This window comes from Paenibacillus sp. Soil787 (assembly GCF_001429545.1).
GTDB lineage: Bacteria > Bacillota > Bacilli > Paenibacillales > NBRC-103111 > Paenibacillus_E.
The window spans coordinates 173015-230685 of record NZ_LMSP01000012.1; the positions used below are offsets into that span (position 1 = coordinate 173015).

54 protein-coding genes (2 of these 54 running past the window's edge) are annotated in these 57671 nt (G+C 45.3%); 8 read left to right on the plus strand and 46 right to left on the minus strand.

What is annotated here, in order from left to right; translation table 11 throughout:
* The 3 genes from ASG93_RS13315 to ASG93_RS13325 all read right to left on the minus strand — a co-directional run.
* A protein-coding gene (locus tag ASG93_RS13315) for a rod shape-determining protein (protein WP_056832650.1) crosses the window boundary here: on the minus strand, positions 1-196 show its start. It extends 848 nt beyond the left edge of the window; the window shows 196 of its 1044 coding nt (coding positions 1-196); it begins with the start codon at positions 194-196; its stop codon lies off the left edge, out of view.
* A gap of 170 nt (positions 197-366) precedes the next feature.
* Complete coding sequence (locus tag ASG93_RS13320; RefSeq protein WP_056832653.1) at positions 367-1272, minus strand: S-layer homology domain-containing protein; 906 nt, start codon at positions 1270-1272, stop codon at positions 367-369.
* Positions 1273-1404: 132 nt separating this feature from the next.
* Positions 1405-2148 (minus strand): class I SAM-dependent methyltransferase, encoded by a 744-nt coding sequence (locus tag ASG93_RS13325; protein WP_056832655.1) that lies wholly within the window; start codon positions 2146-2148, stop codon positions 1405-1407.
* A 138-nt stretch (positions 2149-2286) separates the two neighbouring features.
* On the opposite strand from ASG93_RS13325, the gene ASG93_RS13330 reads away from it, so the two are divergent.
* Positions 2287-3234 carry an FkbM family methyltransferase gene (locus ASG93_RS13330; protein WP_056832657.1) on the plus strand — a complete coding sequence of 316 codons (948 nt, stop codon included), beginning with the start codon at positions 2287-2289 and terminating at the stop codon, positions 3232-3234.
* A 27-nt stretch (positions 3235-3261) separates the two neighbouring features.
* On the opposite strand, the gene ASG93_RS13335 is transcribed toward ASG93_RS13330, so the two are convergent.
* The 16 genes from ASG93_RS13335 to ASG93_RS13410 form a co-directional block, all read right to left on the minus strand.
* On the minus strand, positions 3262-3462 hold the full coding sequence (locus ASG93_RS13335) for a hypothetical protein (protein ID WP_056832658.1): 201 nt from the start codon (positions 3460-3462) through the stop codon (positions 3262-3264).
* 29 nt (positions 3463-3491) lie between these two features.
* Positions 3492-3839, minus strand: a complete 348-nt coding sequence (locus tag ASG93_RS13340) for a DUF962 domain-containing protein (protein ID WP_056832660.1) — start codon at positions 3837-3839, stop codon at positions 3492-3494.
* A gap of 12 nt (positions 3840-3851) precedes the next feature.
* Positions 3852-4136, minus strand: a complete 285-nt coding sequence (locus ASG93_RS13345; RefSeq protein WP_056832663.1) for a hypothetical protein — start codon at positions 4134-4136, stop codon at positions 3852-3854.
* Between the two features lie 169 nt (positions 4137-4305).
* On the minus strand, positions 4306-5160 hold the full coding sequence (locus tag ASG93_RS13350) for a 3-hydroxybutyryl-CoA dehydrogenase (protein ID WP_056832665.1): 855 nt from the start codon (positions 5158-5160) through the stop codon (positions 4306-4308).
* Between the two features lie 22 nt (positions 5161-5182).
* Positions 5183-6364 (minus strand): acetyl-CoA C-acetyltransferase, encoded by a 1182-nt coding sequence (locus tag ASG93_RS13355; protein WP_056832667.1) that lies wholly within the window; start codon positions 6362-6364, stop codon positions 5183-5185.
* 21 nt (positions 6365-6385) lie between these two features.
* On the minus strand, positions 6386-7030 hold the full coding sequence (locus ASG93_RS13360) for a 2-oxo acid dehydrogenase subunit E2 (protein ID WP_056832669.1): 645 nt from the start codon (positions 7028-7030) through the stop codon (positions 6386-6388).
* 12 nt (positions 7031-7042) lie between these two features.
* A complete protein-coding gene (locus tag ASG93_RS13365; RefSeq protein WP_056832671.1) occupies positions 7043-8023 on the minus strand; it encodes an alpha-ketoacid dehydrogenase subunit beta in 981 nt (326 codons plus the stop codon).
* Positions 8024-9034, minus strand: coding sequence for a thiamine pyrophosphate-dependent dehydrogenase E1 component subunit alpha (locus ASG93_RS13370; RefSeq protein ID WP_056832673.1), 1011 nt, complete (start codon positions 9032-9034; stop codon positions 8024-8026).
* 24 nt (positions 9035-9058) lie between these two features.
* Entirely contained in the window at positions 9059-12322 is a 3264-nt protein-coding gene (icmF, locus tag ASG93_RS13375; RefSeq protein WP_056833456.1) for a fused isobutyryl-CoA mutase/GTPase IcmF, read from the minus strand.
* A 26-nt stretch (positions 12323-12348) separates the two neighbouring features.
* Positions 12349-13491 carry an acyl-CoA dehydrogenase gene (locus ASG93_RS13380; RefSeq protein WP_056833457.1) on the minus strand — a complete coding sequence of 381 codons (1143 nt, stop codon included), beginning with the start codon at positions 13489-13491 and terminating at the stop codon, positions 12349-12351.
* Positions 13492-13577: 86 nt separating this feature from the next.
* Complete coding sequence (gene prpB / locus ASG93_RS13385; RefSeq protein WP_056832676.1) at positions 13578-14486, minus strand: methylisocitrate lyase; 909 nt, start codon at positions 14484-14486, stop codon at positions 13578-13580.
* A 39-nt stretch (positions 14487-14525) separates the two neighbouring features.
* Positions 14526-15974 carry a bifunctional 2-methylcitrate dehydratase/aconitate hydratase gene (locus tag ASG93_RS13390; protein WP_235550844.1) on the minus strand — a complete coding sequence of 483 codons (1449 nt, stop codon included), beginning with the start codon at positions 15972-15974 and terminating at the stop codon, positions 14526-14528.
* Between the two features lie 23 nt (positions 15975-15997).
* A complete protein-coding gene (gene mmgD, locus ASG93_RS13395; protein WP_056832677.1) occupies positions 15998-17122 on the minus strand; it encodes a citrate synthase in 1125 nt (374 codons plus the stop codon).
* Between the two features lie 37 nt (positions 17123-17159).
* Positions 17160-18302 carry an acyl-CoA dehydrogenase gene (locus ASG93_RS13400; protein ID WP_056832680.1) on the minus strand — a complete coding sequence of 381 codons (1143 nt, stop codon included), beginning with the start codon at positions 18300-18302 and terminating at the stop codon, positions 17160-17162.
* Between the two features lie 283 nt (positions 18303-18585).
* A complete protein-coding gene (locus ASG93_RS13405) occupies positions 18586-19989 on the minus strand; it encodes an MFS transporter (RefSeq protein ID WP_056832681.1) in 1404 nt (467 codons plus the stop codon).
* A gap of 1440 nt (positions 19990-21429) precedes the next feature.
* On the minus strand, positions 21430-22932 hold the full coding sequence (locus tag ASG93_RS13410) for a DUF4153 domain-containing protein (protein ID WP_056832683.1): 1503 nt from the start codon (positions 22930-22932) through the stop codon (positions 21430-21432).
* A 143-nt stretch (positions 22933-23075) separates the two neighbouring features.
* Here ASG93_RS13410 and ASG93_RS13415 point away from each other — a divergent pair, with 143 nt between their 5' ends.
* Positions 23076-24872 carry an ABC transporter substrate-binding protein gene (locus ASG93_RS13415; RefSeq protein WP_056832685.1) on the plus strand — a complete coding sequence of 599 codons (1797 nt, stop codon included), beginning with the start codon at positions 23076-23078 and terminating at the stop codon, positions 24870-24872.
* Positions 24873-24891: 19 nt separating this feature from the next.
* Here the strand turns inward: ASG93_RS13415 and ASG93_RS13420 are convergent, their stop codons facing one another.
* The 11 genes from ASG93_RS13420 to ASG93_RS13470 all read right to left on the minus strand — a co-directional run bounded on the left by ASG93_RS13420 (position 24892) and on the right by ASG93_RS13470 (position 37111).
* Positions 24892-26838, minus strand: a complete 1947-nt coding sequence (locus ASG93_RS13420) for an ATP-dependent DNA helicase (RefSeq protein WP_056832687.1) — start codon at positions 26836-26838, stop codon at positions 24892-24894.
* Positions 26839-26953: 115 nt separating this feature from the next.
* Positions 26954-27832 carry a radical SAM/SPASM domain-containing protein gene (locus ASG93_RS13425; RefSeq protein ID WP_056832689.1) on the minus strand — a complete coding sequence of 293 codons (879 nt, stop codon included), beginning with the start codon at positions 27830-27832 and terminating at the stop codon, positions 26954-26956.
* 83 nt (positions 27833-27915) lie between these two features.
* Positions 27916-28713, minus strand: a complete 798-nt coding sequence (locus tag ASG93_RS13430) for a lipid II flippase Amj family protein (protein WP_056832691.1) — start codon at positions 28711-28713, stop codon at positions 27916-27918.
* Complete coding sequence (locus tag ASG93_RS13435) at positions 28710-29144, minus strand: SRPBCC domain-containing protein (protein WP_056832693.1); 435 nt, start codon at positions 29142-29144, stop codon at positions 28710-28712. Before ASG93_RS13435 ends, ASG93_RS13430 begins: the two co-directional genes overlap by 4 nt.
* Positions 29145-29177: 33 nt before the next feature.
* Positions 29178-29705, minus strand: coding sequence for a DinB family protein (locus ASG93_RS13440; protein ID WP_056833461.1), 528 nt, complete (start codon positions 29703-29705; stop codon positions 29178-29180).
* A gap of 462 nt (positions 29706-30167) precedes the next feature.
* Complete coding sequence (rpiA, locus tag ASG93_RS13445) at positions 30168-30839, minus strand: ribose-5-phosphate isomerase RpiA (protein WP_056833463.1); 672 nt, start codon at positions 30837-30839, stop codon at positions 30168-30170.
* A gap of 782 nt (positions 30840-31621) precedes the next feature.
* Positions 31622-31864: a hypothetical protein gene (locus ASG93_RS13450; protein WP_056832695.1), complete on the minus strand. Its 243-nt coding sequence runs from the start codon at positions 31862-31864 to the stop codon at positions 31622-31624.
* 425 nt (positions 31865-32289) lie between these two features.
* On the minus strand, positions 32290-34125 hold the full coding sequence (locus ASG93_RS13455; protein WP_056832696.1) for an ABC transporter ATP-binding protein: 1836 nt from the start codon (positions 34123-34125) through the stop codon (positions 32290-32292).
* Positions 34122-35885, minus strand: coding sequence for an ABC transporter ATP-binding protein (locus tag ASG93_RS13460; RefSeq protein ID WP_082614896.1), 1764 nt, complete (start codon positions 35883-35885; stop codon positions 34122-34124). Before ASG93_RS13460 ends, ASG93_RS13455 begins: the two co-directional genes overlap by 4 nt.
* Before the next feature lie 49 nt (positions 35886-35934).
* A complete protein-coding gene (gene corA, locus ASG93_RS13465; RefSeq protein WP_056832698.1) occupies positions 35935-36885 on the minus strand; it encodes a magnesium/cobalt transporter CorA in 951 nt (316 codons plus the stop codon).
* 13 nt (positions 36886-36898) lie between these two features.
* A complete protein-coding gene (locus tag ASG93_RS13470; protein ID WP_056832700.1) occupies positions 36899-37111 on the minus strand; it encodes a hypothetical protein in 213 nt (70 codons plus the stop codon).
* 34 nt (positions 37112-37145) lie between these two features.
* Here ASG93_RS13470 and ASG93_RS13475 point away from each other — a divergent pair, with 34 nt between their 5' ends.
* Complete coding sequence (locus ASG93_RS13475; RefSeq protein WP_056832702.1) at positions 37146-38759, plus strand: PucR family transcriptional regulator; 1614 nt, start codon at positions 37146-37148, stop codon at positions 38757-38759.
* Here ASG93_RS13475 and ASG93_RS13480 read toward each other — a convergent pair.
* From ASG93_RS13480 to ASG93_RS13530, 11 genes are all read right to left on the minus strand, one after another.
* A complete protein-coding gene (locus ASG93_RS13480; protein ID WP_056832705.1) occupies positions 38756-38971 on the minus strand; it encodes a hypothetical protein in 216 nt (71 codons plus the stop codon). The two genes, ASG93_RS13475 and ASG93_RS13480, sit on opposite strands and share 4 nt — an antisense overlap.
* On the minus strand, positions 38964-40406 hold the full coding sequence (gene hydA, locus ASG93_RS13485; protein WP_056832708.1) for a dihydropyrimidinase: 1443 nt from the start codon (positions 40404-40406) through the stop codon (positions 38964-38966). Before hydA ends, ASG93_RS13480 begins: the two co-directional genes overlap by 8 nt.
* 2 nt (positions 40407-40408) lie before the next feature.
* A complete protein-coding gene (preA, locus tag ASG93_RS13490; RefSeq protein WP_056832709.1) occupies positions 40409-41704 on the minus strand; it encodes an NAD-dependent dihydropyrimidine dehydrogenase subunit PreA in 1296 nt (431 codons plus the stop codon).
* Between the two features lie 32 nt (positions 41705-41736).
* Complete coding sequence (locus tag ASG93_RS13495; protein WP_056832711.1) at positions 41737-43101, minus strand: NAD(P)-dependent oxidoreductase; 1365 nt, start codon at positions 43099-43101, stop codon at positions 41737-41739.
* 20 nt (positions 43102-43121) lie between these two features.
* On the minus strand, positions 43122-44003 hold the full coding sequence (locus ASG93_RS13500) for a nitrilase-related carbon-nitrogen hydrolase (protein WP_056832714.1): 882 nt from the start codon (positions 44001-44003) through the stop codon (positions 43122-43124).
* A complete protein-coding gene (locus tag ASG93_RS13505; protein ID WP_056832716.1) occupies positions 44000-45271 on the minus strand; it encodes a M20 family metallo-hydrolase in 1272 nt (423 codons plus the stop codon). Before ASG93_RS13505 ends, ASG93_RS13500 begins: the two co-directional genes overlap by 4 nt.
* Before the next feature lie 6 nt (positions 45272-45277).
* Positions 45278-46651, minus strand: a complete 1374-nt coding sequence (locus tag ASG93_RS13510) for an aspartate aminotransferase family protein (RefSeq protein WP_056832718.1) — start codon at positions 46649-46651, stop codon at positions 45278-45280.
* Between the two features lie 85 nt (positions 46652-46736).
* Positions 46737-47810: an ABC transporter substrate-binding protein gene (locus ASG93_RS13515; protein ID WP_235550845.1), complete on the minus strand. Its 1074-nt coding sequence runs from the start codon at positions 47808-47810 to the stop codon at positions 46737-46739.
* An 83-nt stretch (positions 47811-47893) separates the two neighbouring features.
* On the minus strand, positions 47894-48766 hold the full coding sequence (locus ASG93_RS13520; RefSeq protein WP_056832720.1) for an ABC transporter permease: 873 nt from the start codon (positions 48764-48766) through the stop codon (positions 47894-47896).
* Positions 48763-49575, minus strand: a complete 813-nt coding sequence (locus ASG93_RS13525) for an ABC transporter permease (protein ID WP_056832722.1) — start codon at positions 49573-49575, stop codon at positions 48763-48765. The genes ASG93_RS13520 and ASG93_RS13525 overlap by 4 nt, the downstream gene beginning before the upstream one ends.
* The gene (locus tag ASG93_RS13530) at positions 49559-50371 is read right to left on the minus strand and encodes an ABC transporter ATP-binding protein (protein WP_056832724.1); all 813 of its coding nucleotides are present in this window, start codon (positions 50369-50371) and stop codon (positions 49559-49561) included. The genes ASG93_RS13525 and ASG93_RS13530 overlap by 17 nt, the downstream gene beginning before the upstream one ends.
* Before the next feature lie 389 nt (positions 50372-50760).
* Here ASG93_RS13530 and ASG93_RS13535 point away from each other — a divergent pair, with 389 nt between their 5' ends.
* Positions 50761-51387: a C40 family peptidase gene (locus ASG93_RS13535; protein WP_056832726.1), complete on the plus strand. Its 627-nt coding sequence runs from the start codon at positions 50761-50763 to the stop codon at positions 51385-51387.
* 145 nt (positions 51388-51532) lie between these two features.
* Here ASG93_RS13535 and ASG93_RS13540 read toward each other — a convergent pair whose 3' ends face one another.
* From ASG93_RS13540 to ASG93_RS13555, 4 genes are all read right to left on the minus strand, one after another.
* Positions 51533-52456 (minus strand): S66 peptidase family protein, encoded by a 924-nt coding sequence (locus ASG93_RS13540; protein WP_056832729.1) that lies wholly within the window; start codon positions 52454-52456, stop codon positions 51533-51535.
* 105 nt (positions 52457-52561) lie between these two features.
* Positions 52562-53473, minus strand: a complete 912-nt coding sequence (locus ASG93_RS13545; RefSeq protein WP_235550854.1) for a tyrosine-type recombinase/integrase — start codon at positions 53471-53473, stop codon at positions 52562-52564.
* A 149-nt stretch (positions 53474-53622) separates the two neighbouring features.
* Entirely contained in the window at positions 53623-53874 is a 252-nt protein-coding gene (locus tag ASG93_RS13550; protein ID WP_056832731.1) for a YolD-like family protein, read from the minus strand.
* Positions 53875-53898: 24 nt separating this feature from the next.
* Positions 53899-54102 carry a YwbE family protein gene (locus tag ASG93_RS13555; RefSeq protein WP_056832733.1) on the minus strand — a complete coding sequence of 68 codons (204 nt, stop codon included), beginning with the start codon at positions 54100-54102 and terminating at the stop codon, positions 53899-53901.
* 173 nt (positions 54103-54275) lie between these two features.
* On the opposite strand from ASG93_RS13555, the gene ASG93_RS13560 reads away from it, so the two are divergent.
* The 4 genes from ASG93_RS13560 to ASG93_RS13570 all read left to right on the plus strand — a co-directional run bounded on the left by ASG93_RS13560 (position 54276) and on the right by ASG93_RS13570 (position 56988).
* Positions 54276-55007, plus strand: a complete 732-nt coding sequence (locus tag ASG93_RS13560) for a YqjF family protein (protein ID WP_056832735.1) — start codon at positions 54276-54278, stop codon at positions 55005-55007.
* A gap of 195 nt (positions 55008-55202) precedes the next feature.
* Complete coding sequence (locus ASG93_RS34165) at positions 55203-55625, plus strand: DUF3995 domain-containing protein (RefSeq protein ID WP_082614897.1); 423 nt, start codon at positions 55203-55205, stop codon at positions 55623-55625.
* An 86-nt stretch (positions 55626-55711) separates the two neighbouring features.
* Complete coding sequence (locus ASG93_RS13565) at positions 55712-56575, plus strand: helix-turn-helix domain-containing protein (protein WP_056832737.1); 864 nt, start codon at positions 55712-55714, stop codon at positions 56573-56575.
* A 131-nt stretch (positions 56576-56706) separates the two neighbouring features.
* On the plus strand, positions 56707-56988 hold the full coding sequence (locus tag ASG93_RS13570; RefSeq protein WP_056832739.1) for a hypothetical protein: 282 nt from the start codon (positions 56707-56709) through the stop codon (positions 56986-56988).
* Positions 56989-57355: 367 nt separating this feature from the next.
* Here ASG93_RS13570 and ASG93_RS36340 read toward each other — a convergent pair whose 3' ends face one another.
* Positions 57356-57671, minus strand: the 3' portion of a protein-coding gene (locus tag ASG93_RS36340; protein ID WP_235550846.1) for a DUF3892 domain-containing protein. 371 nt of this gene lie beyond the right edge of the window; 316 of the gene's 687 nt are visible here — the last part of the coding sequence; its start codon lies off the right edge, out of view; the stop codon is at positions 57356-57358.

Genomic DNA, 57671 nt, shown 5'->3' on the forward strand with positions numbered 1-57671 from the left:
AGATGACCTCCACATTTGCTGGAGTTCTTCCTATCATGTCATAGGCTTCCTTGCCAAAAGCTTTAATCTCCCCGGTATCCGTTTGAATGGCGACAACAGAAGGCTCTGACAATACAATCCCTTTTTTTTGTTGATAAATAAGTGTGTTACAGGTGCCCAGGTCTACTCCAAACAGTTCTTCCAATCTCTTTAACATGACTCGCTCCTTCTCGCTGTTCAATAGACAATGCCCATAGTAGCGTGTATATTAGTTGATTTTGACTTAACTGCATCTTCATACTTGTTCGCATTGAGCAGCTATTTTTGGAGGGTAATGCAAAAAATGCTGCCCACCCTTAACGGTGAACAGCACTCTTAAGTGTTTATTTAGTTCGCAGCTGCTGGTTCTGCTACTGCTTTATAAGCTGAGGAAACATACGTTACGGCTTTCGCCTCCGTTATCACATCAGCATACATGGTGTCCGGTTTTGGATCTTGCAGGGTATACGATATCACCGCTTGACCGTTTTGGTCAAATCGAACATTTTGAATGGCAATACTGTAACCTGCATTCGGCTTTTGACCTCTTGATAAGGTAACCTTGTTCACATCGTCTGTCACTTTCTCCACAGTTACGGATACATCTTCTACAGGTGCCGGTTTTTGGATATGTGTTTCCAAGACGCGAATCGCATTGTAGATCCAGCCTGCAGCTTCGCCACGTGTAAGTTCGGCTTTGGGATTAAACTTGCCATCGTTGTCTAATTGTGTAATTTTATAAAGCAGCAAGCGCTGTAAAGCCCCTTGATATTCAGCTGTGATCTGATCCTCATCCTTGATCGGGATAAACATTTTCACCAGCGGGAAATTACCCTTTTTTTCCAAAGCTCGTACAAGCATTTCCCCAAATTGTTCACGAGTAATCGTAGCGTTCGGGTTTACATCCTTAGGAATGTTCATGCCGTTGTAGTGCGCTATGATAAAGGCATCCGCATACCAAGCATCATTCGGAATACTGGTATAAATGTCAGAAGCTAATGGTTGTTTAATAAAACGCAACGTATCCATGTTTAAATTCATGCCTTTTACAATCAATTGAACGGTTTGGGCATAACTAATCTTTCCTTTTGGGACGAAATGATCCTTATCAATACCGCTCACGATTCCGCGTTCTTGCAGGGCAGAAATTGCTGCAGCTTGTCCTTCCTCTACATCCGTAAAAGCGAAGGCACTGCTAAAAGTCAAACTGCTAACCAAAGCTGTTGTCAAAGTTAAAGCTGCTATCTTTTTCATAGTTAATTCTCTCCTTTTAGTTGATTATCTAATGACACACTCTTAACGTATCGTGTTTGATAAATGTTTCAGTGATTTCAAAAAAATAAAAACCGAAGGATTACCCCCGGCTATATGACTTTAAATGAAGTTCTAACTTCTACTGTCGATCATGATAGTATTCTCCTTAATTCTTTGAACAACATACGTCAAACAATCACTCTTAAGCAGAATTTCACGCCCATTTCTCTCTATATTAAATTGCAATGCTTTTAAAGTAGTAAAGGTTACTTCCCAGTCTGGATACGCCGATGATAATAATTGTTTCGCATCATTTGTTGTTAAGTTAAGCTCCATAAATGGATCTAATTCCATTCCTGTTTCTACATCTATTTCTTGAATGTTAGTGCTCATAATAATGCAATTTATTCCGTTCTCTTTCGTTCCTCGTGCCATTCTCTCTAAAACTTGTTTAAATTTCGGGACTGATTCCACATGTTCTAATGCAGAAACTGCAATGATGTAATCAAAATAATTCTCTTCGATGAGATAGTCTCCAATGTCTGATAGCTTCGGTTCTATGTACGGCCGAACGCCATTTTGTTCACTATAATCTACTAATTTCTTTAGTGCAGATTCAATAATATCCACACAAACAATTTGTCCTGTCTGGTGTTCCTTCAGTGATTCAGCAATTGGAATACTGTTTCTTCCTACACCACAACCTAGATCTAATACAGTTAAATTATCATTGGACTTAAAATGAGTTAATGTATCCATCACTGTTTTTACAGGTTTTGAAAGCCATGATCCCTCTTCAAATAATTTGTAGTTATCATAACAAGCTTCATGATATTTCCGCTCTTCATCTCTAATGATTTTGATTCTATTATCCATTGTTGTTTTCCTCATTTTCTTTTCACATAAATAAACATTCACTTTACATTCGCATAACTCATAAATAATAACTATTTGTTAAAATAAAAAGACGATACGTTCCTATCCAAAAAACTTTCGTTAGAAAGGAACTACACGATGACCCATAAACACTCTTACGAAGCTGCTATTAAACATGCGTATTCTTTACGTTATTGGGAAATTTTGAAATCAACAGCCCGCTATGTGCTTTCTCGCACGATTATAAGACGATGGCGCACAGACCGAATTGTGCTGCCCGGTTCATCTCGTATTCTGTATGTCGATCCAACCGAAAACCGCGGAAGAATTCTGTATATGACAGGTGGAATGACACAACCGAGGCTGAATCTGTTTTGGAAAACGGCGGTTGCCACTTTCCGACCTACTTTGATCGTAGACATAGGTGTAAATTATGGCGAATGTTTGTTTTCCGTGACCTATCCCAAAAACAGTAAAGTGATTGGAATTGAAGCCAATCTTAATTTGCAACCGTATATTGAGCGTTCCAAGAAAGTACATCCTAACCGCAAAAGTATTAAAACCGTATATGCTATGGCTTCTAACAAAGATAACGAGAAGCAATCTTTCTTCATTAATAAATACTGGTCTGGCCTTTCGACCGCAGCTCTTGGCAAGAGGGGCTTATCGAAGCATTACCTGCAGCATAATATTCCCAGTATTACACTCGACTCTTTGCTTAGCCAGTATCCGCTGGATAAAGAAAAGCTCTTATTTAAAATCGATGTGGAAGGTCATGAAGAGAAGGTCATCCAAGGGATGCTGCATTCCATTAAACATTGTCCTCATATACTTGGATTTATTGAATTTGACAGCAAATATTTAGCCAAAAGTGATACGGATGCCCATGCATTTTTATCTTTTTTACAAGTGCATTTCAACCTTTATATTTACTTAAATAATCAGGAACTGTACCACTTCGAACAAATATCTCTGGAAAAACTGCAGCTGTTATTCAAAAAGAAACATATTCACACGGATATCATCCTGGCCTCACAGTGTGTATCGATTCCGGAGATTTATTCACAGATTATACAATTGGATTAGCACAGTTTCTTACTCATTACATACCAGCTATCTGTCTGCACTAATTCCATTCCATGCTAATACGGCTCCCCCACCTTCTTTAAAGGCATTTATCACATTTTGCGTCGTTTCAGAAAGTGCTCCTGAAGGTGGGTTCAGTTTCCCACTATATTCCATAAACGACTCTTGCATGGTTCGAAATACAATGTCTGCTTCTTCGATTTTTGCTTCTCTAATTTCAAATGACATGTAACACACTCCACTATTTGTTTGTGATTTCAATCCTCACGTTTCTCACGTAACCATTTGTTTAAAAATTCTTTTCCAGTTACAATTTCAAACGTTTTTATAAAAAACCAAGTAAATCCAGAATAGAAACCTATGAGTGGGTAGCGAAACGATGCTGGTTTATTCCCCTCGAAATAGAAATGTCCTATCCACGATAATAGGTAATGTAATAAGGCTAGAATCAGCGTTACTTTTAGATTATAAAACAAAAATAGCCAAGCTATAAAAGCCGACATAAAAGCAAAATAGTGCAGCACTCGATTGGACTTATTCTGATGCTCTTTCAGATAATAATCTAAATCGCGTTGAACTCTGACTATGAACTTCTTTAGTCTCATCTCAATTTTTCCTCATTTATCAGAATCCTTATCTTTATTTTTATCAGTTCCTTTGTTCAAATAATCTTCAAGTTCCTCTTCAATTTCCTCATTCGTCATTTGAAAATCATTACGATCCACGATGCCTAATCGTTCTTTAATTCTCTGTATATCTTCATACATTTTTTTGTTTCTTTGATGTGTACTTAAAATAAGCCCAAATATAACGGCTAGTATAAAGATTCCACCATATGGACCAAGATAAATAGAAATTATTATTGCAAAAATAATGGCTGTAATAATTCCAGTAATCGTCATTCGTTTATTCCTTTCGGTTATTGATCAATTTTTTTCGAAAATTCCCCTATGGTTTAATTCAATAAATCCCAAAATATCCCTGCACAAACTCCCCCCTTTCTTAAATATTCTTATGGTCGAATCAAAATGGACAGCCCCCGGTGAAGTGACTGTCCACAGAAATCCTTTTTCAATCATGATACGAATAAAAACCCTGACCAGATTTACGCCCCAAACGCCCTGCTTTCACATACTTCCGCAGAAGTGGACATGGACGATATTTCGAATCCTTAAAGCCTTCATAAAGAATTTCCATGATGGATAGGCAGGTATCCAACCCGATGAAATCAGCCAACTCAAGCGGTCCCATGGGGTGCTTCATGCCAAGCTTCATCACGGTATCGACCGATTCAACAGATGCAACGCCTTCATAAACGGTAAAAATAGCTTCGTTAATCATCGGCATCAAGATTCGATTCGACACAAACCCGGGAAAGTCTTTCACTTCTACAGGGGTTTTCCCCATCCTTTCGCTCAGTTTATAAACAGCTTCGAACACTTCCTGCGAGGTTTCCAAACCGCGAATAACTTCAACTAAAGGCATAACCGGAACCGGGTTCATGAAATGCATGCCAATTACTTGGGCGGGACGCCGCGTGACCGCGGCAATTTCGGTAATAGGAAGCGATGACGTATTCGATGCCAAGATTGTTTTTGGCGGACATATGGCATCCAATCTTTGGAATAGTGAGGTTTTCAACACCATATTCTCGGAAATGGCTTCTATCACAAGATCTACCTGTTCCGCTAGTTCTAATTGCTCCGCAGGCCCAATCCGACTTCGGATCTCAGCTTTCCTAACTTCTGTAAGACTTCCTTTCTCAACACCTCTTGATAGTTGTTTGTCTATCGTAGCTAATCCTCGGTCAATAACCGTCATGGAAATATCATGCAAGAGCACCTTCAAGCCCGAAGCAGCAGCAACTTGAACGATGCCACTTCCCATTTGTCCCGCCCCTACAACCATGATAGTCTGTATATTCATCTATTCACCTCCGTGTACAAACTTATGGATCTACATGCAAAAGAATCGCATCTCCTTGAGCTGCACCGCTGCATATCGCGGCTATGCCATAGCCTCCGCCAATTCTCCGCAGTTCGTGGATCAAAGTGAGTATGATTCGCGCCCCGCTGGCGCCAATGGGATGACCAAGAGCAATTGCTCCGCCATTTACATTGACGACCTCCGGATTCCAGCCAAGTAATCTTCCGCTGGTCAGCATGACGGCCGCAAAGGCCTCATTTACTTCAAACCGGTCGATTTGCTCCAGTGACATAGCCGTTTGACGTAATAGCTTCTGAATCGCCATGGCTGGTGTGGTCGCGATATATGGCGCTCTTTCACCTACAGCAGCATGACCAACAATCCTAGCCAGAGGCTTTATCCCTTGAGAAACAGCCTTCGCTTTGGACATAACCACCATGGCAGCAGCGCCGTCATTAACCCCAGGGGCGTTACCCGCTGTAATGGTGCCATCCTTTGTGAACAAAGAAGGTAATATAGCAAGCTTCTCAAGACTTGTATCTGCTCTAGGGACTTCGTCTTGACTAATTGCAATCTTTCCATCCTTACTCTCGATAGTTACAGGGACGATTTCCTCCGCAAAATATCCCTTATTCATCGCTTCTATGGCTCGCATATGACTGCGTAGTGCCCATTCATCCTGATCTTTGCGGCTAATTCCGAATTCTCCGGCAACATTGCTGCCATGAACGATCATATGCACGTTGTGAAATGAACACCATAAACCATCATGAATCATGAGGTCCACGAGGCTTTGATCTCCCATTCTTGCTCCCCACCTAGCGCTTGGCAGTGCAAACGGTGCGTTGCTCATGCTTTCCATCCCGCCGGCTACAATAATATCCGCATCCCCTGAACGTATGATTTGATCGGCCATTGTCACACTTCTCAGCCCGGAAGCACACACTTTGTTAATGGTCTCCGTCGTCACGCTCCAGTCCAGACCGGCCCATCGGGCTGCCTGGCGAGAGGGAATTTGTCCCGTTCCTCCCTGCAGCACCATCCCCATAAGCACTTCGTCAATGGTTGCTGGATCAATCGAAGAACGGAGGATTGCCTCTTTGATTGCTGTTCCGCCAAGAGTGACAGCTGAGACGTCTTTCAAGGCACCGCCCAATTTTCCAAACGGGGTTCGGGCACCGCCAACAATGACACTTTCCCTCATGGATTCACCCCCCCATCGTTCTCAATAAATGATCGTTTCTCGATTATATTGATCCAAATAATGCTTAACCCGCTGCATGAAACGGCTGCAAATCAATCCATCTGCAATACGGTGATCATAAGAAAGACACAGATTAGCCATGGAACGGATCGCAATCATTTCCTGAATAACGACGGGCTTACGTACGATAGACTCAAAAGTCAGAATGGCCGCCTGCGGATTATTGATAATTGGACAGGAAAGCAAGGATCCTACCGATCCGGTGTTACTGAATGTAAATGAACCCTCAACTAAATCGGAAGGCAGCAAGGAACCACTTCTCGCCCTCTTAACTAATTCATAAAGCTCAATCGCGATTCCTGCTATGGATTTACGATCCGCATGATAAATCACTGGGGTTGCGACGGTATCGTCGGAAATAGCAACAACGATCGATAGGTTGATATCTTTTTTGAGAAGAATGCTGCCCGTGTGCCAGGTTGAATTCAGCATGGGAAACTCCTTCAAGGCATTCACGATCGGTTTCATTACGAATGGGCTAAGCGAAAGCGGGACACCCTCCCTACGCATAAAGTCGTCTTTCAACGCTTGCCGCAAGGCGACTAGGTTACTGACATCCACTTCGATCATCATCCAAGCATGGGGATTTTCAGAGGTACTCTGCATACCCAGCCTCCTTCAGATTTCCGCTAATTGGCGCATGGCTTCTTTGACGATGTCCACATTCGGCAGGTAAAACTTCTCTAAGGTTGGTGCCATGCCAACAGGGGGAATATCAGGAGGGCAGCATCTCATGATAGGTGCATCCAATTCGTACAACAAGTGTTCCGCTATTAGAGCCGAAATTTCAGCACCAATGCCACCTGTTTTATTATCTTCGTGGACAATCAATATTTTGCCGGTTTTGGCAGCCGCCTCATAAATAGCAGGCTTATCGAGCGGATGAAGCGTCCGCAAATCCAATATCTCTGTACTTACCCCTTCTTGCTCCAGCTCAAACGCGGCTTTAAGTGCATAATGTACCGACAAACCATAGGCAATCACTGTGATATCCGTACCCTCACGCCTTATGGCTGCTTTGCCAATTGGCACTGAGTAATCTTCTTCAGGTACTTCATCGGATATCGAAAGATAGCACTTCTTATGTTCGAAAAAAAGAACCGGATCCTCATCACGCACAGCCGCTTTCAGCAACCCTTTGGCATCATATGCTGTAGAAGGCGCAACAATCTTGAGCCCCGGAGTGCCAAAAAAGACTGATTCCGGACACTGTGAGTGATACAATCCGCCTCCGCCTGTCGCACCATAAGGTGCACGAATGACGATTGGACAATGCCAGTCATTGTTCGAGCGATAACGGATTTTCGCTGCTTCGCTTATGATTTGATTAGCCGCCGGGAAAATAAAATCGGCAAACTGGATTTCCGCTATCGGCCTCATCCCGACCATAGCCGCTCCAATCGCAACACCCACGATGGCAGATTCTGAGAGTGGCGTGTCGAGGACCCTCAGTTCACCGAACCGATCGCGCATGCCTTTCGTCGCATTAAGGACGCCGCCTTTCCCAATATCCTCCCCAAGCACAAAAACATGCTCATCACGTTCCATTTCCTCGATCATCGCTCGGCGAATGGCCTCCAGATACGTTAAGATTGGCATTTATGCCTCACCCCCATCTTCCGCATAAACGTGCCGTAATACATCCTCAGGAGCCGGATATGGGGCTTTTTCAGCATATTTCGTTGCTTCATTCACTTCTTTAGTAACACTCTCATTCAGCATTTGTTCGATCTCTTCCGACATAACGCTGCATTCGATCAAATAACGACGAAACCGCTGCAAACCGTCCTGCTCCTTATGGTATTCCACCTCTTCCTTCGTCCGGTACAACATATCGTCATCCGCAGTAGAATGCGGCGGGATCCGATAAAGCATCGCCTCGATCAACGTCGGCCCATATCCGCGAACGGCACGGTCCCTAGCTTCTTTGACCGCGCGATACACCTCAAGAGTGTCATTGCCGTCAACACGCTGACCTGGGAAGCCATAGCCTGCTGCACGATCGACAACGCGTCCGGCAACCTGTCTATGCGCAGGGATGGAAATGGCATACTGGTTATTTTCGCATAAGAAGATAACGGGCAGCTTGAATACACCGGCAAAATTGAACGCTTCGTGCACATCCCCTTGATTGCTCGCCCCTTCGCCAAAGCTGACGAAAGCGACATGATCTTCCTTTTTCATCATGGCCGTCAGTGCGATGCCGACTGCATGCAAGGCTTGCGTGGCAACTGGACTTGATCCCGAAACAATATGGTGCTTCTTATAGCCAAAATGCCCTGGCATCTGCCTGCCTCCGTTAATGTCTTCCGCTTTAAATAAGGCTGCCAGCATGAGTTCACGCACAGTCATGCCCACCGTTAAGACAAAGGCATAATCCCTGTAATAAGGCAGAAAATAGTCATGCTGCTTATTTAATGCGAACGCCGCTGCCACCTGAGTCGCTTCTTGACCGACACTTGAGATATGAAAGGCCGTTTTGCCTGATCGTTGAAGAAGGGTTGCTCGCTCGTCAAACTTCCTCGCTTTGAGCATGAAGGTATACATCTGCAGCACCTGTTCATCGGTTAAACCGAGCTGTTGATGCTTGATAACTTGCTGAGAAGACATAGGAACTCCTCCTCTCTCCTGCTGCTACATATTTCTGCGATATTGGCCGCCTACCTGATACAGCGCGTGGGTAATTTGCCCCAAGCTTGCTACCTTAACCGTTTCCATCAATTCGGCGAAAATGTTGCCACCTTCCAGCGCAATTTGCTGCAGCTTTGCCAAAGCTGTGGGTGATTCTGCTTGGTTCCTCGAAAGGAACTCCCTGAGATTCGTAATTTGCTGCTCTTTTTCTTTCGTCGTAGCCCGAGCTAGCGGGATATTCATGTCCTCATCTTTGGAAGGATTGGGATGAAGGAACGTATTCACGCCAATAATGGGCAGCTCGCCATGATGTTTTTTCATTTCATACAGCATCGATTCATTCTGGATTTTACCTCTTTGATACTGAGACTCCATGGCTCCGAGTACGCCGCCTCTTTCGCTAATTCGTTCTAACTCCTGCAGCACAGCCTCTTCAACCAAATCGGTCAATTCCTCGATGATAAATGAGCCCTGCAGCATGTTTTCGTTTTTAACAAAACCAAGCTCTTTTGTAATGATTAATTGAATAGCCATCGCTCGACGTACGGATTCCTCCGTTGGTGTTGTAATAGCCTCGTCATAAGAATTCGTATGAAGCGAGTTACAGTTATCAAGAAGGGCCATCAGCGCTTGCAGCGTGGTTCGGATATCATTAAAATCAATTTCCTGCGCATGCAGAGATCGCCCTGACGTTTGGATATGATATTTCAGCTTTTGACTGCGTTCGTTAGCATTGTACTTATTCTTCATCACCGTAGCCCATATTCGCCGGGCAACCCGCCCAATCACGGTATATTCCGGATCAAGTCCATTGCTGAAAAAGAAGGACAGATTCGGTGCAAAGTCATCAATCGGCATGCCTCTAGCCAAATAATACTCAACATAGGTAAATCCGTTAGCTAGTGTAAAAGCGAGCTGTGAGATCGGATTCGCCCCTGCCTCGGCAATATGATAGCCCGAAATAGAAACCGAGTAATAGTTACGGACTTCATGATCGATAAAATATTGCTGAATATCACCCATCATCCGCAGTGCGAACTCCGTGGAAAAAATGCACGTATTCTGCCCCTGATCCTCCTTCAAAATATCAGCCTGTACCGTCCCCCTCACCGATTTCAGCGTCTGACTGCGGATCTGGTTCGCCTCTGCAGTGCTTGGTAATCTACCCTGTTCCCGGGAGAAGTGTTCGATCTGGAAATCGATCGCTGTGTTCATGTACATCGCGAGAAGTATCGGTGCAGGTCCGTTGATCGTCATCGAAACCGAAGTCAAAGGATCACATAGGTCGAAGCCGGCATACAGTTTTTTCATATCGTCTAGTGAACAGACGCTAACCCCGCTTTCACCGATCTTGCCGTAAATGTCCTGCCGTTCATCAGGATCCTCTCCATACAGAGTGACGGAGTCGAAAGCTGTGCTGAGACGCTTGGCTTGATCGTTCTGCGACAAATAATGAAATCGTAGATTCGTGCGTTCCGGCGTCCCTTCGCCTGCAAACTGGCGTTTGGGGTCCTCCGCTGTTCGTTTGAAAGGGAAAACACCTGCTGTAAAGGGAAATTCCCCCGGAACATTCTCACGGTACATCCAGCGAATGAGATCTCCTGCATCGCGGTATTTAGGCAAACTAACTTTAGGGATATCTAGTCCCGACAAGCTTGACGTTGTCAGCTCTATTACGTATTCTTTATCCCGTACACGGGTAGTGAATGTTTTGCCAGTATATTTTCTTTGCAGCTCCGGCCACTGGGCCAGTAGATGGCGAGTCTCTTTTTGCATACGCGTCTCTACATTCATCTTAAGTGTTTGCAGCACAGAAATACTTTCGCCTGCTTCAAGCTCCTGTTGTAGGGCTGTTATCGCCCCTTCAATTCGGTAGCAGGCAGTGGCCAGCTCGGCTTCCCTTTCTGCGTAGGCATGATACGCCCGAACTGTATTCGTGATTTCGCCTAAATACCGTGTGCGGTCAGCTGGTATGATGACATGGGTCTTAGCAGCTACATGACCAGTCGAAAATCCATGAACAGGCCACTGCAAAGCACATTTTCGATTCAAGGTATCGACGAGTGCATGGAATAACGTATCTACGCCAGCATCATTAAATTGACTAGCCATCGTGCCATAGACAGGCATGGTTTCAAAATTTAAATCAAATAAACCATGATTTCTCTGAACTTGCTTCTTCACATCTCGAAGCGCATCCGCAGAGCCTCTGCGGTCGAATTTATTAATCGCGATTAGGTCTGCGTAATCAAGCATATCAATCTTCTCTAATTGCGAAGGCGCGCCGAATTCGCTTGTCATCACATAGAGCGACACATCGGCAACTTCGGTGATCTGATGATCACCTTGACCAATTCCGCTGGTTTCCACCACAACAAGATCAAAGCCGGCCGACTTCAAGACGGCAATGGCAGGAACAATAGCAATGGACAGCTCATTGCCCGAGTCCCGTGTTGCCATACTTCGCATATACACGCGATCGTTGTGGACAGCATTCATGCGTATGCGATCCCCGAGCAAAGCGCCGCCGCTTCGCTGCTTGGTTGGATCGACTGATAAGATAGCGATCGTTTTATCCGGGTACTGGCGCAGGAAACGCTGGACAATTTCATCGGTTAGGGAGCTTTTTCCCGCTCCGCCTGTGCCTGTGATGCCAACAACTGGACATGCGGCCCCATTTGACTGATTACTTAATGTCTCTATCTCCGATTTCGATTCCCTGCTTTCGCAAGCTAGTTCGGCAGCGGTTATGAAGCGGGCTATGGACCTATGATCTTTGAATTGCCCTATCTCGCTTACTTCGTAACCTTGAACATAACCAGAAGCCGTACTAAAATCACACTCCTTCATCATGAAGTTAATCATCCCTTGCAAGCCAAGCTCTCTTCCATCATCAGGCGAAAATAGACGAGTAACGCCGTAGTTATGCAGCATTTTGATTTCCGAAGGAAGGATTACTCCCCCTCCGCCACCGAAGACCTTGATCTCGGGTGCTCCTTTTTCACGTAATAAATCAATCATATAAGTAAAGTACTCGACGTGCCCGCCTTGATAGGATGATACGGCAATTCCCTGAACGTCCTCTTGAATAGCTGCTTGCACAATATCCCTAACGGATCGATTATGCCCTAGATGAATGACCTCCGCTCCACTGGCTTGAAGAATTCGCCGCATAATCGTAATGGACACATCGTGGCCGTCAAATAAAGCCGAAGCCGTTACGAATCTCACCTTATGCTTCGTACGATAGTTGGTTCCCGAACCCACAGTTGACACGGTTGCACCTCCCTTCCTCAATCTGCCAGAAGGCTTCGAGAAATAACCATTCGCTGAATTTCGTTCGTCCCTCCATAGATTTGCGTGATCTTAGCATCGCGCATATAACGTTCAACAGGAAAGGCTTTCGTATAGCCATATCCACCGAAGATTTGAACAGCTTCTACCGTCACCTCCATGGCCGTGTCCCCAGCAAAAAGCTTGGCATAAGCAGATTCCTTGCCGTACGATAACCCCTGACTTTCTCGCCAAGCGGCTTGATACGTCAGCAGTCTTGCCGCTTCGATTTTGGTTGCCATATTCGCAAGTTTAAAGCCAATCGCCTGCTGCTGAGCAATCGGCTTACCAAACTGCTTGCGTTCTTTGGCATAGGCCAACGAAACATCCAGCGCTCCTTGCGCAATCCCTACGGCCTGTGCCGCGATTCCAATTCTTGCTCCGTCAAGCGTGCGCATCGCGATCTCAAACCCTTCTCCTTCATTTCCGAGTTGGTTTTTCATGGGTATGCGGCAGTTGTCAAAGAGGATCTCCGTCGTCGGTGATGAACGAATGCCCAATTTTCTTTCCTTTTTGCCAAACGTAAATCCGGGTGTATCTTTCTCAACTAAAAACGCGCTGCAGCTTTTGTGCTTTTGCGAGGAGTCTGTCAAAGCCAACACGATATAAATGTCCGCAGCGCCTGCATTGGTAATGAATTTATTGGAGCCATTTAATACATAGTGATCACCATCTCGTATGGCTGTTGTTCCCATGGAGCCTATATCGGAGCCTGATCCGATCTCTGTCAGACCAAATGCTCCAAGCTTCTTTCCTTCTGCCATCGGGCGTAAGAAACTTATTTTCTGCTCCTCCGTCCCAAATGTATCAATAGGCCAGCCCGCAAGCGAAATATGTGCTGACAGCGTAATACCTGTAGAAGCGCACACACGAGACAGTTCCTCGATAACAAGACAATAGGTCACATAATCGGAGCCAAGCCCTCCATAGTCTTCAGCCCAAGGAATCCCTGTCAGACCAAGCTCTCCCATTTTGTCAAATAAGGTCCGATCGAATCGTTCTTCCTCATCTCGAAGGGCAGCACTTGGTGCCACCTCGTTTTCGGCGAAATCACGGACCATACTGCGAACCATTTCCAGTTCCTCCGACAAGCCAAAGTCCATAGCCATAACGACCTCCTCCTGATGACTTATGTGTATGCAAAGACCCCACCGACAACAACAGATCAGTGAGGATGGTTCAAAGGCCGCTACTCATTTTCATTCAAAATCGTTTTAGCAATTTTCCCATCTAATGCTTCATAATCGTAATATCGAATCGTATCATACAACTCACTCCGAGTTTGCATACGGCTGAGAGAGCCCTTTTGAGTTCCTGTTTGACTGATTTCCTCAAATACTCTTTCATAGGCCTTGGCAGCTACGCGAAGCGAAGTTACCGGGTAAATGACCATTTGAAATCCCCAGCTTTCAAATTGCTCCGCCGTATAATAAGGAGTTCGCCCAAATTCCGTCATATTGGCTAGAAGTGGACACTGCACTTCTTGGCTGAAGTGTTGAAAGTCCTCTTGACTCTCCAACGCTTCTGGAAAAATCGCATCCGCTCCGGCTGCGAGATATTGCTTTGCTCGATGAACCGCTTCATCCATCCCCTCGACGCTTTTGGCGTCCGTACGCGCAACGATAAATAACGTTGGACTCACTGCTTTGATCGTTCGAATTTTTTGAACCATTTCCTCAGCCGAAATGAGCTTCTTTCCATTCAAATGGCCGCATTTCTTCGGCATTTCCTGATCCTCTATTTGAACGGCTGCGACTTTCGCCTCCACCATTTCCTTAGCTGTTCGTGCTACGTTTAAAATACCGCCGAATCCGGTATCTATATCGACAAGTAGAGGAAGATTGGATGCCCGAACCAGCTCTCGGGCACGTTCCGCCACCTCATTGGAGTAAATGAGGCCTAAGTCAGGCAGTCCCCTGCTAGCTGTATAAGCAGCTCCCGATAAATATATGGCTTTAAAATGAGCCTGTTTAGCTAATCTCGCAGCCATTCCGTCGTGCGTTCCTGGGATTTTGACAATTGGACCTGAAATGACGAGCTGACGAAATTCAGCGGCCAATCGTTGTTGATCCGGTTCTTCTTCAATCAGCCATGACATAAAGACCTCCAGCCTTTCGCTGATTTTATTAACCAATGGTCATATAATAAAAAGCGCCATAAACTCGTGAACGGGCGTTTGAATCAACCGCTCATAATCTAGGGAAAGTTTCAAAATCTCTATCGTCTTCTTACGAGGAAAACGAGTTAATAAATTGGCTTCATATTTCTCAATCACCTTCGGCAAACCTTCCTCACGCCGTCTGCGATGCCCGATCGGATACTCGCAAACCACTTTCTCCGTTTTCGTGCCGTCATTGAAATGAACTTGAACCGCGTTTGCGATCGAACGCTTGTCAGGATCTAGATAGTCTTTGCTGTACTGCTCATTCTCGACAACGACCATTTTCTCCCTAAGCGAATCAATCCTAGGATCCTTAGCGACCATTTCTTCATAATGCTCAGCGGTCAATGTACCAAACAGCAGCCCGATCGCTACCATGTATTGCAGGCAATGATCCCGATCTGCAGGATTGTATAAGGGTCCCTTCTTATCGATAATCCGAATCGCAGATTGATGGGTTGACAATGTGATGTGAGCAACCTCATCCAATCGCTTGTGCACCTTAGAGTTCAGCTGCAAAGCGCATTCGACGGCCGTTTGAGCATGAAATTCAGCTGGATATGATATTTTAAACAAAATATTTTCCATCACATAAGAGCCTAGTGAACGACCTAACGTGAGTTCCTTTCCTTGAAACAAAACATCTTGGAAGCCCCAGTTCTTCGCGGAAAGTGCCGACGAATATCCCATTTCGCCACCTACAGCCATCAAAGCTATCCGTACCGCGCGACTTGTCGCATCACCGGCTGCCCATGATTTACGGGAACCTGTATTCGGAGCGTGTCGATACGTTCTTAAGCTAGCCCCATCAATCCATGCGTTGGAAAGCGCGCTGCACAGCTCTTCTCTGTTTGCCCCCAACATTGCCGCTGCAACGGCTGTCGAGGAAATTTTCACAAAATGAACGTGGTCCAGCCCTACACGGTTTAAGCTGTTCTCAAGCGCAAGCACTCCCTGAATCTCATGCGCTTTAATCGTCATGGTGAGGACATCCTTCATATAAAGCGGCTTTTTCCCCTCGGCTATTCGGTTACGGCTAAGATAATCGGCGACGGCGAGTATACTGCCTAGATTATCCGAAGGATGGCCCCATTCGGCAGCCAGCCACGTATCGTTATAATCCAGCCAACGAATCATACAGCCGATATTAAAAGCCGCATGGACAGGGTCAAGCTCGTATCTCGTCCCCGGCACGCGGGCTCCGCCTGGTAAGTTCGCACCTGGTACAATCGGACCCAAATGCTTCGTACAATCCGGGAATCGCAAGGCGAGTAATCCGGTGCCAAGTGAATCCAATAAAACATGCTGCGCGATGTGATACGCTTCCTCACTTTCAATCTCTTTTGCTAACGTATAATCGGCAATTTCCTCGATTAATGGGTCAAAGGTCATCTCCTTGTTTTCCGGATATCCAGAACTACTCATTCGTATTCGTCCTTTCTGCTTAACTAATTCGGCTGCTGAGGAGGGTGTAAATCTCGAGGTCCCTTGTAATGAACTCGTGGTCGAAAGAGTCGATTATTATCATGTTGTTCGATCACATGCGCGCTAATACCGATCGTACGGGCGGCAAGAAATACTGGTGTAAATAAATCAATGGGAATCCCAAGCAAATAGTAAACAGGAGCTGCGTAATAATCCAAATTCGGATGCAAATTCTTTTCTCGCTTCATGACTTCTTCCCCAAGGACACACATGTTGTAGAGCTCTGGTTGATCTTTGTCTATTGCGAGTTCCGCTAGTGCGTCTTTCATCAGCAGTGCACGGGGATCCGCTTTTTTCATATAAACCCGATGTCCAAATCCCATAATCCGTTCTTTTTTTGCTAATTTATTTAACATAAGTGCTTCAAGATTTGCTTCCGATCCCGCTTCCAAAAGCATAGCCATGACCGCTTCATTCGCGCCGCCGTGCAGAGTTCCTTTGAGTGAAGCAACCGCGCCAGTTAAGGCACCATATAGATCGGATTGTGTGGATGCAATTACACGCGCTGCAAACGTAGAATTTGGCATTTCATGCTCACTATAGACGATCAGTGATTGATCGAAGATTGATTCTTCCATCTTGGTTGGAACGCGTCCTGTGATCATATATAAGAAATTAGCTGTATAGGATAGCTCTTTGCGCTGGGTTATGAATGGTTGCTTTGTTTGTGCACGATACCCGTTTGCAACGATTTCTGGCACTTTTGCGAGCAATCGAATGGCTTTGCGTGTATTGGCTTCTTTGGATCGATCCTCAAGATCAACATCATAACTTGCAATAGCTGAAATGCCTGTTCGCAGAACATCCATGAAGTCGGCTTGCTCCGGGAGCAATTGTAGAATCGCGTTCACATTTGAAGGTAATCCATATTCCGCTCTCAACTTATCTTCAATCGAATGTCGTTCATCTGGGTTAGGCAGCGCTCCGTCTAAAAGCAGACCCACAATGTCCAGATAGGTTACATTTTGGGCAAGCTCAATAAGGTCATACCCGCGAACCACAATTTCCTCCTTCTCCACATCCAGATACGAGATGTTCGTCTCGCTAGCAATGACATTTTCAAGTCCAGGCAAATAGACGTCACTCATCTCATCGCTCTCCCTTCTACGTTCGTTCTTCGTACAGTCAGTCGGCAAGAAGCATTCGGGATATCACAATACGCTGAATCTCGTTCGTCCCTTCGTATATTTGGGTCACCTTCGCATCGCGCAAAAACCGCTCTACCGGGAAATCTTTGGTATAACCGTCGCCTCCAAAAATTTGCACTGCCTCAATGCACACTTTTACGGCGGTATCACTGGCGAAAAGCTTGGCAATTGCAGCTTGTTTGCCATAGGCTAACCCCTTGCTTTCCCGCCAAGCTGCCTGATAAGTAAGCAGTCTAGCTGCTTCAATATGCGTTGCCATATCAGCGATTTTAAAAGCAATCGATTGCTGTTCACCGATCGGCATTCCTAATTGACTTCGTTCTTTTGCATAGGCGATCGAAGCATCTAGGGCACCTTGCGCAATGCCAAGTGCTTGAGCGGCAATGCCGATACGTCCGCCATCCAGACTTTTCATCGCAATTCGGAAGCCTTCACCCTCCGGTCCTAGTAAGTTTTCCACAGGAACACGGCAATTCTCAAACCTCAGTTCCATTGTCGGCGATGATCGGATGCCTAGTTTCTTTTCTTTACTGCCAAAAATGAATCCAGAGGCTCCCTTTTCCACAATAAAGGCGCTGCACCCTTTTTGCCTTTGCTGCACATCTGTCATCGCAAAAACAATGTAAACCTCCGCCTCCCCTCCGTTTGTAACAAATAGTTTGGAGCCGTTGAGAACATAGCTGTCCCCATCCTTAGTCGCTGTTGTCCTCATCGCCCCAGCATCAGAGCCGGAACCGCTTTCCGTCAAGCTATAGGCTCCTAACTTCTTGCCTTCTGCTAAAGGCAGTAAAAACTTTTGTTTCTGTTCTTCCGTGCCATACTTGTAAATCGCCCAACTGACTAGAGAGGTATGAACAGAAAGCATAACTCCAGTGGAGCCGCATACCCTAGAAAGCTCTTCAATAACCATGGCATACGTTAGAAAATTAGACTGGAGCCCACCGTATGCTTTCGGCCACGGAATGCCCGTCAAACCAAGCTTCCCCATTTTATCGAACAAAACTCGATCAAATCTCTCTTCTTCATCCCGCTCAGCAGCCGTAGGCTCTACATCGTTAATCGCAAACTCACGCACCATGGAACGAATCATGTTCTGTTCATCTGTGTATGACACATGCATTCGTCTGCCTCCTTCGACATGATGGACATCCCTTCATGTGCTGCCGAGGTTATTTTTGCTCGATGGATTAAGAATGGGACATGCTGTAATCGCTTTCATATTTATGTTTTATATATACACCCTTTTACAAATGCTTATACCTTCGGGGCTGCATGATTTTAATCGACGCTTCTGCATGATCATATTAAAAGCATACCAAACTAATAGCTTTCCACTCCTCCGGCTAAAAAAAGGAAAGAGCCAGACCTTTGTACGGGTTTGGCTCTTCCATGTTCATTGTACTTTATACCGGATCATTGACTAGCTGTTGATTGGTCTTTCCAAAAGATGCGAAATAAAGCAATGTGCTGGCTATAACAACTAAGCACAAGATCAGAATGAGATTGCCGTACAAGTAGGCGTGTGAGTCTGAAATTAGAGGATGAAGCGGGAAAGCAAGCAGCTCTTTCTCCATCACTTTGGCAACGAGTGCCGTCACAACCGCTCCGGAAATCGTTGATGTCATATTGAAAAAGCCCATCCCGACGCCAATTTGATGAACCGGCAAGATTTGCGTAATACTCTCCGTTAGTGCCGTCTGCATGAAAGAAAATCCGATGTACATCAGAATGAGTGCTGCTCCAATGTACCATACCCAAAGTCCGATCGCTGAAGATTGCAGAAGAAGACTTGCCGCGATTAAAATCAATCCTAGATATACGACATAATGGCTTCCTCGCTTAACCGTCATATTTCCGGCAATTTTTCCGAAGACAACTGCGCTTATAGCTCCTGGAAACATAATGAGCCCAATATGTTCCGTATCCAGGCCGTACATCTTTCTTAGCATCAGCGGAATAACGAACATGACCGACATCACGGTGCCGAAAATGAGAAAGCCGATGATAAGACCATTTCTGTAAAGAGAATTTTTGAAAAGTGCAGGCTCGACAAACGGTTCCTTAGCTCTACGAATTTGTACGATAAATAGGACAAAAGCGATCAGCACGATTCCCAAGTATATCCAATTTCCATTTGTCGTGAATAAGATTAGCATCGATATAACAATCCCTAGCAGTACCGCCCCTATAACATCAAGTTTACCGTTTTTGCGTGGTTCAACGGGCAGAAACTTTTGAAAAAAAGGAATAGCGATAACTACCGGCACCGAAACAAGAAACAAAAACGCCCAGTGGAACGATCCAGCTATGTAGCCGCCTAGTACAGGACCGATCCCAATCGCGAAGGAAACAGTCGATGTGATGATACCAAACATTTTCCCCCGTTCTTGTACTGTGAAGAATCGGGCTACCATGACGAATATCAAAGCTGGGATCGCTGATCCTCCAGCACCCTGAATGGCCCGAGAGAAGATAACGGCTGGGTACCACGATTGGCATACAAAGCCAAGTATTGATCCAATAGCGTATAAAGAGATTCCGATTGTAATCAATTTTTTGATGCTGTAAATATCGGAAAGCTTTCCGAATATAACCATGCCCATACCGAAGACGATAAAAAAGATCGTAACTACCCAGCTTACACCGGAAGCATCCAGCCCGAACTGCTCAGCGATACTTGGGGTGGATACATTGAATACTGATTCATTCAAAACGGCAAAAAAGATAACATAATAAATCCAAAGGACACTCTTTTTTATTTCTGAGTTGTCCGCTACAGCATGGTTTTGACTCTCTACGATATTCATTTTGACAGACTTCCTTCCTCTTTTACGATTTCAAATTCATTACTTCGATCTTACTATTCATTTACTCCTCGATTCACCCCATTTTTTACCAACTTAGCTTTATCGTTAGTATACCAAACGCACGTTCTCATGTATAGTAGTTAACATAACAAAAATAAATGGCTTAGACCGTCCTTTGGTGAGAGCTTTTGTACCGGTTAATGCAAAGGAAGTTACTCAACACGTATTTGATAAAAAATTTACTCACTTATCCGGGAATTGTTGTACGCTGTACAACAATATGCAATCAAATCCACGTTTTCCACTCGAATGTTGTAAAAAATACAATAATTCCAGCCAAAAGTAACTCAAAAGCATAAAAGAAGGTTAAATTGTTGTACAGCATACAACAACTATAGCTCGCCCGAGAAGAAATCAAGGAAATTGTTGTACGATGTACAACTCGCCTTTCTAATTCCCAATGTTCCCAAAAACCAGAAAACAAAAACACGAGTAATTAAACACCGAAAAACAAAAACACCAAGAGAATACTAAACGAATCTAATATTTATGCATGTATGCTCCACAATCTCACTTTACTCAGCAAATATCGCAGCCAACAATGCAATATAGGCTATAAGCTTCGCCTAAGAACAAATAAGCGCAGAAAAAAACGCGCTTAATCGTGCTGCCTCGAACAAATAAGCGCGAAAAAGCGCTTACAGCGGGAGCTCATCGAGCCGAAGCTCGTCGACAGTGTCGGAGAGGTCGAAAATTGTGATCTCAGCCGACCGTCCGTACTAATTAAGCGCGAAAAACGCGCTTAATCGTACTGCCTCGAACAAATAAGCGCGGAAAACGCGCTTACAGCAGGAGCTTTGCGAGCCGAAGCTCGTCGACAGTGTCGGAGAGGCCGGAAATCGACTTCTCAGCCGACCATCCGTACTGTTTAAGCGCAGAAAACGCGTTTAATCGTACTATCTCGAACAAATAAGCGCGAAAAACGCGCTTACAGCAGGAGCTTTGCGAGACGAAACTCTTCGACAGTGTCGGAGAGGTCGGAAATCGACCTCTCAGCCGAGCGTCCGTACTGTTTAATCGCAGAAAACGCGCTTAATCGTGCTGCCTCGAACAAATAAGCGCGAAAAACGCGCTTACAGCAGGAGCTTTGCGAGCCGAAACTCGTCGACAGTGTCGGAGAGGCCGGAAATCGACTTTTCAACTGATAGTCCTTTTCTTTTTGTAAGATATTACTTGTTCATCTACCTCATCCACTATCTAACGTATAAGTAAACCAAACTTTCATTACTTACTCCAATAACCTGAGCGCTAACTAAAATTCACCTGGTATGTATTGTTGCTTTGTTTCATAAGCGCCATTAACCAAGAGTTCGCGGGTACAGACATATGACCTTCAAAAGCACCAATTGTTTGAAATCAAAACTCAATCGTATAACTTTTTTAAAATTTCCTCGCTTGATACTTCGATAGATTCCAGGAAGGCCATGAATAATCTCCAGTGTCTGCTTTAATGCGATCTATGGTTGCTTGTATCGACAACTCAGGATGTTTGACTTTCAGTTCCTTAAGAGGCGGGATCACGTCAGTTGAGAGACTCCCCAAATACGCAAGATCGATGATTTTCGTTCTTTCGTACCGTTCCATGTTGTTGATGACGATTCGTTGTTCAATATTCATATAATTCATCACGAGATAGGCCAGGATTGAAGTTGTGATAACCGCTTTTGACAAGGACATCCGTTCTATCCAGATTCGGAAAAGAGCAATGATAAACAGAACACTCAAGAAAATCATGAAACCATGAACGAGTAATCTCGTTTGCGTGAAGCCATAAGCCTCTTCATACAGCGAAAGCCTTCCGTAAGCGGAAATGAGCATCACGATCGTGCATCCGACGAGCATCGTCAGCAGCCCTTTTCGAATAGTTTCACCCATGTGACCGCTGCGGCGAATCCAATGAAGGCCTGGAAACAGCAGCGACATATTGATGATTGCGACCGCAACAAGCTCAGCAAACCCTCTTCTCGCGTACTCCGCATAGAGCACACCATCTGGCAAAAACCCATTCGCTGCTCCGAATAAATAAGAGAACTGAATGATAGCGAACAGTACATAAACGACATTGACACACACGAGCAAAGTATCGGCAGTTATTGGATCAATGAGAATCTTTTTGCTTACAGCAGCAGATTCCTCGCTAAACTCTTGAGGCGTTTGGTTGACTTCGATGACTTTTGGAAAAAGAATTCCCCATAAATAGCAGAACGTGTATAGAGTTATTGCAATCCCAAAACCAGTACGTACAATCCCCTCAGCAATTGAGATACCATTGAACCAATGCGGGATTCCTTCCACCCATGATTGAAAAACACGATCAGCAGAAGCTAGCAACGCAACTACGATGAACAAAATAGGGGCTGCTAACAAAAGGCCTGCACCAGCTTTCCCCATCTTTCCCCAGGCAGACTCCTTTTCGGTCCTTCTACTCGGCAGCCATGCTTTGATCATCCCAAAAGGTACAGACAAGTAAGTGATCGGCCTGCCAAAACAATGTCTCAGCAGATCCTGCACGAATGTTGCATGATACCATGCATGCTTACTATTGCGTGATAAGACAATCGTCTGCATCGCTATACATATGGGTAAGGCAAGCAAATTAAGCGTATGAAACAGATGGTTAGCAAACAATGTATACGTCAAAGCAATTAGTACGACTGGAGCTAGAAGGAACCAACCGGCTTTATTTTGTCCTTCCCATGGCTCAAAGCCGCCTAATCTTCCTTTTATGGCGTAAAAGTACAGGCTGTAAAAGCCCACCACACTAATCAGAACAGAGATGCCGGGTGCATGGTCAAAAAGCAGGTATTGAACCATGAAACCAAATAAACATGCGTACACAAGCATTAAACCGTATTTTCTTTGCCATGGAGCAGGATCTCTCATTGGACTTATTCCCCTTTGTTTTACAAATGATAAGGCAGCCTAAGCGCTTGTTATTACCTGCTTTTTATTGTAACCTGTAAAACAAGAACAAAAAGTGTAAGTTTAAATTTCATAATTTCATATTTTAATACGGAGGCTTAAGAGTGAAAATACGCAAGCATTATTTGACACTTCGACGCTCATTTCCCCATGTCCATGAAGAGCATCCACTTGAGATAACGCTGGAAGAGCTAGCGTTACATTTGGACTGTACGCACCGTAATATGGTGCTGCTTCTCAAGAGAATGCAGCAGGAAGAGTGGCTCACTTGGCTGCCCAAGAAAGGCCGCGGTAACCGCTCGACCCTTATTTTCCATGCGAGTAAAGAAGAAACGCTTATGGAGGAAGCAAAGGAATTGGTCGCGAAACAGGACTTGCATTCTGCACTTGAACTGCTGCAAGCAGCCGAGCATGCCTCTTCCTTACGGGAACAATTCCAAGTTTGGCTGTCAGGGCAATTCGGCTTTCGCTCTGAAGTGCAAGGTCAGCGGCGAACGGATATTTTGCGCTTCCCACTCCCTCAAACGATTCACGCCTTAGACCCTGCAGCCATTCATTATGCCGGGGAATCCCATTTGGTGAATCAGATCTTCGATGGACTCGTTCGCATGGATGCCAAAGGAGATCAGATCCTACCGCATCTTGCTCATGCGTGGGATGTAGATGCTTCGCGCACCTTATGGACCTTTTATCTCCGCAAAGGCGTGCAGTTTCATCATGGCCACGAGATGCTGGCAAGCGATGTGAAATATTCACTCGAACGACTTAGGCGCTTAGCGCCGCGCGGTCTCTATAGCTGGGCTTATGCGAGCATCATCGACATTACAACCCCAGATGAAACAACAGTTTGCATTCAACTGTCTGAACGAAATGAATTATTTCTCGGATTTTTAACTACCAATCGCGCTTCTATCGTCCCAGCAGATGTGTGTGAAGCAGCCGGAGGACGGATGGATAAGTCTCCCATTGGCACAGGACCTTTCCGATTAACTGGACACGAACAAGGGATTTGGATCTTGGAAGCTTTCCCAGCCTATTTTCAAGGACGCGGGTTCTTGGATCGGGTCGAAGTGTGGACATTGCCGGAGAATGAACAGAAGGAATTATCAGCTCAAAGTCAGCCCTTCCAAGTCATGCACAATGTGCGAATTTCAGACATGGAAGCGCAGCGTTGGCAGCAAGTACGGCAATCTGGCATGACGACGAAATTCATGACCGTAAATGAATTGAAAGACGGACCATTAAAGAATCCCGTAATTCGCGAGGCACTTAACTTAGCATTGGACCGACCCTATTTGCTGGAACAACTCTCGGGCGATGTGATTGAAGCGGCAAGCAGCTTCTTCTTGAAGCCACTAGAAGATACGGAGCGTTCCAATCCTGCAATTAGCAAGGCGGGACAGACAAAAGTCGAACAGCTGCTAGCAGCTTCCGGCTACCAAGGTGACGTCCTGAAGCTGGCGACCATCCCTCAGTATGAGCAGGATGCGCTACTCCTGCAGAAAATGTACGCCATGTCCGGAATCAAACTGGAAATCCTGCTCATTCCCGCAGAAGAATTCAAGGGCGAGCAGCGCATGAGAGCGGATCTGCTGCTGTTTGCCATCATGCTAGACGAACATAGCGAGCTGCGGCTCTACGATATGTACAAGAGCATGCGGCAGCATGCTGCGCCTGATGTGCAGACCATGCTCGATGACAGCTTGCGACTGCTGCGTTCCGAGTCCGATCCGAAACGCAGAATGGCGCTGCTCGAGCAGTTGGAATCCCAGCTCAAGCAGCGCCACAGCCTGCTATTTCTATATCGAAAGCATCTTAAAACCGCTTATCATCCATCGATTCGCGGCATCTCCCTTGACTCGCTAGGTTGGGTACGATTCCGCGACATTTGGTTCACATAGAACCAAACATCGAAGTAAACTATTCGCTCTTCAGTGTTACACCAGCGGGTAATATACGAACAATGTGATCGCGAAGCACCACGTTATCGTGCAGCTCATCATTGAAGATAGCAATAATTCCACTGTCTTCACGGGTTCTAATTAAGCGCCCTATTCCCTGTCTAAGCCTTAAAAGCATATAAGGAATATCCACCTCTTCATACGGTGAGGTTGATGCTTGTCTCTTAGCATTGAATACGGGATCTTGTGGAGGAAACGGCAGTGACCAGACAATGACATTGGACAACGAAGGACCCGGTATATCAAGTCCTTCCCATAGGGTGACTGCCGACAATACGCTGTGTTCATCCCCTTGGAAAGAGGCAATCAAATGGCTGATTTCTTGATCCCCTTCAAACAAGAACGTCAATTCCGAACAATCCGAGCGACCTTTGATTTCCCGCTTAAACCGCTGCAGCTCTTCGTGGGTTGGGAACAGAATTAGCGCTCTTCCTTCTGTTCTTTTTAACAACTGAACCGCGGTTTCCATCTTTTCTTGAAACGTTCCGCCAGACGTCCACTTGGGTGCGATCACTTCCATCCGCTCTGCATAATCAAAAGGAGAATTTACAGAAAATGATAGATACTGGTCAAGGCCCAAACTGTTAGCCACATAATCGAATGAACCCTCAACGGATAGTGTAGCCGATGAGAAAACGATTGGCATTTTGGACGAAAACACATGCTCTTTCAGCACTTCTTTCACAGTTCTCGGCATAATCACCAGGCTAAGACCCGTAATGCTTTCAGTCGCCCAACAAATGAAGGTTTGATCGTTGCGGAACAATGCCAGCGCTTTCTGCATCATTTCCAAATGTTCTTCCACGATCTTAAGCTGGTAGTCATTTAATGTGAACATTTCACCTTCAAAGACAAGCTCCTCTTCGATCTCCGATAAAATATCACTTAGCCGATGAATCTCACGCAGCAGTCGGTCGTTGATAACAATCTGCTTACGATCCGATCCAACAATCGGTAGACAGCAGCTTTCAAGCACTTCGAACATGAGCTCGCTTTGCTCAATAGCCTGATCAATACAGACGGCTAACGTCTCGCGTACTTCCCCTTTTAACAAACGGATCACTAATTCCTCGAACACCATATGCTTCAGCTTGTACGTTAGTGCTTTCTGAGCCGCCGATTCCATCAGATGTCCTTCATCGAAAACAACCGTACAATGATCCGGCAGCAAAGGAAGCTGGCCTTCACGCTTTCTTCCGTCGTACGTCCACACATGTTCCATGTAGAAATCATGCGAGCAGATAATCAGATCCGCCGAACGTCGGTATGCTTCACGAGATAACGTTTGACCGCAGCGATGACGCTTATCACAGACGAAACAATCCTGATACGCATCCCAACTCACCTTGTGCCACTGTTCATCATTCAGATGCGGGTAGTTTTTACGGTCCCCATATGCATGAAATGTTTGCAGCGCTTCACGTGTGTGCACGAAGTCAGGAAGACCTTCATACAGCTCTCGATATAAGCCAATATCCTCATGTCCGAATCGCGCCTCATCAAGTTTAACGAGACATACGTATTGGTCAGGCGATTTGGCAAGACGCGCATCAATAACGAGATCCAAATGACGCGATATTTTATCAATATCCCCACCGGGCTTGACCAATTGTTCTATCAAAGATTCATCCGCACAAGCGATGATAGCCGGTTTCTTCATGAAACGCGAGTAACATATCGCATACAATAAATAGACTAGCGTTTTCCCCGTACCCACTCCTGCTTCCGCGAAAATGGTCGATTTCTCAGCAAAAGCACGTTCTAATTGGAACGCCATGTAAATCTGTTCGTCACGCACCTCAAAGCCCGCTTCAGGCAAAACTTCATAAAAGATATCCGCAATCCAGTCAGAAACCTGCTGCATGAATGGCTGTGCGTGATCATATGCAAATGGATAACGTCCCACGTAATGTGCCCCCAACGAATAGAATCGAATCAAACTTGTATTATCCCACGAATGCTGTTTAAAAGCAAAAGCCCATTCCCCAGCGCACACGCTGCTAGAATGAGCTCTATCTATTCTACATGCTAAAACGTTCACGATATCCGCACTTTCGGCATAATTCCTCGACAACTTCACGTCTGGAAAAGCCCTCGAACAATCGGTTCGCCCGCTCACCTTCTACGATTTCGGAGAAAGGAGTTTGGTTGATATTGCCCAGATTAATGACCCCTTCCCCATCCAGACAGCAAGGAATCACAGTGCCATCGACAAGAATGCCTGCTTGATTTCGCAGTGCGTGACAGAAGCCCGGCCCTTCAATTTCTTCCGCCTTCAAATCCGGCCATTGGAACTCATGATCCTGATTCAGATAGACGCGATCTGCCAGCTTAACACCAGTACCGCGAACGAATTTCTCATCTATTTTGTAATCAAGTTCGAACTCTTTTTCGAGCAATTCCAGCACTTCACGGTTTCGCTGCCGTTCTTGATTCGTCTGATTGTCCGTATCCAGATTCCATAAACGGAATGAGATAATCACATTGGACTTGGCAACGATTTCCTTAGCAAATCGCAGGATACTCGTCACATATCCTTCTTTATCCTCAGATCCTTCGTGGCCATCAAAGCTGTGCAAGGAGAAATTCATTTGCCGCAGCGCCGGTTTATCCAGAAGCTTGTGTCTATTTTTGTTAATCAGCGTGCCGTTGGTTGTGATATTGACCTTGAAGCCTTTCTCATGGCTCAAATCCAGCAGTTCGTCAATCTTCGGGTGCAGCAAAGGTTCCCCTTTGACATGCAAATAAATGTGATCCGTGTGAGGCTTAATTTGATCTAATATATGGGTAAAGGTATCGATTTTAATAAAATTAGCTTGACGCTTCGTCTGTGGACAGAAGGTACAGGCCAAGTTACAAACACTTGTAATTTCGATATAAAATTTCTTGAACTTCTTCATTCTATGGCTCCGTTTCTAGCTGCGCTCCTATGATAGTTGTTATTATACCAAGCAAGCACTATGAAGGAAAGGAAATCGAGCAATTAGAAAAACCATTTGACCATCCATCCAATAAAATGAGCAGATGGAATAAGAAAAACTTGCGCTAGCAATGTTCCCAGAAACCTGGATGTCATGAGCAGTGCATAGATTTTGCCTAGCTGTCTACGTTGTGAATCGTCATGCAATGCTTTGTCCGTAATAAGACCTAATTGCGGATCTATGAATATGGTAAGCAAAATAGTAGCAATACCGTTAATAAGTCCGGAGGCTTGCGATGCTGTTGTTGCAAATTCAGGCAACAAATGCGCGGCATATAAGGAAGAAAGCACACCAACCGAATAGAAAGCTGTCACCAAAATATTAATCAATAGGAATCGTTTTGGAATCCCCAAATAACGAAATTGGCTCAGCAGCTTGACGTTTGGCTTCTTCAAATATTTTTTCGTGTTCTTCAATTGTGACACCGTTACACTCGTTATGAGTTTCGGAATCGATCCGGCGATTTCCAACCGGGAAATAACTCGAACGCTCAGATTGATAAAAGACGGGAATAAAGCAATCGCAATCAATGTTCCAATCGACGAGGCGAATAAACTAATTCGGAAGTAGCGTTCCAGATCAAAGGTCGGTTCGATCTTCGCATAATCAACGAAATGCGCAGTCATTGGCGCCTGAATTAAATTCGCTGTGCGCGATACAAGGACGACAATGCCGACTAAAGAAAGTGCCACAGCCAGCTTGTTCACTTGCACACCAGCGTACCGAATCGAATATGACAATGTTTCTGCTGTATGGATTATCATCGTCAGAATGAAGGCCAGAATGAGCGTGTTCGTCATCGTATGAACTTATCCTCAGAGAGGGCTAGTAATCCGCTGATAACCTCTTCCCAATGTACTTTCATCTCTTCTCTTTGCTCCGCGCTGTTCAGTTTCTCATGATGAAAGCTGATCGTCGTTTTCCCTGGACTAGCGGCAGGCAGCAGTCGAATTTGTAGTGTTGACGCATTCGGAAATCCCGCAGGCTGCCAAGTCAATCGAAGCTGCTCCAGCGGCTTCACCACGCGAAATTCCCCCGTCGTTCCTTCTTGTGTCACGAATTTGTGACCCTTCACGATCTGGGCTGTCGCCAAATCACCTAACCAAAGCCTTCGCCCTTGTATTGAAGTCAGCAACTCCCAAGCTTCCTCTCGGAAAAAGGGAAGTGTACGTCTAACACCAATTTGAAAGCCAACTGAAGCGGTCAGACCAACTGGTTTGTTGGTATTCATCTCTTCTTGCCTCCTATCGGGATAGAATTTCTTTTATACCGGAAGTCGTTTTCTCATCCAACGAATCTGTCCCCGATGATTAATCTCATCTTCAAACACGTGGTACCACATGAAATAATGGTTGGCTGGCTGGTTCTGCCAGAATGGGTATTCCTCATATAACCAATCATCAGTCTTCCTCTTGAAAACCTCATACGTTTTACTGCGAACCTCGCTCATGATGTTAAGGTAATAGTCCAGGTTATTTCCCTTAATTTCGGCTCTTCCTTGATCGCCAAGCTCGAGGGCTGCTCCCCAGATTTTCATTTCCTCCTCGTTCAAGTGACGGTGCTCGAAAGTCTCCAGTTGATAAGCAACCTCGACAGCTGCGAAGTGCAGCAACAAAGAGCCGATCGAGTTACTTGTCGCGTCAATTGTGTAGTCTAATTGCTCGGTTGTGAGTCCTTCCACACTTCTCAGCGTTGTAAATCTGGCGTAATTCATCATGGACATCAGCCTGCTAATTTGTGGCGCGTACCCTGGTATTTCTGTGATTAAGAGAAGATTGGGTGTATCGTGCATATGTACATTCACTCCTTGTTTAATCGTTAGAATTATATTAGATTCGTTATTTTGGTATATTTTTCCTTCTTCACGCATAAAGCCTCTACCAAACTTCCCAGCGAATATTTCTTCTAGCGCTCTAAGTGCCAAGTTCCAAGTCCAGATTCCAGTTCTCACTTCCCACTTCCACTTCCCACTTCCCACTTCCCACTTCCCACTTCCCACTTCCCACTTCCCAGCAGCCTACCCTGTTAAAGCATTCGAACAATATTTGCTGCTGTAAAACATGCAGTTAATTTCACTTCAGCGACTCTTTTCTCATAAATTACCTGCATTTCCTACATCAAATTTACCCGAAATGTATCGTTTGAGCCTTTTCTGGCGAATTTAGCTGCATTTTTCGCAGGTAATCCTCTCCAAAGGGTGTTCAACGCGTAATTTTGATGCACAAAATGCATGTTGTGTGATTTCATGCCTCCCTCATGGTTGGTCAATAACCATTACTTTTCCATCGTTATAACCAATGATTAATGTACTTACCATGCGAGCGAATAGGCCATTATCAACAACACCTGGAATCAAGTTGATTTGTTTATTTAGCTCTATTGGCTCTACTATTTTTTCAAAATTACAATCTACGATTATGTTGCCATTATCCGTAATATACTCCTTATCGTTACTCATCCGAATCCTAGTGTTACACCCTAGTTCCTTTAATTTATTTATTGTTAAATTCGCAGCAAAGGGGACGATTTCGACAGGTAATGGAAACTGGCCTAAATGTTCTACTCGTTTTGACTCATCTACAATTACGAAAAATTTCTTACTATTGATTGCTAGTATCTTCTCTCTGACTAATGCGCCGCCTCCTCCCTTAATTAAGTTTAAATAAGTATCCACCTCATCAGCACCATCAATTGTTAAATCAATGATATCTATTTCAGAAAAAGGTACCATTGGAATTCCTAATTTATTGGCCAACTCTTCCGAGTCTCTAGAACTCGCTACTGCCCGGATACGAAGTCCTTCTTGTATTCTTTGAGCAATTTTATGGATTGCCCAATAGGCCGTTGATCCAGTACCTAATCCAACTACCATGCCATCTTCAATAAATTCAACAGCTTTCTCAGCTGCTACTTGTTTGGGGTTTATCATTATTTTCACTCCCTGAATGTACTTTTTTTATAATTTATTTTGCCCTCATCATATCTTAATTACAAACTTTGTCAATTAGAAAAGGAGATCATATTGTTCGATGAAAATAAAGTATTATACTGACGATGCGTCATTAACCGAGGGCCGGGCAGTGAAGCGTGATTAGCTAGAGTAACTGTTTTGAATATTGGGAGAGGTAAAAAATATGTTTAAGAGAATTAAGACTTAAGCTAAAAAGAGAGATTTATTTACTTTATTGTCCTTTTACGTTCTTTCGCCATCGGTGGGGGATGCCCCCTTGACACTGACCACTTTCGTTAAAGGCGCTTACGATCTCCACTCACTAGAGCTCACAGTCTTTGACGAAGCACTTTCCCTTTGTCTATGTCTCCGTCTCTGTCTCTGTCTCCGTCTCTGTCTCTGTCTCTGTCTCTGTCTCTGTCTTTGTCTCTGTCTCTATCTCCGTCTATGTCTTCCCTCTTTTGGAGTGGAAGCGGGTAATCGGACTGAGTTTTTTTCTACGACGGACCAATTAACGGAAATAGACGTTTAACGGACCTGGATGCCGTTAACTGCCTATTTGGAGCGATGATTCCGAGCTTACGGACTTCAGCGCCGTTATTCGGTTTCAATCTATCTTATTTTCATAATTTGAAGTAGATTAAGGGCTGTCGAGTCCATTAGATTTTCAAATTCANCTTACGGACTTCAGCGCCGTTATTCGGTTTCAATCTATCTTATTTTCATAATTTGAAGTAGATTAAGGGCTGTCGAGTCCATTAGATTTTCAAATTCACTCTTTTTCGGGGATTAACGTCGCTCCAGTCCTTAAGCCGGAAAGATGATTCTGAAGTTGATTTCGCACCCATTTCATTCCTTAACAGCTGTATGTTGATTGAATCAGTCGTAGTTTTTTTTCTCTCGCGGATACTCATCCAAGTTTTATCCTCCAGACTGTTACCAGCTTTCATCGGCTCAGACTTATTCACTACTACGGAACGATCCGCCATCTTGCAGCTCATCGATTTGGATTTTCCCCTTCGGTTATACCTCGCCTACCTCACACGCGTTTGCGCCAAGGAAACTACGGGACTTCTCTCAGTTATCTGCACATTCTGTTCCATCTCCATCCTGACCCTAATCACGTAGATGAGTCTTACAAGTCTTATCCCTTCGTGCTTTCCTGCAAGATATGCTCATTGGCATAAATTCCCCCGTTTTTACGGCGGGTCATCCAACATCTCCGCCAACTCTGGTTCACCGCATTCCGGGCTAGACTTTGCCTGCAGGCCCTTCGGATTCCCCCTCACGAGAGACACCCTGCCAATCCTTCTCCTTTCGGAGGTAGGACCTCTTCTTCGGCTACGGCACTTTAAAGGGTAAATTGTGCGACTTTGAGGCGCACATAAAAAAGAAGCCCGATCGTTCAGGCTTCTCAGCTTATTCATTAGGTATGCCGCTCATCGCCATACCACAGTTCCCGGAACGTCGCGCTCTGCCGCAGCAGTTCCTCCGTGTTTCCTTCTGCCTCAATGCGGCCTTCCTTCATCACAATGATGTGGTCCGCCCGCGTGAGCGCCGTTTTGCGGTGGGATACGACCAGACAAGTCGCGTCGCTTCGACGCTCGAACATCCGCTCCCATAGCTTCTGTTCCGTCTCGACGTCGAGCGCGCTCGACAGGTCGTCGAAGACGTACAGCTCGGCGTCGCGCACGAGCATGCGCGCTGCAGCCGTCCGCTGCGCTTGCCCGCCGGAGAGCTTCACCCCACGCGGGCCGATGACGGTGTCCAGCCCGCCAGGCAGCTGCGTGACGTCGAACTCCATCACCGCCGCGTGCAAGGCAAGCTGCAAGCTATCGTCTTGCTCCGCTTGCCCAAGCAAAATATTGTTGCGCAGCGTATCGCTGTATAGCCGCGGCACCTGCGCGGTATAAGCGCTCCTCGGCGGTGTAAAGAATGTGCCCGGATCTTCAACGGGCACACCATTCCACGCAATCGTTCCCTCTCCCTTGGGCAGCAGCCCAAGGAGCGAGCGAACAAGCGTGGTCTTACCCGAACCGATCGTTCCCGTAATCACGGTGAACGATCCTCTTTTCAAGCTGAAGTGAATGTCCGAGATCCCTCTGCCTGTATCCGAATAAGCGTAGCTCAGTCCAATCACATCAAGCCGCTGCAGTGGGTTTCCACTCACTCCCTCATGCTCAAATCCATCCGCACCCAGACTCTCATTCCCTCTCTTTTCCTGAGCCAAAGGGATAGCGGTCACAGAAGCCTCCGCCACTTTACTCTCCACCTTCAAATGGAGTGAATTAACCATCGTAAGAACCTTAGCCGATGCCCCCTGCAAAAGAAACGTCAATCGCTCCAGAGACACGCTCATCTGTTTAAAATACGTAATAAATTTTCCCACATTCGTAATAAACTGCGTAACAAAAGTTAAATAGTACACGAATAAAGCGAAATCTCCAACGGTAAACGTCCCAGCTCTCATTTTCGTTCCAGCCAGCAATAAGATAAGTCCAGTTCCCAAATTAACCGAGTTAGAAAACACCGAATCCAACAGTTCACCCATGAGCCGATCCTTCAGCATCGCTTTCCTACGATTGTCACCGAAGCTGCTGAACCGAGCGATCACTCTTTTTTCCGCACCTGCGACTTGAATCGCCTGCACATTGCCGAACATTTCGCTAATCTCACCCGTCACCTTGGACGTCGCTTCTCGACTAGCTGCGCGATATTTCTGCAAGCGAACTGTTGCCAACTGCGCGGCCGTTATGACGAGAACGATCGGCATAAACACTAGAAGTGTCATTTGAGCATCAATCCGAATCAGGATATAGCCTGACACGAGGGCAAAACAAGTCATCCCAAAAACATCGACCGACCAGCTTGCTGCCTCTTCCGATTGATCGACATCATCCCGGAAATGACTGATCGCTTCCCCCGGAGAAACGGGAATAGCCTGTGCCCCCGGCTGCTTTAATACGTGCTCAAGCAGATTGCGTCTAAGCAGCATCCCCATGCGAAACCGAAAATTAACATCCGTAATAAAACCAATTACAATCAGCATGATTCGCCCTAAAGCAGCAGCCATCAACAATGCGATTAATCCCCAAACACCGTAACCCAACGCTGACGTACCTGTCAGAGAATCGAAAAACTCTTTCGTTATAAGTCCAGGCGCAATCGGCGCCAAATAAATAACCGTCCAAGCAATGGCGTTAACCAGATACCGTATCGGCCGGTACATGATAAGCCCCCACAAATATTGATACGTATTCATGCCAATACCTCCTCTAAGCCTGTGGCCAGTAATTGGCTGAAACGAGAATTCGGATCTGCGGCGAGATGCTCTCTTTTACCCGATTCCAATACGCGCCCATTATCCAGAATAAGAATATGATCCGCTCGTTGAACGGTTGTTAGACGATGCGCAATCATGATACAGGATCGCTGTGTCAACAGCTTAGAAACTGCTTTTTCCATACGCTGCTCTGTCAGCGGGTCTAGTCTGGAAGAAGCTTCGTCCATGATAACAAGTCCCGGGTTCGTTAAGAAAACCCGTGCGAAGGCTAGCAGCTGCGCTTCTCCTGCAGACAGGCTTCCTCCACCGGAGGCTAAACCTGTATGGAGTCCTTCCGGCATGGCTTCATACCACGCACCGAGTCCAAGTTCCTTGAGTACTTCAATAATTTGTTCGTCCGTGATCGAATCATCATAGAAGGTTAGGTTATCTCGAATGGTCCCTTGCATAATTTCAATATTTTGCGTTACAAGCGCTACACGTTTGCGTAAATCAACTAACTTACAGCTTCTGATATCGGTACCACCAAGTGCAATACTTCCACTTTGAGGATCGTAAAAGCGAAGCAGCAATCTTGCCATCGTTGACTTTCCGCTCCCCGTGCGGCCAAGGAGTCCTAGGACTTCTCCTGGTTTCAGCGTCAGATTTAGCTTCTCAATCGTAGGCTGATCCCCATCATAACTAAACGTGACATCGCGGAATTCAACACTAAGAGGTCCTTCCGATAACGGAGCCCCCGTCCCATCCTTAATCTCAGACTGGATAGCGAACAGCTCGCGAATACGTGAGATACTTGCATCTGCCTTTTGCAAATCTTCCATTTGCGTGCGAATCTTTTCAATCGGTTTAGCTAGTAATTCTGTATAAAAGAAAATCAGATATACAGTGCCTAGAGAGATATGTTGGGTGTGCCACAAATAAGCACTAATACCAAATGCCATGGCATTCCCAAGCGCAAAGACGAAGATAGACATGTTCCACATCGCACAGAAACCGAGAAAGGCTTTGACCCGAAGCGGCAGCATTTTTCTAAGCATGGTATAGAAGCGATTCATAACGAACCCAACAGCACCATTGGCACGAATATCTTCTGTTCCTTCCAAATGCTCACCAATAAAACCATAAAACTCCGCGTTAGCCTGCCGCCATCCCGCCCAAACTGGAACAGCAAATTTACGAATCCACTGAATCATAAAGACCGCAAAAACGACGAAAAAGGCCATCCCCGCACCAATCAACCAATTTTCGCGAAGCAACAAAATAATGATGCCAGCCATTAAGAGCAGATTACCCAGTAAATGAATGATCATGCTCGAGAAGAAATTGGCTAGTGCATTCACATCCCCATCTACACGTTCGATGAGCGAGCCTGATGTATGTGATTTATGAAAAGACATATCCAGTGATAAGCAATGAGCAGCCAGATCGACTCTCAGCTTATTCGTTGTTTTCCACCCTACATTTTCACTAAAATAAGTTGCAATGACCGAGACCAGCTGCTGAACAAGCGCAAAGCCAATAAACATAATCGCGGCTGTAATCAGTGGCTGCATCGCCCCTTGCGTTTGAGCAGTATCGATGAAATAGCGAATAATTTGCGGGTTAATAAGCTGAAGGCCAATAGATGCGAATAAGAGCATCGTCAATACAATGAGCGTACCCTTTTGGGGGAACAAATATCGGCTAAGCAGCTCCGCATATTGCCCCATCGTGTTATGCTTTTTTTGTTTTTGCTTCATAAAGGAAGCGCCCTCCGCTGATAATTAATGACATTAATATTTAATATGACTAATCAAACCACTTCTTATTTCTGAATAGCAAATACATGCCAAAACCAATCCCGAACATGATAAATAGAACAACAAAATATCCCCAACGCCAAGTAAGTTCTGGCATATTTTGAAAATTCATCCCATATATCCCTGCTATAAATGTCAGAGGCATGAAAATCGTCGTAATCACAGTTAACGTCTTCATGATCGTATTCATACGATAGGAATTTATGGAAACATAACTATCTCGTATATCCGCCGTCAATTCTCGATTGGAGTCAATAATTTCGGAGAGCTTAAGCAGATGATCGTAGATGTCTGTAAAATAGACTACATGCTCATTAAGACCTTCAATTTTTTCGGTATTAATAATCCGATAAAGCAGATCCCGCATGGGAACAATTGTCTTTCTAATCTTTAATAGCTTAGCTCTTATTTCAAATATTTCATTCATTAAGATATGAACCGGAACACTTTTCCCTCTTACTTCGATTTCATCTAACTGATCTTCGATTTGATATAGACTAGGGAAATATTCATCTACAAGCTTATCTATTATTAAATAAGCCGTGTATACGATACCTTTCTCACGAAACTTTTGTTGTTCGGCCATCCGATGCCATGCCTCATCAATTTCCTTAGACGGTGAATAATGAAAGGTAACTATGAAGTTAGTGCCCCAGAACATGTCCACCTCTTCCGCAGTTAACGTTTCAGGATGCAAAGCATGCAGGACAAAAAAATGAGTATCCTCATAATGATCTAGTTTAGGTCGCTGCAGATGATGATAGCAATCTTCTATAGCCAGTGGATGAAATTGAAAGTGCTTCTGTAAGAGTAAGGCCTCCTCCTTGGAAGGCGCATTGAAATCTACCCAGTACCGGTCTATATTTGCATTTTTAAGATCGTCTAATGATGAGATATGGATAATCTCCTGTTCTTCATTAACAGCCAATATTCTAATCACTTGTGTTTCCTCCTTAATTCCTTATTCTTAAACCTACATCAACCATTAAAGCTTGTCCATACACAACAGCAAAAAAGCCGCAATCGCTCGCGGCCCTCATCTTTTTCTTCGTATAAAACTCCACACCACCTTTGCCATTGGCATGCAAATCTCGATAGAAAGAATTTTTCCCAAAAATCTTTGGACACATTGTATAATAGGTGAAATTACTCTTCCGCTCTGTCACGTTAACTTCCCTTACATGAAAGTGGTGAACTCGCTTGGTACAGACACTCTTACAATTAACAGTGAAAGATATTTTGCAGAGACCGCTCTTCCACAAAGCAGAAGCCATCGCAAGCGAGGAAGCTTTGAACCGAAAGGTACGTTGGGTACATATCATGGAAGTGACCCAAGTCGGCCATCTTCTCAATGGGAATGAGCTTATTCTAAGCACAGGCATCGGTTGGCAAGACAACGAGGAGCTTAGTCTCTCCTTTTTGCAGCAGTTGATCGACAGCGGTGCTTCCGGATTATGTATCGAGCTCGGCACGTATACGAAACACCCTCTAGAACGGATGAAGAAGCTTGCCGCCCAAGAGAACTTTCCACTTATCTTTTTCCATGAAGAAGTACGATATATTGACATCACGCAGGACCTACACACTTACTTCATCCATCAGCATCACAAAATGGTATCAGACCTAGAATTACTCTCCACCCAACTGAATCAGTTACTACTCTCGGGGAAAGGATTGCAGTCCCTGTTAAAGCTGCTGTATCAAACAACACACTCGCAAGTCGCCTTCTTTCCTTTCGGCGCGGAGGCGCAGTTCGTCCCTGCCATGCCGAAAGCGAAGGCCGATGCCTTTTATGAGAAATGGATTTATGGTGAAATCTTTCAACTGCCTAATGCCAAAAGCAAACTGGCCCATCGCCCTATTTTAGCCTTAGAACATTTGTTCGCAGACCTGCTTTTATATGCCGACCAGGAACTTAGCGAATTTCAAATCCTTGCCTTAGACAGGTTCGCTACGGCCATTGCACAAGAAATGATGCGTACGAAATATATGGAGGAGAAAACGCGGTACAAACAGAATCTCTGGGTCACAGATTGGCTGAACGGCAAACATACAGGACAAGAAATTCGCGATTATATGTACGCCATCAAACCCTCCATGAAGCTGGGCCAAACCATCGTCTGTCTATTTAACATCGTATCAGCAGCCGAATCCTCGAAGGACTATGAAGATCTGCTCTTACAGAAGCAGATGATCGCACGCGCGCTATTCGAAGGTGAAGGTTTCTATCTCATGCCAACCGTCGTAGGTGATCAACTCGTGTTCATCCTACTTGACCAATTGCCAGCAATGCCTTGCAAAGAACGAATCTCTAGAGCCATACAAAGACTTCAAAAATCAGAGGCTAATCAAGAATCAATCTTGTTCTCGCCGTTGTTCGGCATCGGGAAAACATTAAATGACCCCGCTCTCGTTAAGGAAAGCTATCAAACCGCCCAAGAAACAATTGAGATTCAGAAAGATACCGATAATCATGCAAGTCCTTTCTATCTTGAGCAGCATGTGAACAAAGTGATTCTAAAAATGAAACAAACTGGAATGCTGGAGTCATTCATCGATGAATACGTTGGAACATTAATTCATTACGATCGGGAGAAAAACGGACAGCTTCTGAAGACATTGAAAGTTTATTTAGCGCTATGCGGATCCAAACAGGACACTGCTAAGGAGCTGTTCGTTGTTCGGCAAACTCTCTACCATCGATTGGATAAAATTTCAGCGTTAATTGGCGATGATTACATGCATCCAGATAAGAGGATTGCCATTGAACTCGCCCTGCACGGATACGAATATATGCATGGCGCGATCGTTTAAGCCTGCGTTTGTCCTTGTTTAAGGAGCAAGGTCACATAATACTTCCTAGCATTGGCCGTCTTTAGATGGAGATTCGCCGTTTCACCGCCGGGATGTTCGAGATCGAGCCACGCTCCTTCCAGATCTTCCTTCACCCCGACGATTTTGAACTTCTGAGCCACGAAGTCATCCAATTTCTGCTTCTCTAGCTTAAATTGCACATACTCAGACATGTGTGGCTCCCCCTTTGACAGCTTCATCTTGCTTCGACTTTTCATCACGACAAGTTGCATGATAAGTGCCTCGTTTCACGAATTTCCCGGCACCTGCCGTACCTACGAATTGTTTATTCCGAATCACATATTCGCCTCGAGACAGTACAGTGACAGGCTCCCCAGTGATCACGACGCCTTCAAATGGATTGTAATCCACATTCATATGGTGGGTTTCAGCTGAGATCGTCCGCGTAACGCTCGGATCAAAGATAACAATATCCGCGTCGCATCCTACAGCGATGGTCCCCTTTTTAGGAAATAAGCCAAAAAGCTTCGCAATCCGCGTAGACACGATATCTACGAATTGATTCAATGTGATACGGCCTTTCACTACGCCTTCTGAATATAGGATGGAGAATCGATCCTCAATGCAGGGTCCTCCATTCGGTATTTTGCTAAAATCACCTAGCCCAAGGTCTTTTTGCCCATTAAAGTTAAATGAACAATGATCAGATCCGAGCGTTTGGAGCTGTCCATTTTTCAAGGCGATCCAGAGCGCCTCTTGATGATACTTCGGTCGCAGCGGAGGCGACCATACGTATTTCGCCCCTTCGAAATTCGGCTTTTCCAAATAGGTCTGATCCAGCATCAAGTATTGCGGACACGTTTCCCCCCAGATATCAACGCCCTGATTCCGAGCTTCGGTAATTTGCTGAACGGCTTCTTCGCAAGTCACATGAACAACATAGAGCTGAGAACCAGCCAACGCGGTAAGCTTTGCCGCACGCCCTGTCGCTTCACCCTCAATCAGAGAAGGACGGGTTAGCGCATGGTATATCGGATCTGTATTCCCCGCTTCTAGCGCTTCTTTAATCAAATATTCAATCACATCGCCGTTCTCTGCGTGTACCATGACAAGAGCTCCGTACCGCTTCGCCTCGAGCAATGTCCGATACAGTGTGCCGTCGTCGGCTTGGAACACGTTTTTATAAGCCATAAACACTTTGAGCGAGGTGATCCCCTCTTCGTGAATCATTTTCGGCAGCTCTGCCAGCACCTCATCGTTGATTTCTGCAATCATTAAATGAAATCCATAGTCGATGACGGCTTTGCCTGCGGCTTTTTGATGCCAAGTTTGAACAGACTGACTCAGCGGCCGTCCTTTGTTCGTTAAACAAAAATCGATGATGGTTGTCGTCCCACCGAAAGCGGCAGCTCTAGTACCTGTCTCGAAATCATCGGCTGTAACCGTGCCGCCAAAAGGCATGTCAAGATGAGTATGCGGATCAATACCGCCTGGGAACACGTAATGACCTGCAGCCTCTACAATTTCTGCCCCCTCCTTGGGGAGGTTCAGACCTATTTGTGTAATGATTCCGTTCTCGATAAGGACGTCTGCCTGATACTGGTCAACAGCCGTCACGACCGTTCCATTCTTAATGAGCTTGGACATGGCTACACAGCCTCCTTCTTGTTGGAATCTTTGCCTTCCGACAGCTTCGCGATAGCCTCCTGCCTTTCGTTCCACGTCATTGGCGCATCCCTTCCCGATACCTCAATCATAGAAATCGCACCTTCTACGGGACAAACAATCGCGCATAAGTTACATCCTACACAATCTTCTTCGCGTACTTGCAAATAGGACTGACCCTGATCACCGGTCAACAAATCAATGCATTGATGAGACGTATCCTCGCAGGCAATATGGCATTTGTTGCAGTTAATACAGGTATCTGTGTCAATTCGTGCCACAACCGCATAGTTCAAATCCAAATTCCCCCAATCGGAGTAGCGCGGAACGGATTTACCGATCAAGTCTGTGACACTGGCGAGACCTTTTTCATCCAAATAGTTGTTCAAGCCGTCGATCATATCCTCCACAATGCGGAAACCATGGTGCATCGCCGCCGTACATACTTGAACGCCTGTCGCGCCCATCAGCATGAACTCAACGGCATCTCGCCAATTAGAAATACCGCCAATGCCGGAAATAGGTACGCCAACCTCTGGGTTTCGCGCACAATCAGCAACCATGTGGAGGGCAATTGGTTTCACTGCCGGTCCGCAATAGCCGCCATGAGAGCCCTTGCCTCCAACATGAGGAATCGTGTTCCACGAATCGATATCCACGCCTGCTAGTGAGTTGATCGTATTGATCAACGAAATCGCATCCGCTCCGCCCCGAACCGCCGCCTTAGCGGTGCTCGTAATATCCGTGATGTTCGGCGTCAGCTTCACGATGACCGGCGTCGTCGCCGCTTCCTTCACCCACATCGTCTGCGCCTCCACGAGATCCGGCTGCTGCCCCGAAGCAGCGCCCATGCCGCGTTCAGCCATCCCGTGCGGGCAGCCAAAGTTCAGCTCCAAGCCGTCTACGCCGACAGCTTCGACCTTTTTCACAATCTCATGCCACTTCTCCCGGTTCGGTTCTACCATCAAGGAAACGACTATCGCATGATTCGGAAAACGTTTCTTCGTCTCATAAATCTCTTTGAGATTGATCTCGAGCGGTCGGTCCGTAATAAGTTCAATATTATTGAAGCCTGCAACACGTTGTCCGTTGAAATGAATGGCTGCAAAGCGCGAAGACGTATTAATAATAGGATCACCAAGTGTTTTCCAAACCGCTCCACCCCAACCCGCTTCGAAAGCGCGTTGAACTTGATAGCCCGTATTGGTCGGTGGCGCCGATGCCAACCAGAACGGATTAGGTGAAGCTATGCCTGCCAGATTTATGCGTAAATCAGCCATGTTGAATCCCTCCCGATCCATTTAGAAACACCTTAAGCAGACTCATTCTGAAGTTTCACCAGTTGATTATAGATAGCATAAGCCGTTTGCTTTCCTTGCTGAGCAGCCGATACAACCATCGCTTCGCCCTGACCTTCTCCGAAAATAACGTCGCCCGCTGCATACACCTTGGGATTGGACGTTTGACCTGTTGACGGATCAACCGTAACGGTTCCTCTTGTATGTGCAAGTTCGAATTGATCAATGAGCGAAACATGCCTCGTCTGCCCAATCGCCTTAATAATGGCATCAACCTCAATGATGAATTCTGAGCCTTCAATGGGAACTGGACGTTTGCGTCCCGCTTCCACATCCACAAGCTCCATCCGCAGGCATTCTAGAGCCACGACATTTCCATTCGCATCCCCGATGATCCGTTTTGGAGCCGTGAGCCATTGAAACGCAACGCCATCCTGCTTAGCGAAATCATATTCAAAATCGTACGCTGTCATCTCTTCCTGCGTACGCCGATAAACAATTTGTACCTTTTCAGCCCCTAGCCTCACTGAGCACGTGGCAGCATCAATGGCTGTGTTCCCCGCTCCTATGACCGCTACCCGCTTCCCAATGAGCGTTGTATCCAGCTCCTGTTCCATCTTCGTAGATTCCACAAAATCAATGGCATCATACACACCCGTCAAGGCTTCGCCTTCAATACCCAGCATCGGAACCTTCGACATCCCTACAGCCAGAACAACGGCATCATAATCGCCCAATAAATCTGCGCTGCTAACATCTATGCCAACACGAGTACTCATGCGGAATTCCACGCCTAACTGCCTAACTTGCTCGACTTCCCACAGCGAAATCTCCTGGGGCAGCCGGAAAGATACGATCCCGTAGGTATCTAGCCCTCCAGCCTGCTCCTTCGCCTCAAAAACCGTAACCTTGAATCCGAAGCGGGCAAGCTCCCGAGCTGCCGATAAACCAGCAGGTCCGCCCCCAATCACAGCAACCGACTTCCCATTACTTGTCCCGGCCTTGAACAATAGTTGTTCATTCTTGATAGCCCAATCCGTCGCATAACGCTGTAAATTGCCAATCAGGATAGGCTTGGACGAATGATTGAGTACACAAGCTCCTTCACAGAGCTCCTCTGTTGGACATACCCTTGAGCAAGAGGCCCCTACCGGATTCGCATCCATAATCGTACGTGCAGAGCCTTTGAGGTTGCCGGAAGCAATCTTTTTGATAAAAGAAGGGATATCAATACCCGTCGGACAGGCACGAATACAAGGAGCATCATAACAAAATAAGCAGCGGTTCGATTCCTCGATCGCCTCTTTCGGCTTCATGCCGGATTTGACCTCGGCGAAATTGCGTTTCAAATCGGTTAAGGAAATAAATGTTGAACTCATCTTCGCTCCCCCTCCCACGCTTATAAGCTTACAATTTGATCATAGGTTTCAGGCCTGCGATCCCGATAAAATTGCCAAACATTGCGGACTTCACGGATTAACTCTTTGTCCATTTCACCGATGACCACTTCATCTTGATCTCGACTTCCGATGGAAACGATTGAACCGCGCGGGTCCACCAAGTAAGATTGACCATAGAATTCTCCCATGTTCCACGGAGCTTCGAGACCAACCCGATTAATGGCACCGACATAATACCCATTGGCCACGGCGTGAGCCGGCTGTTCGAGCTTCCAGAGGTACTCCGATGTCCCCGCTACTGTAGCGGAGGGATTGAATACAATTTCCGCTCCGCCAAGCCCGAGAGCCCTTGCTCCTTCTGGGAAATGACGATCGTAACAGATGTAAACCCCAACCTTAGCAAACGCTGTATCGAACACAGGATAACCTAGATTACCCGGTTTAAAATAATACTTTTCCCAGAACCCGCAAAAACCGCCGCCTGCCGCCACGTGCGGAATGTGATGTTTGCGGTATTTGCCCAAATAGGCACCATCCGCATCGATCACAGCAGCCGTATTGTAGTACGAAGCGATGCCTTCTCTCTCATAAATGGGCAGTATGATGACAACCCCGAGCTCCTTCGCCAATTCCCGAAAAAGCATCGTCGTTGGCCCTTGTGGTATTTCCTCTGCGGCATCGTACCACCTGGTTGTTTGTTCTGCGCAGAAATAAGGGCCGTAGAAAATTTCTTGCAAAGAAATGATTTGCGCGCCCTGCAGCGCCGCTTTACGAACCAAGGCGATATGCTTTTGTATCGCTTTTTCTTTGTGCTTGGCCACAGCCTCATCTCCATGCACATCATGCGAGGCTTGTATAAGGCCAATTTTCACTTTGCTCATGGCTGAAAGCCCTCCTTTTCCGTGGCGATCCGACGTGCGGTGCGGTATAAAAGCTCCGTGCCCAGCGTGATATCCTCTGGACTAGCATATTCTTTGGGATTGTGACTAATGCCTTCGAGGCATCGAACGAAAATCATCCCATAGTCACACACATAAGACATGGTGAGCGAATCATGGAAAGGTCCGCTCATCAGCTCTGGCGGGGTCAACCCCATCTCCCCTGCTTCCTGATGCAGGCTTTGCTTGATCCAATTCGCGCAGTAGCGGGGTTCACTGTTCGTATCTTCGCGAATCGTATAGGTAAGACCATGCTCGCGCGATACATTTTCGATTACGCTGAGCAGCTCCGCTTCCAGCGCGTTGCGACGCCGCAAATCAATGTCCCGCAAGTCAATGGTGAAGGATACCTTCTCTGGGATGATATTGCGGGAATCAGGAAACACCGTAAGGGAGCCTACTGTTCCAACGGTCGGTGCACCTGGCTCCTGCCGCACTAGCTCGTTAAGCGCCACAATAATTTTGGCGCTGCCTAGAAGTGCGTCTTGGCGCATAGACATCGGCACTGAACCAGCGTGCCCAGCGAATCCGTTCATCTCCACTGTGAGCCATAATGGACCAGAGATACCGCTTACGATACCAATCGGAGCATCAAGTGACTCCAGAACTGGCCCTTGCTCGATGTGCAGCTCCAGAAAAGCACCAATTCGGTCTTCTTGATATACGTAGCTTTCGAAGTCAGCCGGGTCGCACCCGAACTGAATCAAAGCTTCCCTGCGTGTAATGCCATTTTTGTCCGTACGCTCCAACTCATTTTCTTCAAGCTTTCCGGTCATTCCCCGAACGCCGAAAAGCCCTTTGTTGAAGCGACAGCCCTCTTCATCGCAGAAAGCCACAACTTCAATATTGCATTCAGGCGTTATCCCTTCCTCCACCAGCGTTTGCACCACTTCGATCGCACCAAGTACACCTATCGCACCATCAAATCTACCGCCATAAGGCTGCGAATCCACATGAGAGCCTAGCATGAGAACTGGCGCATTTGAATTACTCCCCTTAAGTACCCCGATTAAGTTGGCGAATGGATCGATTGATGCTTCCATCCCAGCTTCTTGCATCCACCTTTTCACTAGCTCGATGCCTTCTCGATCTTCTTTAGACAAGGCAAGCCTGCATACGCCCGTTTCTCCAATTTTCCCGATTTGAGCGAGCTCCTGAATTCGCTGTTGCAGTCGTGAAGCGTTAATTTGTATCTGAGGTGCTTTAGGCAAGACCTATCATCCTTTCTCCTGATTGGCATCAAACACAGCAAGCAAGGTTTTGATGATAAAAGCAACATCCTCGTCAGTCGAAGATAACGGAGGACTAAGCGTGAGAATGTTAGCGAATCCAGGCACTGTATCCCCGTTCCTCCCTATAAGCAAACCCTTTTGCTTGCAGCCTACAATGATCTTCATTACACGTTCAGCTGTCGCCGGAATCTTCGACTCTCGATCTTCTACGAGCTCGATGCCCATCGCTGATCCGAATATGCGTATCTCGCCAACATGGGGGTGGTCAAGCAGCGGTACTAATTGAGCTCTAAATGTGTTTCCGATGTGAGCAGAGTGCGCAACCAGGTTTTCTTTTTCCAAAATTTCCATATTTTTTATTGCAACAACGCAAGAGACTGGATTTCCTCCAAACGTATTGATGTGTCTTAAATGGCTGGTCGCTTCTTTATCTTTGAACGATTCATACAATTCAGCCGAAACAGCGGTTGCAGAAAGAGGCGAGTACGCACTGGTCAAGCCTTTGGCCATCGTCACAATGTCCGGTCTCACGCCATAATTCAGATGACCGAACCTCTCGCCGGATCGACCGAATCCGCAAATCACTTCATCAACAATGAGCAGCACATTATACTTATCACAAATGCTGCGCACCATCGGCAGGTACTCGTCCGGAGGAACAATCATTCCGCCTCCCGTAATCACTGGCTCCACGATTACGCCAGCAACAGAATCGGGTCCCTCCCATATAATGGCATCCTCGATGGCTTTGGCGCATTGAAAACTGCATGCCCCCTTCGTCTGGCCGAATGGGCAGCGATAACAATACGGCGGCGGCACATGCTGAAAGCCCACACCGAGCGGTTCATATTTCAACTTTCGCTGTGCTTGCCCAGTTGCACCCAATGCCCCCATTGAATTCCCATGATAAGCGCGATGCCGCGAGATGAACTTATATTTGGATGGCTTCCCGTTCTGATGATGGTATTGACGAGCAATCTTGAAGGCCACCTCATTGGCATCGGACCCCGAATTCGAGTAAAAGATTCGATATTCGCCCTCCAACCACTCATTCAATTTCGCCGCTAATTCAATTGCAGGCACATGGGATTGAACGAGTGTAGCATAAGCGATTTTCATCATTTGCTCAGCGGCTGCTTCCGCAATCTCTTTTCTGCCGTGACCCACATTCACGCACCATAATCCGGACATGCCATCCAAATAGCGATTCCCATCCACATCCGTAACCCAGCTTCCCTCGCCAGAAGCAAGTATCATCGGATTTTCGTTATGTGCTGACATGTGATGCCACACATATTTGCGATCTTTCTCAAGCAGATCCTCCTTCGTTAGCAGACCACTAACCTCGTTAGCGCTCATAAGCCCAGCTCCTCTCTCCTGATGATGTAAAGAAGGATCGCAGACTACAGTCATCCACGATCCTCTTGCCTTGCCTTTCCAATACTCACTTGCCCTGTAAAATCGTTTTATCAATAGCCGCAGTCAAATCGGCTGGTTTCTTAATCAAGCCATATTTAAGCGCAATGTCCGCTGTCCGTTTCACCGACTCATCAACGAAAGAACCGACTTGCTCATTCGTAAATCCATCTGGCTTCACAAGCTTCGCCATTTCCTTCAGCATCGTCGTTTGGTGTTGTTTCGTTGTACTGCCTGCCGTTACACTTTTCATCACGATATCGACAACTTCATCCTGATGCTCAATCGCATAATTCCAGCCTTTCAGAGTCGCTCTCACCGCTTTAACTGCGAGATCATGGTTCTTATCGACCCAGTCTTTCTTCGCAATGAGCGTATCCTCCAGCATCGCAACACCGGCATTATCAAAATCAAACACATTCAAATCTGTTTCTTTCACACCGCTCTCAAGCACAACATAGTACTCGTTATAAATCGTCGCTGTCGCTACATCCAGCTGATCCCCAAAGAATTGATCCATCGTAAAGCCTTGTTTCACCAATTGAATGTCTTTCTTCGGGTCAAGTCCGTTCTTCTCCATAAAAGCAAGCACTTGGAACTGCTGGCTGCCCATCCATGTCCCGACCTTTTTGTCCTTCATTTTGGCTGGCGCATCGATTCCGGTCGATTTTTTGGATAACAGACGGTACGAACTTTTCTGCGTCACTTGCGCCAAAGAAACGAGAGGCAATCCGTTGTCACGGTTGACTAACAAAGAGTCAAAGCTCGATACGCCGATATCGACAGCGCCATTCACAACTTGCTGCTCGATGATGACATCCGGTCCGCCCGGCACAATTTCTACATCGATCCCTTCATCCTTGTAAAAGCCTTTCTCTTTCGCGGCATAGATTCCGGCAAACTGTGATTGCGGCACCCATTTCAACTGAATTTTGACCTTTTTGAGCGGCTCTGCCGAAGAAGACTTGGTTGCACCTGCTGCGGTAGAAGCACCTGGCGTTGTGGTTGCTGATTTGTCGGAAGCACATGCTGAGACGATAACTAAAACCATGAACGCACTAAACATCAAAGCCAATTTACCAGTAAGGATTCTCTTTTTCAATCGAACCAACCCTCTCCTATATATTTCTATGTATATAAAGATGATGTCATCCCTTGATGCTAATGTTAAAAAATCATTTTCATTTAGCGATTGGAAATTGACCACGGTATCAAGCTTTTTTCTACAAGTTGAATGATCGTATATAAAACAATTCCCAGGATAGCTGCGATAACAATACAAGCCCAAGCTAAGGGCATATTGGCCAATCGGATTTGGTCCGAAAGCAAGTAGCCTAAGCCACGAGATGCAATGAAAAACTCCCCCACGATCGCGCCAATGATACTCGTTGACATGTTGATTTTAAGGGCCGAGAATATCGATGGTAAGGCTCTGGGTAATCTTAGTTTGAGAAAAAGCTGTCTGGTGCTTACCGCGTACGAAGTCATTAACTCGAGGTAGGACGGCTCAATGGAACGCAACCCCTTGTAAGTGCTAACCGCCATAGTAGCCATGGTCATCACAGAGACGATCCCCATTCTGGATGCGACGCCATCTCCCAGCCAATTATTCATGATCGGCGCAAGCGCCACGATCGGAACCGCATTAAGCGAAGCCATGATCGAGATCGCACCGGCGCCCGCCTGAGGCCGAAAGGAAGCCGCGATTGCAGCAAGCCAGCCCAGCAGCGAACCTATAAGGAAGCCGCCGATGATTTCTACACTTGTGTACAGCGTGTAAATGCGAAGGATATCGCCATTCTCGCGCAAGGCTGTGAGGATTTCCGAAGGAATAGGCAGCTGATAGCGTTCTAAGCTGAATAAGGTGTGTATCCCTCTGAATTGCCAAAGCAGGAAGAATACAAGGCCGAATAAATACGGGAATAGCTTTAAAGGCTGAGTGAACATAGCCGTGTAGCCTGCTCGTGCTTTTCGAGTGGACACTCGAGTTGGTTCTTCTAAACTTGCTAGCGGCGTCAATGCAGCTTGTTGGTCTTTGTTAAAAATGACCTCCTTCATGAGCCTCCCCTCCTGCTTTCGCGGAAATCAGGCTGCCAAGGTGTCAGCCATCTTTCTAGGAGAACTAGCATTAGAAAGGTTGTGAAGCCGATGGCAATCGAGATCAATACCGTGCACCAGAACATGTACACTTGTGCAGCTCCATAGTACAGCGAGCTAACCATTAGCACGCCAATTCCATCGGGAGCCCCCATTAGCTCAACGATGATGGAAGCTGTGATCGCCAGCGGAGCTGAGATCTTGAGTCCAGCGAACAGCCCCGGCAGCGAAGATGGCAGCTTGAGCTTCAGGTAGCTATGCCAAGTTGAAGCAGCTAGCGAGCGCATAAGCTCCAGCTGTTCAGGCTGCACACTGCGCAGCCCGCGAAGAGAATTGATGGTGACAGGGAAGAATGTCACATAACCTGCCATAACGATCCGCGAAAGACTCGGATCATGTAAGATGCCATAGAGAATCGGCGCAAGGCCAATGATGGGCACCATTTGAGAGGCGACCATATAAGGAGTTAGTGTTTGTTCAATCGTTTTGGAGAGGCTCATCGAAATGGCTAAGGCAGTGCCGAAAATGGTTCCAACCAGGAAGCCAGTCATCGCATTGCCGAACGTTGTGAGACCCTGCTTGATGAGGGTGGGAAGATTGTCTTGTAAGGAGGTTATCACCTTATGCAAATAAGGTAGTTTGGAGTCGGGTTGGGAGACTTGAATCACGTTATGGATCAGCCAAGCGAACACTTCCCAGAGGAGGAGCAATGCCGCTATCCAACAAGCAATAACAGCAGCTTGATGCCATTGTCTATCCAATTTGATCATCAAAGGCATCACTCTCCTCGTAGAAGCAATTTCGAATGGACGCGGTCAACGCGTGGAAACTTTCCGATTCTCGGGTTTTTAAAGTACGATCCTCTCCCAAATCGACGTGGTGAACGGAGTGTACTCGACCGGGATTTGCCGATAAAACAATGATGCGATTGGATAAAAACACGGCCTCCGGAATACTATGAGTGACGAAAACGATCGTCTTGTTCGTCTTTCTTTTGATTTCAAGCAATTCGAATTGCAGTTTCTCTTTTGTGAATTCATCAAGTGCCGAGAAGGGTTCATCCATAAACAAAATAGGCGGATCCAGCGATAAAGCTCGCGCAATAGCAACTCTTTGCTGCATGCCGCCACTTAGCTGCCAAGGGTAATAATCTTTGAATTTCGTCAAACCTACGGTTTCAAGGAGTTGATCGACCATACTTCGATACTCGGCGCGATTACGCCCCATTACTTCTAGGGGAAGCTCCACATTTTCGCGTACGGTTCGCCATTCGAACAGCGTGGGATTTTGGAACACAATACCGAATTTTCTGCGCAACCGCACTTCCCGCGGATGTCCCTTTTGAATCATAATTTGCCCGCTTGAGGGCTGCAGCAGGTCGGCCATCAGCCGCAGCAGCGTTGATTTGCCGCAGCCTGAAGGCCCAAGTAAAGATACGAATTCATTCTGGGCTACATCGAACGTGATGTCTTGGAGTACAGTCACTTGCCTTCCTTTTTTCCCAAACACCATGCAGACGCCATCTACCGATATTTCCACTTTCTGCTGGGAAAGATCTGAATTCATAGTGTCCCTCCTCATACTTTGCTATTGCGTTATGTAAATGTTATGTATCTTTACTGTATATGTTATATTATATAACTTGTATGACGATTTACATTATACAAAGTGTCCCAAAATTAGACGCTGCATTTGACATAGTGTAAAACAGGTAATAAAAACAAGTCCGCAGCAAGTATAAATCTTGATCCCCCTACTCTATTTTTTATCATACATGGGGAAACCAGCTGTTCGATATGAGGCTCACTGAATTACTTATTACATAACATATATTATGTAAACAAATTTTATACGAATAACCCTCTTCTCACGTTTATCCATAATTTGCTCATATTCTCTATTTCTTCATTTTGATAGAATATTTAAGTAACTACATAACTTCTAGGAGGAAATTCATGAGAAAGTTTATTCTTTCAAGCGTAATGGCGACAAGTCTTTTATTCAGCGGAATCGCAACTGCGGCGCCATCAAATCAGTACATTGCTACTGATGCTGACACGTTCTGGACCATTTCACAGAAGTTCAATGTTTCATTATCCGATCTTATCGTAAGCAATCCAAACGTTAATGAGCGAAATATCTACGCAGGTGTTGTTATCAATATTCCTGTTAAGGCTCCTATTAAACAGAGCTGGGAAGTAAAAGCAGATGCCATCATTGCAACAGGAATGAAGCAGCTTGGAACGCCGTATGTATTTGGCGGCAACACACCGTATGTTGCTTTTGATTGCTCTGGCTTTGTACAATATGCGTTTAATCAACACGGGTTTAACCTTCTTCATTCGTCATTATTATTGAGTCAATTAGGAACACCTGTAGATAAAAGCAATCTGCGTAAAGGTGATCTTATATTTCTTCAAGATACTTATACAACCGGAGTCTCCCATGTAGGTATTTATCTTGGAAATAACAAAATTCTTCAAGCAGGTACGATGGGAACGAGAGAAGTAAAGATTAGCACTTTCTTTGGTACTCCCTACTATGATGCTCATTATTGGGGTGCACGTCGTTTAATTAACTAGTACAAGGATAAACGACTCCGTCGTCCTTCAGGGACGAGTGCGTTTGTCAAGGTAGATGCGAAGCAAAAGTATAAAACTTATACTTTCTTATCTACTGAGAAAAAGCCGGTTTTCACCGGCTTTTTTCGTTCTTATAAATAGTATCCTAAGCTGTTACAGTGGGTTCAAGCACAGTAAGCCTGTTATTGTATGTATTAAGGTTAACATTCGCTCCAATGGGGATTGCCGCTTTATAAAGGCCATGAGCTGTGCTTACATTGGTCATGAGAGGCTTTCCTAGAGGAACAATCAACCCAGTTATTAAGTCATTATAAGTCGTAGAATAAGATATGGAGCAATTCGTGCATTGTCCCATTACTACACCGATGCAATCTTGAAATTTCCTTGCCATTATTAAATGAGTCAGATGTCGGTAAATCACATTCGTTGCTTCGTGCGTCTCTTCTATGACCAATATTTTGCCGGACGTATCAATTTCGTATGGAGTTCCAAGTGTATCAACAAATGAAGTGAGATTCCCCCCTACGATCGGACCTCTAACATTTCCTTCAACCAGGCTGGTCTGCTGCATGCCGGGCGGATTCTGAATCACTCTTGGACTACTGAGGGTTGATGTAGCCGAATAAAATTGGTTGAAGTTATACGTTGGTGTACTCGTGCTAAAATCAATTAACAATAGACTTTGAAAAGTAATTAAGTTAGAGAATTGGTACAGGATATTCAATAAAATCGTGATATCACTGTATCCAGTTACGATTTTAGGATTATTTTTTATAATCGTATAATTTAGGTATGGCAAAATATCTTTGACCCCTGTCCCTCCTCTTGTAGGTAATATCATCTTCACATTGCGATTTTCAAACATACTCATAAGATCTTCTGCACGTTGCTGTGCTGTTGAGGCAACAATGCCACCATAAGCATACGCATATTTCCCCACTACTACATTGAATCCCATATTTTCAATTGTTTTAATTCTTTCATCAATAATATTTGCGTCAAGAGGACTTCCTAAAGTAACAATTCCGATGGTATCACCCCTTTGTAAAATGGGGGGCTTTATAGCCATAAATATGCCTCCTACCAAAGAGAACTTATTCAATATTGGATCCTGCTTTGTAATCTCTTTGTTGCCTTATATGCGTCACTCGAGCTGATTATTACTTTTCCCGTTCTATATCCCCATTCCTACCGGAATAAATGCCGAAACCCTGTTCATTGCATCCTGCTTTTGTTTATCTCCGACATGAGTGTAAATCTGCGTGGTCTGGATGCTCGCATGGCCAAGTAATTCCTGCAAAGTTCGGATATCCGTCCCTGCCAGAACCTGCATCGTGGCAAACGTATGGCGAAGCTTGTGACTTGAGATCGACTTCCCTTGTAGTTCGGCATACTGCTTCTTCAGCACCTCGAAATGCTTCTCTGCAATCGTTTGAATCATACGAACACTAATTCGCCTACCAAATTGAGAAACAAAAAATGGCTGCTCCACCGAGCTCCTTGTATTCATTCGTTCCATCAAGGCTTTATTCAGAACTTTAACCAGTTCGGCAGGAATAGGGATAACACGCCATTTCCGCCCTTTGCCAAACACCTGCAGCGTACTCGTTGAACGATTGAAATCAGCGATGTTTAGTCGATGCAGCTCACTAACACGCAAACCCGCATAACTCATCAATAGAAACATGGCCACATTCCGGATCTGATACTTTCCCTCGATCGATTGTAAAAACACAGCAAGCAGCTGCTCGCTGAGAAACGTGGGAATTTGGTTTTTCTCGACCTTTGATTTTTTTACGTTTAGTGAAGGGTTGCTCTGGACAATTTGGAGTTCGATCAACGCCGCGAAAAATGTCCGAATCGAAGATAAATAGCGATTACGCGCGGCATCTCCTGCACCACCCTGTCGCATTTTCGTCAAGAAGCGCATGATATCAATGGCCTCGATTGTCGGCAAAGTTTTCTCTACATTGGAAAGGAATAACCGAACATCCCCTAAATAAGCTTGTTGTGTACGTTTTGTAAAACCCTGATCCTTCATCCATGAGTCAAATAGCTCCAAATACTCATCATCATACTCATACACTTGCCCCAATCCTAGTCACTCCGTCCGTTACGATCTAAGTTGCGTTAAATATAGATTTAGTGCAATTTTTTGACAGAAAAAAAAACGGTCAATTAACGCTTATCCTGTGTAACGAGCAGCAAAATAAGCTTATTAACCGTTTTCCGATTTTAATCCCGCGGGTACTCGACTTTCATAATGTCCATGAACGGGACTTTATCAATTTCACCATTCACTTCCATATGTACTCTACCGGTCCGAGAATCCATTGTCGTGATAAGCCCGCGAACAGGTTCTTCACGCCCCCAAACCGTCAGAACAATCTCGGAGTTCTCCTGCTTCGCTTCAGACAATTGATTACCGATTTCTTCTAACACAAATTCATCCCGCGTTGGTCTTTTTGCTACTTTCGCTTTCGCCATCTCACGTTCCCCCTGGATTATAGATCACCTTGACGGCGATAATATTTCTTTGACACGTCCAACCTGTCCATCTGCTAGTCTTACTTTTATCCCATGAGGATGGGTAGGTGAATTGGTTAATAAATCTTTGACAATTCCACGCGTCAACTTCCCGCTGCGTTGGTCTTGCTTCAAAACAATATTCACTTCAATACCTGGAATCACATCTTTACGATTTTGGCCATTCATGTTGTGTAAGTCGCCTGCTTTCTTTCAATTGTGTGCTTTATTATAACATAGTTTCCCACCATTCCCCATCAAGTTGACTACATTTGTAAAACCCTTTACAACGGCTTACTAAATCAATACGATTAATCTACAAAATAAATATCGAAGTCGCCAAAACAGAAGGAGTAGCACTTATGAGTCGATCATGGCCGTTACCTGACAAGCCCTGGATCATGCACCAAACCTGGAATGATTTACTCTTTGCTCATTGGCCCATTCCCACCGAAACATTAAGACCACTCCTACCAGCCCATATCCCCATTGACACCTTTGACGGAACAGCATGGATCGGCGTTGTCCCCTTTCACATGTCGGGCATAGCACCCAGAGGTATACCTCCATTACCTTATTTTTCTGCTTTTCCAGAAATTAATCTTAGGACCTATGTAACCATAAACGGTAAACCTGGCGTTTACTTTTTCAGTCTAGATGCCCATAATCGATTCGCTGTTGAAGCGGCACGTTTCGCTTTCCATCTTCTGTACTTTTATGCGCATATTCAAGTTCAACATCGACCCAATAGCACCATATACTACCAATGTTTACGAAAAGATAAACGTGCACGACAAGGTGAATTTACTGGTGAATATCGCCCATCATCCGCTATACGATTATCGAATCATGGAACTCTTGAGTATTGGTTAACCGAACGTTATTGTCTCTATTGCACAGATCGACGCGGTAATGTATATCGAGGAGATATCGATCATGAGCCATGGCCCTTACAATCAGCTGAAGCTTCAATCTACGTCAATACACTCCCTTATTCATTTGGAATTCAGCTTCCAGATACACCACCGCTTTTACATTTTGCTAAAAAATTAAAGGTTAAAATCTGGGCACTCGAAAAACTTTGCCTTACATAATAATACGATATACTTACTCCGAAGTTCGAGAAAATATAGTTAACAATATTAATATTTAATGTGATTAATTCAAATAAAAACCACATCTTAACACGGTTTTTCTATCATTTCGTGCTTTTTCCTATTTAAAAAAGCTTATTTCAGTTAAAATTATGACAGAGATGGCATTCGTTTCCGAGAGGTTGTGATTCAAGGATGATGATCAGTGGAATTTCTGTTTTCTTATTGCTTTGTATCGGAAGCTTACATGTGTTCTGGGCATTTGGCGGTCACTGGGGAAGCAGAGTTGTTATCCCTGCTACAAGCGGATCAGGAGAACTAACGTTTAAACCTGGTACAATAGCCACTTTAATCGTAGCCCTTCTCTTGTTTATCGGTGCACTTTTACTGTCTATTCAAGGACGCTTACTTCCATCCCTCCCTTCATATCCATGGATTAAATGGGGCTGTTGGATATGTGTCTTCGTTTTTGGACTCCGTGCAATTGGGGATTTCAAGTATGTGGGTTTATTTAAGAGGGTCAAACAAACTCGTTTCGCAACATATGACTCCCTTTTGTTCACACCGCTTTGCTTATGGCTATGTTTCACATTTTATTACACGCTCATTTACAGCTAATTTCGCCCGATGCTATGAACATGATTAGATTAAACCAGGCTTCATCCAAAATTTGCCTTGGAGCTTACACGGAGGGAATACACGATATGCCAAGATTCATGGACTATATGATTAGTCCTTATCCGCTTCGGATCGTTACATTACCTATTGATTCAAGTAAATTAAAGCTGCAATCCTTGATTATCCGTGCAGTCGGGCATCTTCCAGGCCGTATTTCCTTTCGATCTAATGCTTCATTTGAGAAATGGGCATTTGTCTATATAGCCGGTGGAAAAGGCTCCTATCAAGTCGATGGCGGCGGCGTCCAACACATTGAAAGCGGCAGTCTGTTCTTCCTACGACCTGGAGCTGTTTATAATTATGGACCCGATACAGACGGTTATTGGGATGAGTACTACTTCTCATTCGAGGGAAGCCGTATTGCGGAATGGCTGGGCAGTTGGCTTACACAAGTCGATTTGGCGAAGCAGGTTGGGCATGAAGATGCCGCCCAGCACAATCGAATCGAGCGTATTTTTATCCTTATGGAAAGCGGTATACCTGATAATATAGACCGTGCTGCCTTGCTGCTTGAATCCTTGCTTTTTGAATTTATTCTTGAAAATCAAGTATCGGCAGAGACGACAAAAACGCAGCAATTGATCGATCTCATGGACGACCTAGCTAATTCGTTATTCGAGCCTTTTGACGCGATACTAATAGCAAAACGTCACCATATCTCGCTTTCTACGCTACGGAGGATCGTGAGTGAATATACCGGTTACCCGCTAGGTGCTTATATTCACCGCTTGAAAATGGCAGCTGCGAAAAATATTCTTTTAAATACGGACGATACGGTAAAGGAAATCGCAGATTCGCTTGGTTATAAAGATGTTTTTTACTTCTCACGGTTATTTAAGAAATACGTCGGTGTGTCACCACTTATTTATCGGAACAATATGCAGGTTTAATTTTGTTTACATAATTAATATTATGTAAATTCGATTTTTATATAAAATAATCGTGTCGTCTAGTACGACTTGTCATATGGCAGCATATGATAAAGTAGAAAGAAAATCTTCCTACGGGGAGGTGAATCTAAATGACACTTACACTTACGGGTTGGATGCTCTATTCGATGTTGTTAGTTCTGGGCTTTATGGGGCTTAGCTTTTTACTAGGCTTGTATAAAGCACTCAAAGCTGGCAGCTTTTCCAGCACTCTGATTCTGACTTATCTGCAAGATATGCTGTTCTATGTTTTCCCTTTATTTTTAATTTCCAATATGATGTCCCTTGATCCAACAGGCTTCGTATTATTAATTGCTTATTACGTCGGCGCACTTGGACTTGTTCTCAAGTATCTGGCAAATTTCAAAAAATAAAATGTATCCGCATTCAAAGAATGCTATTATATGAGCTCATTAGAACACTAGAGCAAAAAGGCTGCCGATTTGTAACGGTGGCCTTTTCATTTGGGAGACCTTATTCAGAACAAATATGCGCGGAAAACGCACTTACAGCAGGAGCTTTGCGAGCCGAAGCTCGTCGACAGTGTCGGAGAGGTCGGAAATTGACTTCTCAGCTGACCGTCCTTTTCATTTTGTAAGATATTACTTGTTCATCTTCCTATCCTCCAGTTCATTTTACAAAACTTATCCACAGATCGGCATCTTTCATAATTTCCTGTAATTTCCTATACAATAAAAAAAAAGCAGTTTGCACCATGGCAAACTGCATGTGATAAGCTTTTTAAAATCGAGGTAAATTAGATAAATTGTTGCTAGGATCGCCATCCGGATAAGATCGGAGCGTTTTTTGACCTTCACGATTCTTTCCAGTGTTCACATCTTCAATCAATCCTGCTTCTGTCATGGCAATGGCATTTGCAATATCAACGATCCTACCGTCTTGGAATTGAACCGCACTGATGCCGCCATCTCCATAATGGACCGATTGAATAATCGCTTTGTTGGGGTCTATCGTGTGTGGACCTGCACCATACTGCGTTCCATCCCGCATAAAAGTGCCATATTGGGTTGGTTGACCATTCGCACCATAGCCGGTA

What these genes read in the sequence shown, in the direction of transcription:
- ASG93_RS13320 (WP_056832653.1), bottom strand. Translation starts at nt 1,272, where the DNA reads ATGAAAAAGATAGCAGCTTTAACTTTGACAACAGCTTTGGTTAGCAGT.
- ASG93_RS13325 (WP_056832655.1), bottom strand. Translation starts at nt 2,148, where the DNA reads ATGGATAATAGAATCAAAATCATTAGAGATGAAGAGCGGAAATATCAT.
- ASG93_RS13330 (WP_056832657.1), top strand. Translation starts at nt 2,287, where the DNA reads ATGACCCATAAACACTCTTACGAAGCTGCTATTAAACATGCGTATTCT.
- ASG93_RS13335 (WP_056832658.1), bottom strand. Translation starts at nt 3,462, where the DNA reads ATGTCATTTGAAATTAGAGAAGCAAAAATCGAAGAAGCAGACATTGTA.
- ASG93_RS13340 (WP_056832660.1), bottom strand. Translation starts at nt 3,839, where the DNA reads ATGAGACTAAAGAAGTTCATAGTCAGAGTTCAACGCGATTTAGATTAT.
- ASG93_RS13345 (WP_056832663.1), bottom strand. Translation starts at nt 4,136, where the DNA reads ATGACGATTACTGGAATTATTACAGCCATTATTTTTGCAATAATAATT.
- ASG93_RS13350 (WP_056832665.1), bottom strand. Translation starts at nt 5,160, where the DNA reads ATGAATATACAGACTATCATGGTTGTAGGGGCGGGACAAATGGGAAGT.
- ASG93_RS13355 (WP_056832667.1), bottom strand. Translation starts at nt 6,364, where the DNA reads ATGAGGGAAAGTGTCATTGTTGGCGGTGCCCGAACCCCGTTTGGAAAA.
- ASG93_RS13360 (WP_056832669.1), bottom strand. Translation starts at nt 7,030, where the DNA reads ATGCAGAGTACCTCTGAAAATCCCCATGCTTGGATGATGATCGAAGTG.
- ASG93_RS13365 (WP_056832671.1), bottom strand. Translation starts at nt 8,023, where the DNA reads ATGCCAATCTTAACGTATCTGGAGGCCATTCGCCGAGCGATGATCGAG.
- ASG93_RS13370 (WP_056832673.1), bottom strand. Translation starts at nt 9,034, where the DNA reads ATGTCTTCTCAGCAAGTTATCAAGCATCAACAGCTCGGTTTAACCGAT.
- ASG93_RS13380 (WP_056833457.1), bottom strand. Translation starts at nt 13,491, where the DNA reads ATGGACTTTGGCTTGTCGGAGGAACTGGAAATGGTTCGCAGTATGGTC.
- prpB (WP_056832676.1), bottom strand. Translation starts at nt 14,486, where the DNA reads ATGTCATGGCTGATTGAAGAAGAACCGGATCAACAACGATTGGCCGCT.
- ASG93_RS13390 (WP_235550844.1), bottom strand. Translation starts at nt 15,974, where the DNA reads ATGAGTAGTTCTGGATATCCGGAAAACAAGGAGATGACCTTTGACCCA.
- mmgD (WP_056832677.1), bottom strand. Translation starts at nt 17,122, where the DNA reads ATGAGTGACGTCTATTTGCCTGGACTTGAAAATGTCATTGCTAGCGAG.
- ASG93_RS13400 (WP_056832680.1), bottom strand. Translation starts at nt 18,302, where the DNA reads ATGCATGTGTCATACACAGATGAACAGAACATGATTCGTTCCATGGTG.
- ASG93_RS13405 (WP_056832681.1), bottom strand. Translation starts at nt 19,989, where the DNA reads ATGAATATCGTAGAGAGTCAAAACCATGCTGTAGCGGACAACTCAGAA.
- ASG93_RS13410 (WP_056832683.1), bottom strand. Translation starts at nt 22,932, where the DNA reads ATGAGAGATCCTGCTCCATGGCAAAGAAAATACGGTTTAATGCTTGTG.
- ASG93_RS13425 (WP_056832689.1), bottom strand. Translation starts at nt 27,832, where the DNA reads ATGAAGAAGTTCAAGAAATTTTATATCGAAATTACAAGTGTTTGTAAC.
- ASG93_RS13430 (WP_056832691.1), bottom strand. Translation starts at nt 28,713, where the DNA reads ATGACGAACACGCTCATTCTGGCCTTCATTCTGACGATGATAATCCAT.
- ASG93_RS13435 (WP_056832693.1), bottom strand. Translation starts at nt 29,144, where the DNA reads ATGAATACCAACAAACCAGTTGGTCTGACCGCTTCAGTTGGCTTTCAA.
- ASG93_RS13440 (WP_056833461.1), bottom strand. Translation starts at nt 29,705, where the DNA reads ATGCACGATACACCCAATCTTCTCTTAATCACAGAAATACCAGGGTAC.
- ASG93_RS13450 (WP_056832695.1), bottom strand. Translation starts at nt 31,864, where the DNA reads ATGAGCTGCAAGATGGCGGATCGTTCCGTAGTAGTGAATAAGTCTGAG.
- ASG93_RS13455 (WP_056832696.1), bottom strand. Translation starts at nt 34,125, where the DNA reads ATGAATACGTATCAATATTTGTGGGGGCTTATCATGTACCGGCCGATA.
- ASG93_RS13460 (WP_082614896.1), bottom strand. Translation starts at nt 35,885, where the DNA reads ATGAAGCAAAAACAAAAAAAGCATAACACGATGGGGCAATATGCGGAG.
- ASG93_RS13480 (WP_056832705.1), bottom strand. Translation starts at nt 38,971, where the DNA reads ATGTCTGAGTATGTGCAATTTAAGCTAGAGAAGCAGAAATTGGATGAC.
- hydA (WP_056832708.1), bottom strand. Translation starts at nt 40,406, where the DNA reads ATGTCCAAGCTCATTAAGAATGGAACGGTCGTGACGGCTGTTGACCAG.
- preA (WP_056832709.1), bottom strand. Translation starts at nt 41,704, where the DNA reads ATGGCTGATTTACGCATAAATCTGGCAGGCATAGCTTCACCTAATCCG.
- ASG93_RS13495 (WP_056832711.1), bottom strand. Translation starts at nt 43,101, where the DNA reads ATGAGTTCAACATTTATTTCCTTAACCGATTTGAAACGCAATTTCGCC.
- ASG93_RS13500 (WP_056832714.1), bottom strand. Translation starts at nt 44,003, where the DNA reads ATGAGCAAAGTGAAAATTGGCCTTATACAAGCCTCGCATGATGTGCAT.
- ASG93_RS13510 (WP_056832718.1), bottom strand. Translation starts at nt 46,651, where the DNA reads ATGAGCGCTAACGAGGTTAGTGGTCTGCTAACGAAGGAGGATCTGCTT.
- ASG93_RS13520 (WP_056832720.1), bottom strand. Translation starts at nt 48,766, where the DNA reads ATGAAGGAGGTCATTTTTAACAAAGACCAACAAGCTGCATTGACGCCG.
- ASG93_RS13525 (WP_056832722.1), bottom strand. Translation starts at nt 49,575, where the DNA reads ATGATCAAATTGGATAGACAATGGCATCAAGCTGCTGTTATTGCTTGT.
- ASG93_RS13530 (WP_056832724.1), bottom strand. Translation starts at nt 50,371, where the DNA reads ATGAATTCAGATCTTTCCCAGCAGAAAGTGGAAATATCGGTAGATGGC.
- ASG93_RS13535 (WP_056832726.1), top strand. Translation starts at nt 50,761, where the DNA reads ATGAGAAAGTTTATTCTTTCAAGCGTAATGGCGACAAGTCTTTTATTC.
- ASG93_RS13540 (WP_056832729.1), bottom strand. Translation starts at nt 52,456, where the DNA reads ATGGCTATAAAGCCCCCCATTTTACAAAGGGGTGATACCATCGGAATT.
- ASG93_RS13550 (WP_056832731.1), bottom strand. Translation starts at nt 53,874, where the DNA reads ATGGCGAAAGCGAAAGTAGCAAAAAGACCAACGCGGGATGAATTTGTG.
- ASG93_RS13555 (WP_056832733.1), bottom strand. Translation starts at nt 54,102, where the DNA reads ATGAATGGCCAAAATCGTAAAGATGTGATTCCAGGTATTGAAGTGAAT.
- ASG93_RS13560 (WP_056832735.1), top strand. Translation starts at nt 54,276, where the DNA reads ATGAGTCGATCATGGCCGTTACCTGACAAGCCCTGGATCATGCACCAA.
- ASG93_RS34165 (WP_082614897.1), top strand. Translation starts at nt 55,203, where the DNA reads ATGATGATCAGTGGAATTTCTGTTTTCTTATTGCTTTGTATCGGAAGC.
- ASG93_RS13565 (WP_056832737.1), top strand. Translation starts at nt 55,712, where the DNA reads ATGCCAAGATTCATGGACTATATGATTAGTCCTTATCCGCTTCGGATC.
- ASG93_RS13570 (WP_056832739.1), top strand. Translation starts at nt 56,707, where the DNA reads ATGACACTTACACTTACGGGTTGGATGCTCTATTCGATGTTGTTAGTT.